At 38.2% G+C, this 57,671-nt stretch carries 53 protein-coding genes, 2 tRNA genes and 2 rRNA genes (2 of these 57 running past the window's edge); 25 read left to right on the top strand and 32 right to left on the bottom strand.

Going from position 1 to position 57,671, the window contains the following annotated elements; all coding sequences use genetic code 11:
* The 5 genes from SJY23_RS02890 to tsaB all read left to right on the top strand — a co-directional run.
* Positions 1 to 795 carry the 3' portion of an ABC transporter permease gene (locus tag SJY23_RS02890; protein WP_396597373.1) on the top strand. The gene continues 465 nt to the left of window position 1, outside the view, so the window shows 795 of its 1,260 coding nt (coding positions 466-1,260); its start codon lies beyond the left edge, outside the window; its stop codon occupies positions 793 to 795.
* A gap of 22 nt (positions 796 to 817) precedes the next feature.
* Positions 818 to 1,987, top strand: a complete 1,170-nt coding sequence (locus tag SJY23_RS02885) for an efflux RND transporter periplasmic adaptor subunit (protein WP_035335657.1) — start codon at positions 818 to 820, stop codon at positions 1,985 to 1,987.
* Between the two features lie 139 nt (positions 1,988 to 2,126).
* Positions 2,127 to 3,584 carry a TolC family protein gene (locus SJY23_RS02880; protein WP_396597372.1) on the top strand — a complete coding sequence of 486 codons (1,458 nt, stop codon included), beginning with the start codon at positions 2,127 to 2,129 and terminating at the stop codon, positions 3,582 to 3,584.
* A gap of 5 nt (positions 3,585 to 3,589) precedes the next feature.
* Positions 3,590 to 4,873, top strand: a complete 1,284-nt coding sequence (locus tag SJY23_RS02875) for an efflux RND transporter periplasmic adaptor subunit (RefSeq protein WP_035335659.1) — start codon at positions 3,590 to 3,592, stop codon at positions 4,871 to 4,873.
* Positions 4,874 to 4,876: 3 nt separating this feature from the next.
* Positions 4,877 to 5,554, top strand: a complete 678-nt coding sequence (tsaB, locus tag SJY23_RS02870) for a tRNA (adenosine(37)-N6)-threonylcarbamoyltransferase complex dimerization subunit type 1 TsaB (protein WP_396597371.1) — start codon at positions 4,877 to 4,879, stop codon at positions 5,552 to 5,554.
* A gap of 75 nt (positions 5,555 to 5,629) precedes the next feature.
* Here tsaB and SJY23_RS02865 read toward each other — a convergent pair whose 3' ends face one another.
* From SJY23_RS02865 to SJY23_RS02835, 7 genes are all read right to left on the bottom strand, one after another.
* Entirely contained in the window at positions 5,630 to 6,448 is an 819-nt protein-coding gene (locus SJY23_RS02865; protein ID WP_035335661.1) for a mechanosensitive ion channel family protein, read from the bottom strand.
* Positions 6,449 to 6,588: 140 nt separating this feature from the next.
* Positions 6,589 to 7,437 (bottom strand): mechanosensitive ion channel family protein, encoded by an 849-nt coding sequence (locus tag SJY23_RS02860; RefSeq protein WP_396597370.1) that lies wholly within the window; start codon positions 7,435 to 7,437, stop codon positions 6,589 to 6,591.
* 66 nt (positions 7,438 to 7,503) lie between these two features.
* Positions 7,504 to 9,543, bottom strand: coding sequence for a thioredoxin domain-containing protein (locus SJY23_RS02855; RefSeq protein ID WP_396597369.1), 2,040 nt, complete (start codon positions 9,541 to 9,543; stop codon positions 7,504 to 7,506).
* 139 nt (positions 9,544 to 9,682) lie between these two features.
* A complete protein-coding gene (locus SJY23_RS02850) occupies positions 9,683 to 9,886 on the bottom strand; it encodes a dodecin family protein (RefSeq protein WP_035335666.1) in 204 nt (67 codons plus the stop codon).
* 186 nt (positions 9,887 to 10,072) lie between these two features.
* Positions 10,073 to 10,900, bottom strand: a complete 828-nt coding sequence (locus SJY23_RS02845) for a TPM domain-containing protein (protein ID WP_396597368.1) — start codon at positions 10,898 to 10,900, stop codon at positions 10,073 to 10,075.
* Positions 10,900 to 11,343 carry a TPM domain-containing protein gene (locus SJY23_RS02840; protein ID WP_396597367.1) on the bottom strand — a complete coding sequence of 148 codons (444 nt, stop codon included), beginning with the start codon at positions 11,341 to 11,343 and terminating at the stop codon, positions 10,900 to 10,902. Before SJY23_RS02840 ends, SJY23_RS02845 begins: the two co-directional genes overlap by 1 nt.
* A complete protein-coding gene (locus tag SJY23_RS02835) occupies positions 11,344 to 11,949 on the bottom strand; it encodes a LemA family protein (protein ID WP_396597366.1) in 606 nt (201 codons plus the stop codon).
* 191 nt (positions 11,950 to 12,140) lie between these two features.
* On the opposite strand from SJY23_RS02835, the gene SJY23_RS02830 reads away from it, so the two are divergent.
* The gene (locus SJY23_RS02830) at positions 12,141 to 12,314 is read left to right on the top strand and encodes a hypothetical protein (RefSeq protein ID WP_396597365.1); all 174 of its coding nucleotides are present in this window, start codon (positions 12,141 to 12,143) and stop codon (positions 12,312 to 12,314) included.
* Here the strand turns inward: SJY23_RS02830 and SJY23_RS02825 are convergent.
* Positions 12,311 to 12,640, bottom strand: a complete 330-nt coding sequence (locus SJY23_RS02825) for a MerR family transcriptional regulator (protein WP_035335670.1) — start codon at positions 12,638 to 12,640, stop codon at positions 12,311 to 12,313. The two genes, SJY23_RS02830 and SJY23_RS02825, sit on opposite strands and share 4 nt — an antisense overlap.
* A complete protein-coding gene (locus tag SJY23_RS02820) occupies positions 12,640 to 13,611 on the bottom strand; it encodes a M23 family metallopeptidase (protein ID WP_035335671.1) in 972 nt (323 codons plus the stop codon). Before SJY23_RS02820 ends, SJY23_RS02825 begins: the two co-directional genes overlap by 1 nt.
* Positions 13,612 to 13,729: 118 nt before the next feature.
* On the opposite strand from SJY23_RS02820, the gene alaS reads away from it, so the two are divergent.
* Together alaS and SJY23_RS02810 are read left to right on the top strand one after the other, a co-directional pair.
* Positions 13,730 to 16,342, top strand: a complete 2,613-nt coding sequence (alaS, locus tag SJY23_RS02815) for an alanine--tRNA ligase (protein WP_396597364.1) — start codon at positions 13,730 to 13,732, stop codon at positions 16,340 to 16,342.
* Entirely contained in the window at positions 16,342 to 17,286 is a 945-nt protein-coding gene (locus tag SJY23_RS02810) for a GSCFA domain-containing protein (RefSeq protein WP_396597363.1), read from the top strand. The genes alaS and SJY23_RS02810 overlap by 1 nt, the downstream gene beginning before the upstream one ends.
* Positions 17,287 to 17,293: 7 nt before the next feature.
* Here the strand turns inward: SJY23_RS02810 and SJY23_RS02805 are convergent, their stop codons facing one another.
* Both SJY23_RS02805 and SJY23_RS02800 read right to left on the bottom strand, forming a co-directional pair.
* Entirely contained in the window at positions 17,294 to 17,605 is a 312-nt protein-coding gene (locus tag SJY23_RS02805; RefSeq protein ID WP_396597362.1) for a rhodanese-like domain-containing protein, read from the bottom strand.
* Positions 17,589 to 19,337: an aromatic amino acid hydroxylase gene (locus SJY23_RS02800; protein ID WP_396597361.1), complete on the bottom strand. Its 1,749-nt coding sequence runs from the start codon at positions 19,335 to 19,337 to the stop codon at positions 17,589 to 17,591. The genes SJY23_RS02805 and SJY23_RS02800 overlap by 17 nt, the downstream gene beginning before the upstream one ends.
* A gap of 161 nt (positions 19,338 to 19,498) precedes the next feature.
* On the opposite strand from SJY23_RS02800, the gene SJY23_RS02795 reads away from it, so the two are divergent.
* Positions 19,499 to 20,248, top strand: a complete 750-nt coding sequence (locus SJY23_RS02795) for an enoyl-CoA hydratase/isomerase family protein (protein WP_396597360.1) — start codon at positions 19,499 to 19,501, stop codon at positions 20,246 to 20,248.
* 91 nt (positions 20,249 to 20,339) lie between these two features.
* On the opposite strand, the gene SJY23_RS02790 is transcribed toward SJY23_RS02795, so the two are convergent.
* Positions 20,340 to 20,906 carry a DUF4136 domain-containing protein gene (locus SJY23_RS02790; protein ID WP_396597359.1) on the bottom strand — a complete coding sequence of 189 codons (567 nt, stop codon included), beginning with the start codon at positions 20,904 to 20,906 and terminating at the stop codon, positions 20,340 to 20,342.
* A gap of 355 nt (positions 20,907 to 21,261) precedes the next feature.
* Positions 21,262 to 21,432, bottom strand: coding sequence for a DUF5522 domain-containing protein (locus SJY23_RS02785; RefSeq protein ID WP_013751106.1), 171 nt, complete (start codon positions 21,430 to 21,432; stop codon positions 21,262 to 21,264).
* Positions 21,433 to 21,550: 118 nt separating this feature from the next.
* On the opposite strand from SJY23_RS02785, the gene SJY23_RS02780 reads away from it, so the two are divergent.
* The 5 genes from SJY23_RS02780 (at position 21,551) to SJY23_RS02760 (ending at position 25,539) form a co-directional block, all read left to right on the top strand.
* Positions 21,551 to 21,877: a hypothetical protein gene (locus tag SJY23_RS02780; protein ID WP_035335678.1), complete on the top strand. Its 327-nt coding sequence runs from the start codon at positions 21,551 to 21,553 to the stop codon at positions 21,875 to 21,877.
* Between the two features lie 3 nt (positions 21,878 to 21,880).
* Positions 21,881 to 22,789 carry a 1-aminocyclopropane-1-carboxylate deaminase/D-cysteine desulfhydrase gene (locus SJY23_RS02775; protein ID WP_396597358.1) on the top strand — a complete coding sequence of 303 codons (909 nt, stop codon included), beginning with the start codon at positions 21,881 to 21,883 and terminating at the stop codon, positions 22,787 to 22,789.
* A gap of 4 nt (positions 22,790 to 22,793) precedes the next feature.
* Positions 22,794 to 23,627: a glucosaminidase domain-containing protein gene (locus tag SJY23_RS02770; protein WP_396597357.1), complete on the top strand. Its 834-nt coding sequence runs from the start codon at positions 22,794 to 22,796 to the stop codon at positions 23,625 to 23,627.
* Positions 23,628 to 23,696: 69 nt separating this feature from the next.
* Positions 23,697 to 24,980 carry a glutamate-1-semialdehyde 2,1-aminomutase gene (hemL, locus tag SJY23_RS02765; RefSeq protein ID WP_396597356.1) on the top strand — a complete coding sequence of 428 codons (1,284 nt, stop codon included), beginning with the start codon at positions 23,697 to 23,699 and terminating at the stop codon, positions 24,978 to 24,980.
* 52 nt (positions 24,981 to 25,032) lie between these two features.
* Complete coding sequence (locus SJY23_RS02760; RefSeq protein ID WP_396597355.1) at positions 25,033 to 25,539, top strand: hypothetical protein; 507 nt, start codon at positions 25,033 to 25,035, stop codon at positions 25,537 to 25,539.
* A gap of 87 nt (positions 25,540 to 25,626) precedes the next feature.
* Here SJY23_RS02760 and SJY23_RS02755 read toward each other — a convergent pair whose 3' ends face one another.
* The 3 genes from SJY23_RS02755 to SJY23_RS02745 form a co-directional block, all read right to left on the bottom strand.
* Positions 25,627 to 26,076: a hypothetical protein gene (locus tag SJY23_RS02755; RefSeq protein ID WP_396597354.1), complete on the bottom strand. Its 450-nt coding sequence runs from the start codon at positions 26,074 to 26,076 to the stop codon at positions 25,627 to 25,629.
* A 233-nt stretch (positions 26,077 to 26,309) separates the two neighbouring features.
* On the bottom strand, positions 26,310 to 28,784 hold the full coding sequence (locus SJY23_RS02750; RefSeq protein WP_396597353.1) for a zinc-dependent metalloprotease: 2,475 nt from the start codon (positions 28,782 to 28,784) through the stop codon (positions 26,310 to 26,312).
* Positions 28,785 to 28,847: 63 nt separating this feature from the next.
* The gene (locus SJY23_RS02745) at positions 28,848 to 30,320 is read right to left on the bottom strand and encodes a hypothetical protein (protein ID WP_396597352.1); all 1,473 of its coding nucleotides are present in this window, start codon (positions 30,318 to 30,320) and stop codon (positions 28,848 to 28,850) included.
* Positions 30,321 to 30,472: 152 nt separating this feature from the next.
* On the opposite strand from SJY23_RS02745, the gene yiaA reads away from it, so the two are divergent.
* On the top strand, positions 30,473 to 30,934 hold the full coding sequence (gene yiaA / locus SJY23_RS02740; protein ID WP_396597351.1) for an inner membrane protein YiaA: 462 nt from the start codon (positions 30,473 to 30,475) through the stop codon (positions 30,932 to 30,934).
* 79 nt (positions 30,935 to 31,013) lie between these two features.
* Here the strand turns inward: yiaA and SJY23_RS02735 are convergent, their stop codons facing one another.
* The 8 genes from SJY23_RS02735 to SJY23_RS02700 form a co-directional block, all read right to left on the bottom strand.
* Entirely contained in the window at positions 31,014 to 31,397 is a 384-nt protein-coding gene (locus tag SJY23_RS02735) for a thiol-disulfide oxidoreductase DCC family protein (RefSeq protein WP_396597350.1), read from the bottom strand.
* Between the two features lie 262 nt (positions 31,398 to 31,659).
* A complete protein-coding gene (locus SJY23_RS02730) occupies positions 31,660 to 32,307 on the bottom strand; it encodes a DsbA family oxidoreductase (protein WP_396597349.1) in 648 nt (215 codons plus the stop codon).
* Position 32,308: 1 nt separating this feature from the next.
* A complete protein-coding gene (locus SJY23_RS02725; RefSeq protein ID WP_396597348.1) occupies positions 32,309 to 32,623 on the bottom strand; it encodes an EthD family reductase in 315 nt (104 codons plus the stop codon).
* 21 nt (positions 32,624 to 32,644) lie between these two features.
* Positions 32,645 to 33,379, bottom strand: a complete 735-nt coding sequence (locus SJY23_RS02720) for an SDR family oxidoreductase (protein WP_396597347.1) — start codon at positions 33,377 to 33,379, stop codon at positions 32,645 to 32,647.
* A 69-nt stretch (positions 33,380 to 33,448) separates the two neighbouring features.
* A complete protein-coding gene (locus SJY23_RS02715; protein WP_396597346.1) occupies positions 33,449 to 34,000 on the bottom strand; it encodes a carboxymuconolactone decarboxylase family protein in 552 nt (183 codons plus the stop codon).
* Positions 34,001 to 34,066: 66 nt separating this feature from the next.
* Positions 34,067 to 34,630 (bottom strand): TetR/AcrR family transcriptional regulator, encoded by a 564-nt coding sequence (locus tag SJY23_RS02710; protein WP_396597345.1) that lies wholly within the window; start codon positions 34,628 to 34,630, stop codon positions 34,067 to 34,069.
* A 191-nt stretch (positions 34,631 to 34,821) separates the two neighbouring features.
* Positions 34,822 to 35,382 (bottom strand): hypothetical protein, encoded by a 561-nt coding sequence (locus SJY23_RS02705; RefSeq protein WP_396597344.1) that lies wholly within the window; start codon positions 35,380 to 35,382, stop codon positions 34,822 to 34,824.
* 146 nt (positions 35,383 to 35,528) lie between these two features.
* Entirely contained in the window at positions 35,529 to 36,551 is a 1,023-nt protein-coding gene (locus SJY23_RS02700; protein ID WP_396597343.1) for an adenosine deaminase, read from the bottom strand.
* A 285-nt stretch (positions 36,552 to 36,836) separates the two neighbouring features.
* On the opposite strand from SJY23_RS02700, the gene SJY23_RS02695 reads away from it, so the two are divergent.
* Positions 36,837 to 37,880 carry a flavin-containing monooxygenase gene (locus SJY23_RS02695; protein ID WP_396597342.1) on the top strand — a complete coding sequence of 348 codons (1,044 nt, stop codon included), beginning with the start codon at positions 36,837 to 36,839 and terminating at the stop codon, positions 37,878 to 37,880.
* Positions 37,881 to 38,264: 384 nt separating this feature from the next.
* Positions 38,265 to 39,527 (top strand): hypothetical protein, encoded by a 1,263-nt coding sequence (locus SJY23_RS02690; RefSeq protein ID WP_396597341.1) that lies wholly within the window; start codon positions 38,265 to 38,267, stop codon positions 39,525 to 39,527.
* A 227-nt stretch (positions 39,528 to 39,754) separates the two neighbouring features.
* Here SJY23_RS02690 and SJY23_RS02685 read toward each other — a convergent pair whose 3' ends face one another.
* The 5 genes from SJY23_RS02685 to lysS form a co-directional block, all read right to left on the bottom strand.
* On the bottom strand, positions 39,755 to 40,558 hold the full coding sequence (locus SJY23_RS02685) for a hypothetical protein (RefSeq protein WP_396597340.1): 804 nt from the start codon (positions 40,556 to 40,558) through the stop codon (positions 39,755 to 39,757).
* A gap of 79 nt (positions 40,559 to 40,637) precedes the next feature.
* Positions 40,638 to 41,171 carry a hypothetical protein gene (locus tag SJY23_RS02680; RefSeq protein ID WP_396597339.1) on the bottom strand — a complete coding sequence of 178 codons (534 nt, stop codon included), beginning with the start codon at positions 41,169 to 41,171 and terminating at the stop codon, positions 40,638 to 40,640.
* A gap of 83 nt (positions 41,172 to 41,254) precedes the next feature.
* Complete coding sequence (locus tag SJY23_RS02675) at positions 41,255 to 42,265, bottom strand: hypothetical protein (protein ID WP_396597338.1); 1,011 nt, start codon at positions 42,263 to 42,265, stop codon at positions 41,255 to 41,257.
* Between the two features lie 276 nt (positions 42,266 to 42,541).
* Positions 42,542 to 43,948 (bottom strand): T9SS type A sorting domain-containing protein, encoded by a 1,407-nt coding sequence (locus SJY23_RS02670; RefSeq protein WP_396597337.1) that lies wholly within the window; start codon positions 43,946 to 43,948, stop codon positions 42,542 to 42,544.
* Between the two features lie 230 nt (positions 43,949 to 44,178).
* Positions 44,179 to 45,873, bottom strand: coding sequence for a lysine--tRNA ligase (lysS, locus tag SJY23_RS02665; protein ID WP_396597336.1), 1,695 nt, complete (start codon positions 45,871 to 45,873; stop codon positions 44,179 to 44,181).
* Positions 45,874 to 46,055: 182 nt separating this feature from the next.
* On the opposite strand from lysS, the gene SJY23_RS02660 reads away from it, so the two are divergent.
* The 3 genes from SJY23_RS02660 (at position 46,056) to lipB (ending at position 48,681) form a co-directional block, all read left to right on the top strand.
* Positions 46,056 to 46,214 carry a YqaE/Pmp3 family membrane protein gene (locus SJY23_RS02660; protein ID WP_013751129.1) on the top strand — a complete coding sequence of 53 codons (159 nt, stop codon included), beginning with the start codon at positions 46,056 to 46,058 and terminating at the stop codon, positions 46,212 to 46,214.
* A gap of 2 nt (positions 46,215 to 46,216) precedes the next feature.
* Positions 46,217 to 47,071, top strand: a complete 855-nt coding sequence (locus SJY23_RS02655) for a hypothetical protein (protein ID WP_396597335.1) — start codon at positions 46,217 to 46,219, stop codon at positions 47,069 to 47,071.
* Between the two features lie 884 nt (positions 47,072 to 47,955).
* The gene (gene lipB / locus SJY23_RS02650; RefSeq protein ID WP_379952801.1) at positions 47,956 to 48,681 is read left to right on the top strand and encodes a lipoyl(octanoyl) transferase LipB; all 726 of its coding nucleotides are present in this window, start codon (positions 47,956 to 47,958) and stop codon (positions 48,679 to 48,681) included.
* Between the two features lie 10 nt (positions 48,682 to 48,691).
* On the opposite strand, the gene SJY23_RS02645 is transcribed toward lipB, so the two are convergent.
* Complete coding sequence (locus SJY23_RS02645; protein ID WP_396597334.1) at positions 48,692 to 51,148, bottom strand: hypothetical protein; 2,457 nt, start codon at positions 51,146 to 51,148, stop codon at positions 48,692 to 48,694.
* Positions 51,149 to 51,241: 93 nt separating this feature from the next.
* Positions 51,242 to 51,880 carry a ribonuclease HII gene (locus SJY23_RS02640; protein ID WP_396597333.1) on the bottom strand — a complete coding sequence of 213 codons (639 nt, stop codon included), beginning with the start codon at positions 51,878 to 51,880 and terminating at the stop codon, positions 51,242 to 51,244.
* 108 nt (positions 51,881 to 51,988) lie between these two features.
* Here SJY23_RS02640 and SJY23_RS02635 point away from each other — a divergent pair, with 108 nt between their 5' ends.
* Positions 51,989 to 53,935 (top strand): putative porin, encoded by a 1,947-nt coding sequence (locus SJY23_RS02635; protein ID WP_396597332.1) that lies wholly within the window; start codon positions 51,989 to 51,991, stop codon positions 53,933 to 53,935.
* 5 nt (positions 53,936 to 53,940) lie between these two features.
* On the opposite strand, the gene SJY23_RS02630 is transcribed toward SJY23_RS02635, so the two are convergent.
* Positions 53,941 to 54,114 carry a hypothetical protein gene (locus SJY23_RS02630; protein ID WP_396597331.1) on the bottom strand — a complete coding sequence of 58 codons (174 nt, stop codon included), beginning with the start codon at positions 54,112 to 54,114 and terminating at the stop codon, positions 53,941 to 53,943.
* A gap of 576 nt (positions 54,115 to 54,690) precedes the next feature.
* On the opposite strand from SJY23_RS02630, the gene SJY23_RS02625 reads away from it, so the two are divergent.
* The 4 genes from SJY23_RS02625 to SJY23_RS02610 all read left to right on the top strand — a co-directional run.
* Positions 54,691 to 56,214: ribosomal RNA gene (locus SJY23_RS02625) — 16S ribosomal RNA — on the top strand.
* Positions 56,215 to 56,427: 213 nt separating this feature from the next.
* Positions 56,428 to 56,501, top strand: a tRNA-Ile gene (locus SJY23_RS02620).
* A 132-nt stretch (positions 56,502 to 56,633) separates the two neighbouring features.
* A tRNA-Ala gene (locus SJY23_RS02615) sits at positions 56,634 to 56,710 on the top strand.
* Between the two features lie 279 nt (positions 56,711 to 56,989).
* Positions 56,990 to 57,671, top strand: a 23S ribosomal RNA gene (locus SJY23_RS02610); it runs 2,145 nt beyond the window's last position.
* The 16S and 23S rRNA genes sit together here with 2 tRNA genes alongside, the layout of an rRNA operon.

Genomic DNA, 57,671 nt, shown 5'->3' with positions numbered 1-57,671 from the left:
AAACGTAAAATTTGTGTCATAGGAGAAGACGTAGTGAAGGGTTTGTATGATAATGGAGAAGATGTTCTCAATACCTACATTAAAATAAATGGTGTCAATTTTTTAGTGGTGGGCACTTTTAAAAACCCAAAAAGTAGCGGAGACGCAGAGGAAGATGCAAATACTATTTTCGTTCCTTTTACCACATTTTCACAAGCTTTTAATAGAGGTGATAACGTAGGATGGATGGCAATAACTGCTAGTGAAGACGTCAACATTACAGACATTAAGGAGCAAGTATTTGCAACCATGAGAGAGCAGCGCTCTATACACCCTGATGATAAACGAGCGATAGGTCATTTTGATCTATCTGAAGCGTATGGTCGTGTGATGGGGCTATTCTCTATCCTCACCTTTGTAGGCTATTTTGTGGGGTCGCTTGTATTGCTGTCTGGAGTTATAGGAATAAGTAATATTATGCTTATTGTAGTAAAAGAACGTACTAAGGAAATAGGTGTGCGCAGAGCGTTAGGAGCGACTCCATGGGAGATTAAATCTCAGATTTTGCAAGAATCTTTAGTGCTTACTATCATCTCTGGAATGGCAGGCATAGCAGTTGCCGCTGGATTTATTTGGGTGATGAATACCATCTTAGACCAAGTGGGAAAAGTAGATAATTTTGCAAACCCATCGGTAAATATAAATGTCATTTTTGTTGCACTTGCTATCCTGATAGTTTCAGGATTACTAGCTGGATTTATTCCGGCATCAAGGGCAATACAAATGAAGCCTATAGACGCATTAAGAATAGAATAAAACACAATCAACCATTCATACCATGAAACGCACAGGAACCATTATTACACTTATTGTAATCGTCATATTATTTGCAGCAGGCATTTGGTATATCTACACAAAAGATAAGCAAGACCCTATTGTTTATACTACAGAACAAGCCACTAGTCGTACCATTGTTAAGAAAACGGTTGCAACTGGAAGCATTGTTCCTAAGGAAGAAGTACTTATCAAGCCTAACGTGTCTGGAATCATTAAAGAGATTTATGTAGAGGCTGGAGATAATATCAAAGCTGGAGATCTTATTGCTCAAATTGAGGTGGTGCCTAATGCGTCATCACTTACTAATGCAAAGAATAATATTGCAGGAGCACGCACGGGAGTTGAAACAGCAAAGCTTGCTCTGGCAAACCAAAAGAGTATTTACGACCGTCAGAAGGCGCTCTTTGATAAAGGAGTGATTTCTGCAAATGATTTTGATGGGATTCAAAATGCATATAACCAGGCGCAACAGCGTGTAAAGCAGGAGCAAGTAAATCTTACGAGTGCTTCTCAAAATTACGATATTATTAAAACGGGAACTACTAGTGGTCTTGGTAATGCTGCCACTACTCAAATAAGATCCACCATTACTGGGATGATTCTAGATGTGCCTGTAAAAACAGGAAACCAAGTGATTGAAGCCAATAATTTTAATGATGGAACCACGGTTGCAACGCTTGCAGATGTAGATAAAATGATTTTTGAAGGAAAGGTAGACGAGAGTGAAGTAGGCAAAATAAAAGAAGATTTACCATTAGAAATTACCGTAGGGGCGATAGAAAATATGACTTTTAACGCAACTCTTGATTATATAGCACCTAAGGGCGTAGCCGAAAATGGAGCTATCCAGTTTGAAATAAAAGGAACACTAGATCGTACAAACTCAGATACTTTTATTAGAGCAGGGCTGAGTGCAAATGCAAGTATTATCCTCGAGAAAGCAACAGATGTTCTTTCCATAAAAGAGGCACTTGTACAATATGATCCTAAGACTAAAAAGCCATTTGTTGAGGTCGCTACGGGTGATCAAGAATTTGAACGTCGTGATATTGAGGTAGGCGTGAGCGATGGTATTTTTGTAGAAGTAAAGAGCGGTATCACCGCAGAAGATAATATTAAGGTGTGGAACCAACTTAAAATTCCTACTGGATTTGGAGGAGGTAGAGGGTAGGTAATCCTTTGTTTATAGGAGTATAGAGGTGTTTTTAAATGCGCTTTCGTGAAAGCGTAACAGCTACTCAAAAAAAATAATTAACAGTTTTTGTAACATATAACCGTTTCAATAGTCATATTGGACATCAATCAAGATTATGAAAAAAGCCATCTTATTTTGTATGACAGCGTTACTCGCTCTTACGACTTACAGTCAAGAGAAGAAGTGGACCCTGCAAGAATGCGTGCAATATGCGATAGATAATAACATTAACATCCAGCAAACGGAGTTAGACCTAGAGACTGCAGCAATAGACCGCTCTGATGCAATAGGATCATTTTTGCCTACTTTAAATGGTACGGCATCAAACTCTTGGCAAACGGGTCTCACGCAAAACGTGCTAACTGGAGTTTTAGAAACGCAACAAACACGTAACTCATCTTTTGGAGTAAGTTCTGGAGTGCGATTAATCAATGGTTTTAGAAATCATAAAGTACTTGATAGAGCAGAACTCTCTAAAATAGCTGCAGATTATAACATTGCTAAACTTAAAGATGATGTAGCGCTTAATGTGGCGGTTTCTTACTTACAAGTTTTACTCGCAAAGGAAAGTACAAAAGTGATTGTAGCTCAAAACGCAGTGACTAAGGAACAAATAGAACGCACACAAGAACTTGTAGATGGAGGTGTGTTGCCTCGAGGAGATCTATTAGAAATAAGAGCAACAGACGCTAGCGAAAGACAACGAATAGTCGCTGCAGAGAATGCGGTTTCTATTGGACTTGTAAATCTTGCTCAGCTTTTAAATATTAAAGATTTTGCAAACTTTGATATCGCCGAAGGGGAATATGAAGTGCAAGGAGAAGGAATCTTAGATACACAAGCAGAGGTGCTCATAGAGACTGCAAAAGAAACACGTTATGATCTAAAGATTGCCGCTCAAAATGAAGCCATAGCCAAAAAAGATTTAGAAATAAGCAAGACAGGATTTTACCCTACACTAGATGCATTTTTTAATTATAACACGAGAGAGTCTAATAGATCAAGTGGTTTTAATACTTCTATAGATCCTGACAATCCTTTTATTGATTCTGGAAATCCTATTGGAGTTGTGGGTAACACTGGTGATATTGTAACTAGTTTGTCTCCTAATATTACTGGAGTTGACGAGATAGGGCCATTGCCATTTGTAGAGCAACTATACCTCAATGATGGTATCTCTTATGGGCTATCTTTGCGAGTTCCGGTTTTTAATGGGTTTAGTGTAAAGAATCAAGTAAAACGTAGCGAAGTAAATGTGATGCGATCTGAGTTTCAAAAAGAACTAGCAGAGCAAAACCTTAGAACTGCCGTATATCAAGCATACACAGATGCAAAAGCTGCAAGAGAAAGTTATGAGGCTGCCAAAATAGCTGTTGAGTCTCAAGAGCTAGCTTATGCATACGCAAAAGATCGCTACGATGTAGGACTTACCAATGCTTTTGACTTTAGCCAGAGTAAATTGCGTTACGATAATGCACAGATTGAGATTGCGCGTGCTAAATATGATTATATTTTCCGTATCAAGGTGTTAGAGCTCTATTTTGGAGTTCCTGCTACCGAACTAAAATTCTAACCAACATGAGTAAAAAAACACTTTTCATTGTACTAGGCGTTGTTGCTGTTGTAGTAATAGCACTTATTGCAGGTAAAAAATCTGGAGCTTTCGGTAAGTCTGGTAACTTCAAGACTGTAGAGGTGCAGAAGCTTGAGAGAGCAACAATCATTGAGACGGTTGCAGCTACAGGTAAAATACAGCCAGAGATAGAGGTAAAGCTATCATCAGAAGTTTCTGGAGAAATTATAGACCTTCCTATTAAAGAAGGTCAAGATGTAAAAAAAGGAGATTTACTTGTAAAGATTAATCCAGACTTGGTACAGGCAGCAGTAAGCCAGAGCCGAGCAGCGCTACAAAATAGCCGTGCAGGATTATCACAAGCAGAAGCTAGTCTTAACCAAGCAAAACTTACGTTTGATCGTAATAAGCCTCTTTTTGATAAAGGGGTGATTTCAAAAGCAGATTTTGAGAGAGCACAGTCTGATCTAGAAATTGCACAGGCAAATCGTCAGAGTGCTTTTTATAACGTACAAAGCGTAGCTGCTCAAGTAAAGCAAGCTACAGATAACCTAGGGCGAACTTCTATTTTTGCACCACGTGATGGTACGATCTCTATGCTTAATGTAGAGCTAGGAGAACGTGTAGTAGGTACTGCGCAAATGGCAGGAACAGAAATCGTACGTGTAGCAAACCTCAATAACATGGAGGTTGAGGTAGATGTAAATGAAAATGATATTGTAAAAATCGCAATAGGAGATTCTACCATAGTAGAGGTAGACGCATATTTGAAAACAAAATTTGCTGGTGTAGTGACAGAAATTGCAAACTCTGCTCAAGCAACGCTCACTGCAGATCAGGTTACAAATTTTAAAGTAAAGGTGCGTATTCTAGAGGATTCTTATAAGCACTTGTTAGAAGGAAAAAAGGACACGTACTCGCCATTTAGACCAGGTATGACGGCTACTGTAGATATTATCACAAAGAAGCGTAATGATATTCTTGCAGCTCCAATAAGTGCTATTGTTGTTAAAACAGATACGAGTGCCACAAGAAGCACTACGCCTAAGTCTACAACAAGTGTAGCAGGAGCAGAGGAAAAATTTGAATGTGTATTCGTCAAGAATGGTGGTGAGGCAAAATTGAAGGTGGTAACTACAGGAATACAGGATGACTCTAAAATCGAAATCTTAACAGGTCTTGAAGAAGGTGATGAGATTATTACAGGCCCTTATAGTCTAGTAACAAAAACACTTAAAACTGGTGATAAAGTTGAGGTGAAAGGAGAAAAAAACGAATCTGAAGAATAAAAAATGACACATATTTTATGTCTAGAGACAGCCACCACAAATTGTTCGGTGGCTTTGTCTATTAATGGAAACGTGGTAGCCATGCAGGAGGATAATGCTCAGAAGTATTCTCATGCAGAACGATTACATGTATTTATTAAAGAGGTGCTTGATACGGCAGGGGTTACTAAGGATAAGCTCAATGCTATTGCTGTAAGTAAAGGACCAGGGAGTTATACAGGGCTTCGTATAGGAGTTTCGGCAGCAAAGGGACTTTGTGCTGCACTTGATGTGCCGCTTATATCTATAGATACTTTAGGTGCGCTTTCGCGGAAGCTATCTGTAACAGATGGCGAGCTCATCATACCAATGCTTGATGCACGTCGTATGGAAGTATACAGTGCCGTTTTTGATAATAATGGAAACCGTCACAGAGAAACCCAAGCGCAAATACTAGATGAAACCTCTTTTGTAGAATATCTAGATAAAGGAATCGTTCACTTTGTGGGTAATGGTGTAGAAAAATTTCAAGAAATCTGTGAGCACCCTAATGCTAGGTTTGTAATAGGAGAGTTACCCTCATCAACTCAAATGGCAGCCATAGCACAGTCAAAATTTGAAGCCAGCGATCTTGAAGACGTTGCTTATTTTGAACCTTACTATCTTAAAGATTTTATAGCAGGGAAGCCCAAGGCAAAGTAATATTATTATCAAAGCAAAAAAAATCCCGTGATACAATACTGTATCACGGGATTTTTACTTTTAAGAAAGAGCTTCTTAAGCTTCTTTGTGTATTTCGACAGCATGTGGATAAGGAATTTCAATCCCAGCTTTGTCAAGTTCAATTTTACAATTTTCGATGGTTTGGAAGTATACATCCCAGTAATTTTCTGGTGTAGCCCAAGGACGTACTTCGTAGTTTACAGAGCTATCTGCTAGCTCACCCATATTTACAGATGGAGCAGGTACTTGTAGTACGTTTTGTTGAGAATGCATAGCACGCATAAGAGCGTCTTTAGTCGCTTTAATATCTGCATCGTAAGACACACCTATTGTAAGATCTACACGCAGTTCTCCTAGTTCTGTGTAGTTTTTAATATTACCATTAGATAAAACACCATTTGGTATAATAACTAGCTTGTTTCCTGGTGTAGCTATTTTAGTAGTAAATATTTGAATTTCTGATACAACTCCCACTTCACCTTGAGCTTCTATGAGATCTCCTACTTTAAATGGTTTGAAAAGTATAAGTAGTACACCTCCTGCAAAATTAGATAAAGAGCCTTGAAGAGCAAGACCAACAGCAAGACCAGCAGCGGCAAGGATAGCGGCAAAAGATGCTGTATCTATACCTAATTGTCCTAAAATTGCTATTATAAGTAGAACTAATAAAACGGTTCTCACGAGATTAGATAAAAACTTTTCAAGTGTTTTATCCATATTCTTATTTTTCTCGAGCATTTTCTTGAAAACCTTCATTAGTTTTCCAATAACCCATTTACCTACTATCCATATGACTAATGCCATAAGGATCTTAAGTCCATATTCTGATCCTTTTTCGATAGCGAGGTCAATCCATTTTTGATAATCTTCCATTGGTTTTATTTATTAGGTTGTTAATGTTTGTAGCCTAAAAATATAAAAACTCGCATATATGGTTATATGCGAGTTTTTATGAAATGATTATCATTTCTATGTTATCGTTAATCGATACAAATGGGAATCTTATCTAGCTTTTATGATTCATTTTTGTGAATGTGTACGTCACGTTGCGGGAAAGGTATGGTAATCCCAGCAGCTTCTAGACGTTCCTTACCTTCTTCAAGAACTAACCAGCGTAAATTCCAGAAGTCTTCATTTTTTGCCCAATATCTAAGCGATAAGTTTACACTACTATCTCCTAGTTCTGCAAGCACTATCATAGGTGCTTTACCTTCTTCTTGGATTACTTGCTCTTGTTCATTGACTAGTGTGAGTAAAATGTTTTTGGCCAGTTTTACATCATCACCATAGTCAATTCCAAAGGTGATGGCTTCTTTGCGTATTCCTTCTTCTGTAAAGTTTACAATGGTCTCATTAGACAACTTTCCATTTGGGATAATAGCTAGTTGATTTCCAAAGGTGTTAAGCTTGGTCTGGAATATTGAAATCTCTTTTACAGTTCCTTCTTGTCCTTGTGCTTTTATAAAATCACCTACTTTAAAAGGTCTTAGTAATAAGATAAGAACTCCTCCTGCAAAGTTTGCGAGAGATCCCTGTAATGCTAGTCCTATTGCAAGACCTGCAGCCCCAATAATTGCAACGAGCGAGGTTGTTTTTACCCCTACTTGTGTTATCACTAAGACAAATAAAACAATCTTAAGTGTCCAGTTAATAAGGTCGGCAATAAACTTTTCAAGAGTAGGATCGTAGTCTTTTCTTTTGAAAAATTTAGCTACTAGTTTCTTTATTATTCGGATGACCCATAGACCAATGAATAGTAAAACTATAGCACTTAGGAAGCCTGGAAGAAAATCCCAAACCCACTTTATGGCTTGATCTATATGTTCTTGGTATTCGCTTACTTGGTCTAGAGGGTTGCTCATATTTAATTTTTTTACAAAATTGAATATAAGGAAGCGTGTTACATAATCTTCTAGGATAAACTTCTGTTAAACTTCCATGAGTTTTAACGCGGCTTTCACAGTCTCTACGGGCAGTTGGCAAGTATTATTCACACATACATATATAAACGTTTTGTCATCATGGTAACGTCCTTTAAAAATATCTTGATCACTGTCACTCGTGCTCGTTGCAATTAATTTATTAGGAATGTAATAACTATCAAACTCTTCTCTTAAGACTTCGGCATCTTTTCCCACGATGACAAGCTCATAAAAAGGCATAGTATAGTTAAGCATACCATCCATCCAGTTTGAAAAACTAGTAGGACTCTGATCAATAGATGGCTGAATGTTATGTAGCATTGCTTTGGTCGTATCTCCATATGTATTATCGCTATAGTAATGAGATAGCATAAAGATATTTTTGGCCATTATGGAGTTTGAGGAAGGAATCACATTATCATAAAACTCTGTGTTTCGACTTGCTAAACTAGGATCTTGGTTTGATGTATAGAAAAACAAATCATTTTCCGGATTTTGAAAATGTTCAAAGGTGTAATCTGTAAGCTGTTTAGCTTTATGAAGCCATTTACTATCTGCTGTAATTTCATAGAGTGCTATAAAGGCATCTACTATGGCTGCATAATCTTCTAGATATCCATTTATAGTGCTCTTTCCATTTTTAAAGGTACGATTGAGACCGCCATCTTCTCTTATAAGATGACTACTTATGAAAGTTGCATTTTTTAAAGCAGCAGTAAGAAATACCTCATCGTTAAAAGCGCGGTAAGCGTCTACATATCCTTTAATCATTAACCCATTCCAAGAGGTTAGAATTTTGTCATCTAGGCGAGGTTTTTCTTTATTGCTTTCGCGAAAGCGTAATAAGTCCTCATGCCATTTAGTTTTTTTGGAAATGATTTCTTGTACTGAAATACCAAATTCCCTTGAGAAGTCTTGGTCTGTATCTTGTCTAATCAGAACATAGTTGTCTTTCTCCCATTTTCCATAAGAGTTGATGTTGTAGTATTCCTTAAAAAGATCAAAATCATCACCTATCAAAGTTTGCAGCTCATTTTTGGTCCACACATAATAAGCTCCTTCTTCTAGAATTCCATCTGCAGTTAAGCTATCTGCATCTATAGCACTATAAAAGGCTCCATCATGTGTGGTCATCTCACGGGCTATAAATGCTAAAGTTTGATAGACGGTTTGCTTGTATAAAGGGTTTTTAGTTTTAGTGTATGCTAGTGCGTATAAGCTTACTAATTGTGCATTGTCATAAAGCATTTTTTCAAAGTGTGGCACATGCCACTTTGTATCTACACTATAACGCGCAAAGCCACCACCTACGTGATCATTAACTCCACCAAAGGCAATTTGTTCTAAGGTGGTATTTACATATTCTAAAATTTCTTCATCATTATTTTGATGTGCATACCTAAGTAAAAACTGATAGTTATTAGGCATCATAAACTTGGGCGCACGATTGAGGCCTCCTTGTCTAGTATCCCACTGTCTTGACCACTGGCTTATCGCATTTTGCAAGGTTTCTAGCTTGAAATCTGGAGTACTATTATTCGGGATAATTGCATCCATTTCTTGCATGCCTTGATCAAGCTTTTCTGCATATTCAATTAGTTTTTCTGGTGCTGTTTGATAGAGTTTGGCAATTTGCTCAAGTGCGCTTGTCCATTCCTCCTTAGGGAAATAGGTGCCTCCCCATACGGGTCTTCCATCTGGTAATGCAATGGCATTAAGAGGCCAGCCACCTCTGCCTGTCATAAGTTGCACAGCATTCATGTATACATTATCCACATCTGGACGCTCCTCACGATCTACTTTTATATTTATAAAATGCGCGTTCATAAGTTGTGCGACCTCTGTATTTTCAAAGCTCTCGTGCTCCATGACATGACACCAGTGGCATGAAGAGTAACCTATGCTTATCAATAAGAGTTTGTTTTCCTTTTTAGCCTGAGCGAGCGTTTGCTCATTCCATGGTTTCCAGTCTACAGGATTATGGGCGTGTTGTAAGAGATAAGGACTAGTCTCCTGTATAAGATCATTAGTATAAGGATGTTCCATAGTGGGATTATTTAGTGCTTGCCGTTTGATAAAGGAGTAATATTCTAGACGTACTGGTAAAATAGGTAGTCTTGTAAAAATACAAACAAAAAAAGTCCCATCTAGAGATGGGACTTTTATCAATATTTTAAAAAGAGATTTACTTTACTTCAAAAGTAATCTTACAGTTCATGCGGTATTCTTTTATTTTTCCATCGTCACCTACTACGCAGTTTTGTTCATTTACGTAAAGTGATTTGATGTTTTTTAAAGATTTACTAGCGTGTTTAAGTGCATTTTCTGCTGCATTTTCCCAACTTTTCTCAGAACTTGCTAATACTTCTATAACTTTTAATACTGCCATAATTTTCAATTTAATGTGTTAATAATTAGTTGTTTCTTGAAAGTTACGGATTTCATGAGATATGAATGTAAAAGTTTTTATAAAACTTAATCTTACTATTTATGGGAATAATAACGGTAGTTATGTGTAGATGGGCGTAAATGCAAAGGCATTATTAGAGATTTTATTTTGAAGAGCTTTGTGCCATTACCATCCTCCAGAAGCACCGCCGCCTCCAAAGCCACCGCCACCGAAACCTCCTCCAAAGCCACCGCCTCCACCGAAGCTTCCACCTCCGCCAAAAGATCCACCACCACCAAAGCCACCACGTCCCATGTTGCTGAGGATGATAACATCCAGTAGTGAGCCACCCACACTGCGCTTACCGCCATTGCGGCCACCACCGCGATGGTTATTACGACTTATGATAATGAGGATGACAATAAAAAAGACAAGCATGAGAATTCCCTCTATTGGAAATCCATCATTACCTTGTCTTGTTCCTTTGAAGTTTCCTTGTAATCCATCAAAGATGGCATCTGCGCTTTGATCAAGACCAGCATAGAAATTTCCTTGTTTAAACTGAGGGATCATTATTCTATTTATGATTTGCTCTGCATCACGATCAGAAATGATGCTTTCTATCCCATAACCCGTATTGATATCTACTTTACGATCATCTTTTGCAAGAATAATCAAGATTCCGTTATCTTGATCTGCCTGGCCTATTCCCCATTGCTGTCCCCACTTTGCGCCCACCATATCAAGTCCTTCTCCATTGGAAGTAGAGATAATAGCAATCACAATTTGTGTTGAGGTACTGTCACTGTATTTAATAAGCTTGTTTTCTAAAGCATTTTTTTGCGCTGCAGATAGTAAGCCTATGTAGTCATAAACAGCATCAGGATTTGCTTTTGTAGGTTTTTCAGGAATATTAAATTGACCAAATGCAGGAAAACTCAGTACTAATAAAAGTAGAGAGAAGAGTACGCTTTCGCGAAAGCGTGAATCTAAAAAAATCTTTTTTTCTTGCATCAAGAGGTGCTTATTTCGTCAGAGAGTTCATTGTTATCACCATGCTTCCATGGGAAAAATGTAGCTAGTTTCTCTCCAGCAGATTGTACTCCCTGGATGAGACCATCGCGGAAGTTGCCTTTTGTAAACTGAGCGATCATAGCATCCTTAGTAGACTCCCAGAAATCTGGAGGGACTACTTTGTTGATGCCAGCATCACCGCAAATCGCGAGCTTATGATCATCTACAGCTACATAAATAAGGACTCCATTTTCTTCCTTGGTGTTATCCATTTTAAGTAAGTGAAATAATTCTTGAGCACGTATAAGCGCATCCTCTGTGTTAGAGTGATGCTCTAGGTGCACACGGATTTCTCCTGAGGTAAGCGTTTCTGCCCGTCTTATAGCCGCAACTATGGCCTGCTCATCACTCTTACTTAAAAAGTCTTCTACCGTAGATGCCATTTATTTTGTGCCAAAATCAAATTCTACTTCTGGAGCATTTTCTGATCCTGCATCTGCCTCAAAATAAGCGCGATTTTCAAAACCTAGAAATCCTGCTGCAAGACTAGTAGGAAACATACGTATCTCAGAGTTTAAGATTTTTGCCTTTTCATTAAAGCGATTGCGCTCTACGTTAATTCGGTTTTCAGTACGTTCCAGCTCATTTATTAACTCTTTAAAATTTTCATTTGCTTTAAGATCTGGATAGCGCTCAAAAACTGCTAGTAAACGAGATAGCGCAGAGGTAAGACCTGACTGCGCTTCTTGAAACTGTCTAAGCTGTGCTGGTGTGATGTTTGAAGGGTCAATGTTTATTGATGTTGCTTTGCTACGAGCTTCTATAACTCCAATAAGTGTAGATTGCTCAAACTCTGCATAGCCTTTGGCTGTATTTACAATATTTGGGATTAAGTCTGCACGACGTTGGTAAGAGCTTTCTACGTTACCCCATTGTGCATTTACCTCTTCATCTAGAGGAACGAGATTGTTATTTGTGCGAGCGAGCCATAAGCCTCCTATAACTAGTACAGCAACGATGGCAATAAGAGCGATAAGTCCTTTTTTCATAATATAATTAGGTTTGATAGTTAGTTGTTGTTTGTTGTGATTTGTTACAAGTAACGTGCAATAGTAGCAAGTTAAGAAAAAGAATTACTATAAGAAGACAATAAGGTTTTGTTAAACTCGCCGTCTAAGAGTTGTATAAGCTTGATTTTTGCAAATAAAAAAGCAACACTCATTTGTAGTGTATTATTGTTATGGATTTAAAATTTTTGTATGTACTTGCAGCTATGGGAGTTATAGGTGTTATTGCAGGTGTATATCACCTCGTGTCTGGGCAGTATCTTGTAATGAGCCTCTTGTCAATAACCACTAGTTTATTTTTTATAGGCCTAGCTTATCGCGATTATTATAAAGGAAAGCGTTTTTAGAGATTAGACTTAATCTCTAGTAGTTGTGCTTTTACAGCTTCTAGCTTTCTTATAATATCAAAATTTGATAAAATTTCTTTTTTACCTTCTTTGAGGTGTGTTTTTGCACCTTCAAGTGTAAAACCGCGCTCTTTAACCAGATGATAAATAAGCTCTAGATTTTTAATATCTTCTGGGGTAAACCTCCTTGTGCCCTTAGCATTTTTTTTAGGAGCAATAACATCAAACTCCTTCTCCCAGAAACGTATCAAAGATGCATTTACATCAAATGCCTTTGAGACTTCACCTATCGTATAGTATAGTTTTTCTGGAAGATCTATATGCATTAATCGAGGGATTGATTTTCTATAGAGGATGCAGTGAGCATAAGATCATACTCTTCTGGAGTAAGGTCATTATGATAGAAGTTAACAGGGTTAACTACAGTGCCATTTTTCCACACTTCGTAATGTAGGTGTGGACCAGATGACAGACCAGTGTTACCTACATATCCTATTATCTCTCCACGTTTTACGTTTTGACCTACCTTAGCCTTGTATTTACTCATGTGAGCATAATATGTTTTATAACCAAAGCCGTGCTCGATGATAACCATTTTACCATAACCGCTTCCTAGACCTACTTTAGTCACTTTACCGTCACCAGTTGCATAAATAGGTGTGCCAGGAGGAGCTGTAAAGTCCATCCCATTGTGCATTTTTCTATACTTTAATATAGGGTGTACTCTCATTCCGTATCCAGAAGCTACTCTAGAGAGGTCCTTATTTTGTACTGGTTGTATGGCTGGTATTGTTTTAAGTAAGGCTTCTTTTTCTTCGGCTAGTTTTGCAATTTCGTCTAGTGACTTAGATTGTATAACAAGTCGTTTTGTGATCTGATCAATACGTTTTGCACTTCCCATAATCATAGAAGAGTTATCAAAGCCTTCTAAATCTTTATAGCGATTTACCCCTCCAAAACCTGCCTGTCTTACCTCATCAGGAATAGGGCTAGCTTCAAATAATACACGGTATACATTGTTATCTCGCTCCTCTACATTTGCAAGTACGCGCTCTATCTGGTCTAGTTTCTTTTCTTGGAGCTCAAACTGCAAAGACATATTTGCTAGCTCGCGTTCTAGTTTTCTTTCCTTAGGAGTGTCCACACCAGAGTTAAATACAGCAATAGTAATAAGTAGCCCCATAAGAGCTGCTGCTGCAATGAAAATCAATGCTGCGCCAAAAGTGCGTCCCTTTTTACGCTCTACTTTTCGGTAGGATAGGGTCTCACTATCATAGTAATATTTTACCTTAGACATAAGTTAAAATGCTTATTTTTGGGGTTTGTTTAAGGGGTTAAATACGCTTTCGCGAAAGCGTAATCTAAAACCTCAACAACGTTCAAATATAAAATAAATTATCCACACCATCCATCGTATGAAATCTCAAGAGGTACGTAAACAGTTTCTAGACTTTTTTGAATCCAAAAAACATACCATAGTGCCCTCTGCACCAATGGTTTTAAAGGATGACCCCACGTTAATGTTTACAAACGCGGGAATGGTGCCCTTTAAAGAATATTTTTTAGGTAATGCCACGCCAAAGAATACAAGACTCTCAGATACTCAAAAATGTTTGCGTGTTTCTGGTAAACATAATGACCTCGAGGAAGTAGGTAAAGACACCTATCATCACACGATGTTTGAGATGCTGGGTAACTGGTCTTTTGGAGATTACTTTAAAGAAGAGGCGATTGCTTGGGCTTGGGAATTCTTAACGGAAGTAGTTAAGATTGATAAAGACAGTCTATATGTGAGCGTTTTTGAAGGAGATAAAGAGGATGGGTTAGATAGAGATCAAGAAGCTTTTGATATCTGGAAGCAGCGCATTGATGAGGATAGAATCATCGATGGAAATAAAAAGGATAACTTCTGGGAGATGGGAGCGCAAGGACCTTGCGGGCCATGTTCAGAAATACACGTAGACATAAGATCTGCCGAAGAAAAAGCAAAAGTAGACGGGAAGACCCTCATCAATATGGATCATCCACATGTAGTGGAAATCTGGAACTTGGTATTCATGCAGTACAATCGTCTTGCAGATGGATCGCTTGTAAAGCTTCCTAATCAGCATGTAGATACTGGAATGGGATTTGAGCGTTTATGTATGGTACTTCAAGGAGTGCAGTCTAATTATGATACAGACGTTTTTACTCCACTAATGAGCGAGATTGAAACCATCACAAACTCAAAGTGTGGTAATGATGAAGAAATAGATATTGCAGTACGAGTAATCGCAGATCATGTAAGAGCTGTGTCATTCTCAATTGCAGATGGGCAGTTGCCTTCTAATACTGGGGCTGGCTATGTAATCCGTAGAATCTTACGACGTGCCATTCGTTACGGGTTTACGTTTCTTGACACTAAGGAACCATTTATTTACAAGCTTGTAGCAACACTTGTAAAACAAATGGGTGATGCATTTCCAGAACTTAAATCACAGAAAAATTTAATTACAAATGTGATACGTGAAGAGGAAGCTTCCTTTTTACGTACGCTAGATAAAGGATTACTGCTGCTTGACAATGTGATTGCAGCTACAAAGGGTGATACCGTTTCTGGAGATAAAGCTTTTGAACTTTATGATACCTACGGATTCCCAATAGATCTTACAGCACTTATACTTAGTGAGAAAAACTTAAAGCTTGATGAGAAAGGCTTTGAGGCTGCTCTTAAAGAGCAAAAGGATCGCTCTCGTGCAGCAACCAAGGTGGAGACAGACGACTGGAATATCTTACAGGAAGATGCTGAAGAGGAATTCATAGGCTACGATACTCTAGAAGCATCTGTAAAAATCACTCGCTACCGTAAGACAGAGAGTAAAAAAGACGGGGAGTTATATCAACTAGTATTTAATCTTACGCCATTCTATCCAGAAGGAGGAGGGCAAGTAGGTGATAAAGGATATCTAGAAACTCCAAGCGGAGAGGTGGTTTACATCATAGATACAAAGAAAGAAAACAACCTTATTATACACCTTGCCAAAAACCTCCCAAGATCTACCGAGGGAACGTTTAAGGCAGTGGTAGATGTGAAGCAACGTAGCCGTACAGCTGCAAACCATACTGCAACACACTTATTGCACCAAGGGCTTCGTAAGATACTAGGAACACACGTGGAGCAAAAGGGAAGTATGGTACATAGCAGAAACCTACGTTTTGACTTCTCTCACTTTTCTAAAGTGACAAGCGAGGAGTTAAAAGAGGTAGAAGATTTTGTAAATGCACGCATACGCGAAAATCTATCTCTAGAAGAGCAACGTGGTATTCCTTATGATCAAGCTATACAAGAAGGAGCGATAGCATTATTTGGAGAAAAGTATGGTGATGCTGTAAGGACAATACGCTTTGGGAAGTCTATGGAGCTTTGTGGTGGTACACACGTAAAAAACACAGGAGACATCTGGCATTTTAAAATCACTTCAGAAGGGGCAGTGGCATCTGGTATACGCCGCATAGAAGCAATTACTAGCGATGCTGCCAAAGATTACTTTACATCAGAAACCGAAGCCTATAATCAAGTAAAAGCAACCCTTAAAGGGAATCAAGATCCAGTAAAAGCGATTACTAGCCTACTGGATGAGAATGCTACTTTAAAAAAGCAAGTAGAAGCACTTATAAAAGAGAAGGCTCAAAACCTAAGTGGTGATCTTGCAAAAGAATTTGTAGACATAGATGGTGTAGATTTCTTAGCAAAAAAGGTAGATCTAGATGCGGGAGCTATTAAAGATCTTGCTTTTAAATTAGGAGAGAATAAAGACAACGTATTCTTGCTATTTGGAACAGAGCAAAACGGTAAAGCATTACTAAGTTGCTACATTTCAAAAGAGCTTGTCGCTTCAAAAAATCTGAACGCAGGTACTGTCGTGCGTGAGTTAGGAAAGCACATCCAAGGTGGAGGTGGAGGACAACCTTTCTTTGCAACTGCAGGAGGTAAAAATCCAGCAGGTATAGACGCAGCCATTGCAGAGGTTAAGAACTATCTTGTATAATGAAACTACAGACCCAAATACCGCTAGAGCCTGCTGCTCGTCAATTTGGGTATGATCATAAATTATTGTTGTTAGGTTCTTGCTTTGCGCAGAACATAGGTGACAAGCTAGCATATTATAAATTCCAAGCGGTTACAAATCCGTTTGGAATTATTTTTAATCCCGTCGCACTAGAACGGTTAGTAGCAGATGCTGTTGCAAATAAAACCTATACAGAAGCAGATGTCTTTGAACTAGACGGCGTCTGGAAATCTTTTTATGCACACAGTGACAAAAACGCCCTTACGAGACTAGGAGCTGTGATACACCTACAAGAGGCGCAGCAATTGCTCAGGCAGCAGCTCATAGAGGCTTCTCATCTATTTGTCACACTAGGTACTGCTTGGGTTTATAAACATCTTGAACGTGATGAGGTGGTGGCCAACTGTCACAAGGTTCCTCAACAAGCTTTTGCAAAAAAAATACTATCTGTCACCGAAATTCAAGAGAGTCTGTCTCGTATATGTGAGCTGGTAAAAACACTTAACCCACAAATTAAGATTGCTTTTACAGTGTCGCCAGTGCGTCATATTAAAGATGGTATAGTAGAAAATACCCGTAGCAAGTCACATTTACTTACAGCAGTTCATCAACTTGTAGATAGTCGTGAGGCGAGTTATTTTCCGGCTTATGAGATTGTGATGGATGAGTTGCGTGACTATCGCTTTTATGCAAGTGATATGGTTCACCCATCTGAGCAGGCAGTTACCTATGTATGGGAGCATTTTGTAGAAGTGTACGCTTTCGCGAAAGCGCAACAAACAATGAAAAAAGTAGCTCAAATCCAACAGGGGTTAGCTCACAAACCTTTTAATGAAGACAGCGCTGCGCACCAAAAATTCTTGGTAAAATTAGAGGGGCAAAAAGAAAAGCTAGTTCAAGAATTTCCGTGGATGAGGTTTTAATGAAACCTTAGGTGTTCATTTTCTTATAAAGAGAAAGCCATCCGCCACCATTAATAGCTTCAATACCTTTTGACCTAAGGACGGCTGCGGCTGTAGCACTCCGGCCACCGCTGGCACAAACGCATATTACAGGTTTGTTCCATTTTTTAATCGTTGTGGCTTGGGCGGCTATGTTTTGCACAGGTATGTGTTTAGAGCCAGGGATGGCGCCGCTATCATATTCGGCTTTTGATCGCACGTCTATGATAACAGCATCTCTACTAAAGAAGTCATCAAGTTTCCGCTGTTTCTTACCAAAAAAACTACTGAATAACCCCATTATCTTCCATTACTAAGCTTAGTCCGTCTTTTATGAGGTGCGCAATATTTGCTCTAGAAATCATGAGAGATTCTAAGTGTGCTAGCACTTCCTTGTTTCGCGTAAGCTCAAATATTTCAAGCGATAAAAGCCAGTCAGAAGGATACTGTTTCTGTACTGTTTGAAATATCGTTAAGAGAGTTGTTTCTTGTGGGACTCCACTTTCTCGTTGAGTTCTTACTTCTTTGTAGAATTCGTTGAGTTTCTTGTCTTCTTCAGATAGTTCATGTTGTATGGTGGTGGTGGTACTCACCTGACTTTTTATCTCAAACGAATCATGATCTGCTGCTCCTGCAAAAGCAGAAACTACAGAGGTTCCTATGGCCATATCAAAAGGCCCATTCTTACGTGAGATAAGTTTGTCACCTTTGTATGAAACTTCGCAGCCATCAAAATGAACTACGAGCAAGGTGCCATCTACACTACGAGTACCAGTGGTAATCATTCCTGTCACGGTAATGCCACTTTCAAACTCAAAGGAGTTTATGCCGCCTTCGTAAATTTCAAAAGCTTTAAGATCTCTTGGACTCATATTTTCGATAGCCATAGAGCTACGCTTGAGCTTCCCTAAGGGAGAAGAAAATCCTTTTCTAAAATGATCTGTTCCTAGTCCTATAAGCTCCTTACCTCTGTAAGAGAGTGCACTAGGGCCATGAGTTTCAAAATAAACAACGCGGTTGTCTTCATCTTGAATCATGTTACTAAAATTCCCACTTACTTGCAGTCCAGTGTTAAGCTCGATAGAGCCTAGTTGCTTGCAATCTATAAGTTTTTGAACACCTCGCCATCCACCACGTCTAAGTGCCATAGTCTCTGCAAATTCTTCTAGTACTTCCATTAAGTACCCAAAATCTGGTGTAACAAATAGCTGAGGTTGCATTTGTGTGATATCAAATTCTTGATAAGCAGCATCTATGCTATAAGGTAGTTTTTTTACAGCATCAGTAAGGCAATGTTTACTCTCACCTAGTGATGATAATAATCCAGCGCCATATAATTTAGGATCTTCCAGCGTTCCTACAAGTCCATACTCTACGGTCCACCAGTGAAGGTTTCTTATTAATGCAATTTCAGATGGTTCTACCGTCATTTGCTGCAGGCGGTTTACTTCATCTTCGGCAGCGTCTATATCTTCTTGAGCAATACCCTCTGCTTCTTTTAAAATAGATAGCTTGCGTACTGCTTCATACATATCCATATCATGAGCATTTGATATGGCACGAGCACCTATTTCTCCAAATCTGCGCAGGTACTCTGCATAATCTGGACTTGCAATAATAGGAGCATGACCAGCACCTTCATGAATAATATCTGGTGCAGGTGTGTATTCTATATTTTCTAGTTGGCGTATGTCACTAGCAATCACAAGCACCTTGTATGCTTGAAATTCCATAAAAGCATTAGGAGGTATAAAACCATCTACCGCAACAGCAGCCCAACCTATTTCTTTAAGAATGCGATTCATCCCGTACATAGAAGGGATGTTATCTATAGAAATCCCTGTTTTTTTAAGACCAGACATATAGCTCTCATGAGCCACCTGACTTAAATGAGCTACATTTTTACGCATCACATATCTCCACACCGCTTGATTAATAGGAGTGTATTGATCATAATCTTGCGCCTTGATATATTGACCTAAGTGCTTAGGCAGACGATCTAATAACGGGTTTGATGTAACTGGTATTTCCATAGAGTAAATTTACAAAGAATTGGTCGTGATTAAAATGCTTTCCTAAATCGTTTGCGTTAAATTATTTTTGGGTATCCGCTTTCGCGAAAATGTGAGTTGGCAAAACACGCATTACTCCCTATTTACCTATTTTTACCTAACATTAACTTCAGCTATATACAATGACACAACCTTACGTAAAGACATTAAAAGCAAATGGAATCGCTACGATTTCTTTTTTTCATCCAGCGCATAATAGCATGCCTAGTACTGTACTTGCAGACCTCGAGAGTGCAATACAAAATAGTGGAGAAGATGAAGATGTAAAAGTAATCATACTGCAAAGTGGAGGAGAACGCACCTTTTGTGCTGGCGCCAGTTTTGATGAGCTTAAAAGCATAGAAGATAATGTAGAAGGGAAAGAATTCTTTATGGGTTTTGCACGGGTTATTCTTGCCATGCGTTCTTGTTCTAAGATTATCATAGGTCGTATTCAAGGTAAAGCAGTAGGAGGTGGCGTAGGTCTTGCAGCTGCAACAGATTATTGCTATGCGACTAAGTATGCGAGTATAAAACTAAGCGAACTCACCATAGGTATAGGGCCTTTTGTAATTGCTCCCGCTGTTGAACGCAAGATAGGGTTGAATGGACTAAGCGACTTGACACTGAATGCAACAGAGTTTTATAGCCCAGAATGGGCTAAAGAAAAAGGACTGTATGCAGCCCTTTTTGAAACTTCTATTTTAATGGATGAAGCGGTACAAGCACTAGCTGTAAAACTTGCTTCATACAACCCAGAAGCGGTTACCGCTATGAAAAAAGCATTATGGGAAGGAACAGACCACTGGCCATCACTTCTAGAAGAACGTGCTGAGATGAGTGGTACTTTAGTGTTAAGTAAGTTTACAAAAGATACACTGGGAGCGTTGTAACTGAGATGATAATACCAGTCAGAAACTTTATATATTAAAAAAGCACCCCTTGGGGTGCTTTTTAAGTTCAAGGGCTAATTCAAACAATATTTTAATTTCCTGCTACTTGTGGAGGATATACACCTAAAATTTCTTTAACGATTAGGTTAATGCGTTCTTCACGCTTATCTACGTCGCCAGTAACTAGTGGTGCTGTACCTTGACCTTGCCAGATAAGCTGATTTTTATTTGCGTCAATTAAGTCAATGTATAAAGTGCCTTGAGTAGATCTTGCAACGGTGTTATTATTAAAACCACCGTTCCAGCCCCAAGGGCCTCCCCATGGCCCCCAGAAACCTCCCCAGCCACCACGGAAGCCAAAGTTGTTTTGGTACACATCGATACGTTCTTTAGCTTTTGTAAATATGCTTACGAGTACCGTAGGATTTTCAGATTTTGTAAAACCTTTTGCCGTCATCTCAGATTCAATAGCGCGGAGTACACGTTTTTTATCTAAGTCAGAAATCTCTGCTTTGTCTATTCCTGGTTTGTAAAAAGCAAAGGTTTTGTACTCGTTAAAGTTTGTTTCCTTGTCGTAGTCAGAAGCTACGCGCACAGTGCTACATGAAGCCAGTAAGAGTACGGCTCCCAGTAATGGTAAAAGTCTAAGTGCTTTCATAGTAGTTTGTTTTTAAAGATTATTTATAAGTGGTTCTGCAAAAAAATGATAATACTAACTGCAAGATTAGGGTCGTAATCATAAGGTGATTGTTCTATAAGGTAACAATCCTTTGGTCACTTATCCTGTTTTATCAAACACTTCTTTTATTTGTCTAGTGTAAAATGATTGATTTTAAGCATCTTTCAGATTATTAAAATTATCAATTACCGTACCAAAATGGCTGTTTAAGAGAAGCACATATATCTCATCAACAAGGTGATGGAATATATGTAACTAAAATGTAGTAATTGGTGTGTAGAATTTTTCGCGAAAGCGCACTGTATATAATGCCTTTGTTTACTTCAAAAAGAACTTAGTTCTGGCTGTTGGTTTTCTTGCTATACCCATACGGACAATGACGGCAACCGCTCTCACAGCAATAACCACGTTTAAGATGATATTGTTCTGTAAAACATTTGTAGCCCTCTGGCGTTAGGTAGTAATCGCCATCTTCTATCGGAATATGTTTTTTTAAGTAGGACATATTACAAAGATAAGGATACGGCACAGACTTTGAATAACGTCTATAATATAAGTAGTAACGTACAAGTATTAAGGAGATCTTAAGATACTGGATGTTATAATTGATTTATTTTTGACCTATGTTTCTAATTGTAAATAAATATTTATTGCGCAAACGCTTTGTGGGAGTGACCCTCTGGCCATTTATAGTAATGCGTACTCCAGATCTCAAGGAGGATATTGTATTTATTAATCACGAGAAAATCCACATTAGACAGCAAGCAGAAATGCTTGTGCTTCCATTCTTTATATGGTATGTAATAGAGTATTTTATAAGACTTATACAGTACAGGGATAATTATGTGGCTTACCTTAATATAAGTTTTGAAAGAGAGGCTTATGCTCGTGAGTGCGAGCTTAGCTATCTAGAAAAGCGTCCTTTTTGGAGTTTTCTAGCGTATCTTTAACCCGTGAATCTTACTTCAGAAAATCAATTTATTTCAGAAACTAATGGCTATTCCCTTTCTATTAAAAGGGAGGACTTACTGCATCCTACAGTTTCTGGAAACAAGTTTAGAAAACTTAAATATAACCTTATTCAGGCCCGAGAAGAGGGTTTTGAAACCTTACTCACTTTTGGAGGAGCTTACTCAAACCATATTGCTGCTACAGCTGCGGCTGGGCAATTAGAGGGTTTTAAAACTATAGGTGTTATACGTGGAGAAGAGCTAGGTGTTAATCTTGCTAAGACGCTTGAAAGTAATCCTACACTGGCATTTGCACATGAGTGTGGGATGAAATTTCACTTTATATCAAGGCAAGAATATCGTGAGAAAGATGAGTTACGCTTTCGCGAAAGCATAACAACAACCTTTAATAATCCGTTTATAATTCCCGAAGGCGGAACTAACGAGCTTGCTATCAAAGGTTGTGAAGAGATCTTAACTGAAGATGATACAGACTTTGACTACATATGTTGTCCCATAGGAACTGCGGGAACAATTTCTGGTATTATTAATAGTCTCAAGCCACATCAAACAGCAATAGGTTTTCCTGCATTAAAGGGAAATTGGGTGGCAGATGAGGTGAGAAAATATGCAAATAATGAGCAGTGGGAGGTTATTGCCAACTATCATTTTGGTGGATATGCAAAGGTGAATGGTGATCTCATTAACTTTATAAATGAATTTCATTCAAAGCATCAGGTTTTACTAGATCCTATTTATACGGGTAAGATGCTTTATGGCATTTCAGAGCTTATGAAAGGTGGGTATTTCCGCAAGAATTCTCGTATTTTAGCCGTTCATACGGGAGGTTTACAAGGTATTGCAGGAATGAACATCCAGCTTGCCAAAAAAGGGCTTCCACTCATAGACTAATTATATGTTGAAACGTTTTACCATACTCTTGATTATAGGAATACTCTCTGTAAGTTGTGGCGGTTCTAAAAAAGCTACGCGTTCTAAAAAAAGAACGAAGACTACACGAACTATAGAGAGAAGACAGCCATCTCCAAAAGTGACGGAAGCAAAAACACCAGATGAGAATCTTGATAATGGTGTAAATCCAGTTCCCAAAGGTGGTGTGAACGGCTATATAGATACCTTTGCCGATATCGCAAAAGAAGAAATGGAATTATACGGAATTCCAGCTAGTATTACACTTGCTCAAGGTATTCTAGAGTCTGGAGCAGGAAAAGGAGAGCTAGTTCTAAAAGCAAATAATCACTTTGGTATTAAATGTCACGACTGGAAAGGTCAGACCGTTTATCATGATGATGACACTAAAGGAGAATGCTTTAGAAAGTATAGCTTGCCTAAATTTTCATACAGAGATCACTCCTTATTCTTGACAGGCAGAAAACGCTATACAGATCTTTTTAAACTTCCTAAGGATGATTACAAAGGGTGGGCAGAAGGACTTCGTGCTGCGGGTTATGCAACAGATAAAAAATATCCTCAAAAGTTAATTAGCCTAGTAGAACGCTATGAGTTGTATCGTTATGATGGAGAAGTTCTAGGAAAAGATGTGGAGGATTATAAGAAAGTGACAGACAATAATAACCAACATACTGTACAAAAGGGTGAAACGCTTTACCGTATATCACGTAAGTATGATGTAACGGTGCCAGAACTTAAAAAGTGGAATGGTATTGATGGTAATCAAATTTTTGAAGGTCAAGTGCTTTTTATCAAACCATTTGATAGAGGGTATTAAGAGATTAGATTCTTGAATAAAATAGAGTACAAGATCGTACAATGTACGGACAACAAATAGCAAATTTAGATGATTTATAAAAGGAGTAGTGAGCTCTTTGTGGCAGCTCAAAAAGTAATACCAGGAGGCGTAAATAGTCCCGTAAGAGCTTTTAAATCTGTAGGAGGAGATCCTGTATTTGTAAAAGAAGCAAAGGGAGCTTATTTATATGATGAAGATGGACGCAGGCTTATCGATTACATCGCTTCATGGGGGCCTATGATTTTAGGTCATGCACATAAACCTGTGGTAGATGCTGTTGTTGAAAAAGCACAAAAAGGTACTTCCTTTGGAATGCCTACAGAGATAGAAACAAAAATTGCCGAGCTTGCCATCTCGATGGTACCAGGTATTGATAAAATACGCTTTGTAAATAGTGGTACAGAAGCCTGCATGAGTGCAGTGCGTCTTGCTCGCGGATTCTCAGGAAGAGAGAAGATTATCAAATTTGCAGGTTGTTACCACGGTCACTCTGACTCGTTCCTTATACAAGCGGGAAGTGGCGCAGTAACTTTTGGTTCTCCTAATAGTCCAGGGGTAACTGCTGGTACAGCAAAAGATACTTTACTTGCAGATTATAATAATCTAGATAAGGTAAAAGAACTTTTTGAAGCAAATCCAGGTGAGATTGCTGCAATTATTATAGAACCTGTTGCAGGTAACATGGGTTGTATTCTCCCTGCTGAAGGATTCTTGCAAGGCTTGCGTGAGCTATGTGATGAGCATGGAGCACTACTCATATTTGATGAGGTGATGACAGGCTTTAGACTAGCAAAAGGTGGTGTGCAAGAACTTATGGATGTTCGTGCAGATATTGTGACTTTCGGAAAAGTAATAGGTGGAGGATTACCTGTAGGAGCTTTTGCAGCTCGTACAGAAATCATGAGTCATCTTGCTCCAGAAGGTCCAGTATATCAAGCGGGAACCTTAAGTGGTAATCCGCTAGCGATGGCTGCAGGACTAGCCATGCTTACAGAGTTAAATAATAGCGATGTTTTTGAAAGCCTAGCAAAGAAAACCGAGTACCTACATAAGGGAATAGATAAGGCCTTAACTGATAGTGGAGTGACCTTTACTATAAACCGAATTGGCTCGATGATTTCTGTACACTTTGCCGAAGGTGCAGTGACAGATTTCAAATCGGCTGCGGTGGGGGATAATGATAGGTTCAAGAAATTCTTCCATGGATTACTTGAAGAGGGTATTTACATTGCACCAAGTGCCTATGAAAGCTGGTTCTTAAATGACGCTCTTTCTTATGAAGATCTTGATGAGACCATTGCTGCGGTAGCAAAGGTGGGGAAGACGTTGTAAGATGCAATCATTAAAATTGTAGCTCTCTATCTTAAATAAGCATTTTATAGTCATGAAAAATATTATAGTAATATTTCTTGTATTGTTTTCTTTCTCAATAGAAGGTCATGCACAAGTGGATAGAAGAAGTGAATTTGTCTTTCAAGGTTCCATACCTGAACATAAATTGAAGTTTCTGAAGCAAAACTATAAATGGAAAGAAGGAACACAACTTATTGTCAATTTCAAAACATTTAAAAGCACTTGTCATTACAATCAATATCGTGTAAAGAATAACGATTGGCTTGATGAGTTTTACAGGAAATTAAGCTTAGAAAATGTTACTAATATTTACATCCCACTCCAAGAGAAATCAGCTAAGAAACTCATAATGTCAAGAAACGATTTCTATGAGGATAAAGATGATTTTTTTACTAAAACCTTCAATTTAAAAAGCGGGACACATTGCTATGCTCTTATGATGATTAATGAAAAGGGTTCGTTTATGTTGCGAGTTGGAGAATATCTAGAAGCAGATATATCTGACTTCTTAAGAATTCTGGAAGGAGAACAACCTTAATTATTTATCAAAATTACTATAACAAAAAAAACGGCATCCCAATCACGGATGCCGTTTTCAATCTAAAAATAAACCAATCAATCAAAATTATTTATTTCCTCTGCGTGATTCTTTGTGACCTCTTTTTCCTTTGTCACCACGCTTTCCTTTTCTCTTAGCATTCATTCTCTTAAACTGCTTGAACTGGTCTTCTGTTAAGATGCTTTGCATTTTTTCTTGCATAGCAATCTGCTTATCTAGACGCTCATTCTGCATTGCGTAGCGTTGCTTTTTTGTAAGCGCTGGCTTTTCTTTATTTGCCTTGCGCTTTGCTTGCATCGCTTTGCGATCTTCTGCTTGATCAAGAAGTACTTTATACACTTTTTTAGACTGGTTATCGTCTAGTGCAAGTGCAAGTGTCATCTTCTTTGTGCTTAGTGTAGCAACTTGTTCTGCAGTCATGTCATTACCTCTTCTTTCTTCTCCAGATCTTGGACCTCTTTGTGCAGACATTGATATGGTCGCAAGTACTAGAAACATCATCATTAACTTTTTCATCTTTTTTATTTTTTAATTGTTGAACACTTATATGACCTTAAAAAAAGAGGAAGGTTTAATTATTATACTTTTTTGTGACTTTATTATGATTTTATCAAAGCACGCTTTCGCGAAAGCGTAAACCCAATAATCATCTGTTTAAATAAGAAATTGACATCCTAAAAATGAACCAAAAAAAACAGCCAGCAATCTTACGATTGCTGGCTGTTTTAAAAAGTAAACTATTGTAAGTATTACTTAGGATCAAGTATCATGTTGATACGCTCTACAAGATCTTCTGAGTGTATGCGGCTCATACGGTCTCTAAGTCGGTTGTTTTGTAAATCACGTTTAAGATCTTTAAGTTCTGCACGTACTACGGCACGTATATCACTCTGACCTACATTTACTCTAGTCCCGCTAAAGAAGCGACCACCACTTTGATCTTCTGTCATGATAAACTCAAGACGTTCTACATATGCACGCTGTAAGTTACGACGGTAAATATCTATCGCCTGGCGGCTTCTCAACTCTGAGAATAAACCAGCTCTTAGGTCAGACATCATAGTAACTAGTGAGTATGCATCTGCATCGTTTAATGCTTCATTTTCAAGCATACGAGCCATACGTCCAAAGTCTAGAAGGTTGTTAAGTGTTCTAGTCTGGAAACCTCTCACGCGCTCTACACTTCCAGCATTTTCAATTTTGTCAAAAATGTTGTTGTCTAGTAACCACTCTGGAGTTTTAAAGAGTTGTGCCTGGATGAAGTTTAATGCTTCTTTCTGTTTTGCTTTAGGAACGTGTGTGTACACGGCTCCTTCTTGATCATAGGTTTTGTACATTTCATATACACCACCTACGTTAGCTGCAACATGGCCCATATAACGGTTGTACTGTGATAATACTTGACCATACATTTTATCTAGCTCATCATAGTTTTGACCTTCTTCGGCGGTCCACTCGATTAGGTTAGGAACGATGCGTTTAAGGTTTGCAATACCATAAGCACTTGCTTTCATAGCATCATCACCTAGATCTTCTGTTTGCGAGCTAGGATCAATCACACCTCTTTGCTGTCTCCCAAAACGGTACATAGGATCTCCAGCATGCTCAAGAATCCAGCTGTCTAGTGTTTTCTTCTCTTCTTCAGCGCTGTTTGCAGACGGGATAGGGCGGTAACCCCACTTAATAGCATACTTGTCATAAATACCTATGTTAGGCATTAAAGCTACATCACCATCTCCTGGTTGTGCTACGTAGTTAAAACGTGCATAATCCATGATTGATGGTGCAGTTCCATATTTTTTAGTAAACTCAGGATCACGTAAATCATCTACTGCATAAGCAACACTACTTCCCATGTTGTGTGGAAGTCCAAGTGTGTGACCAACTTCGTGCGAACTCACAAAACGAATTAGTCGTCCCATGATTTCATCTTTAAACTCGTTGCTACGAGCTTCTGGGTTGATAGCTGCAGTCTGTACAAAATACCAGTTGTGTAATAATGTCATTACGTTGTGGTACCAGTTAATGTCACTTTCTAAAATCTCTCCAGAGCGTGGGTCACTTACGTGAGGTCCATTTGCATTAGGAATAGGAGAAGCTAGGTAGCGCACCACACTATAACGTACATCTTCTGGACTCCAGTCTGGATCTTCCTCTACAGATGGAGGATCGGCAGCGATGATAGCGTTTTTAAAACCTGCAGCTTCAAAAGCTACTTGCCAGTCTTCTATACCTTGTTTGATATATGGTACCCATTTCTTTGGAGTAGCACGATCTATATAATAAACGATTTGTTTTTTAGGCTCTACAAGCTCACCACGATTAAAGGCAGCAAGATCTTCATCTTTTACCTCAAGTCTCCATCTGTCTAGGTAGCGTATAGTTTTGCTCTTTTGTAAGTCAAGACCGTAATCTGTTTGACCACGTCCAAACCATCCTACGCGCTCGTCAAACATACGGCGTTGCATAGGTTCTTTTGGCAATAAGATCATGGAGTTACTCATCATTAATGAGAGTGTACCCGTAGCATTATTAGACGGTAAAGCGCTACCACTATATGTTTTTACACTACGCACCTCAATGTTTTGCGGGTAGCTTCTTATCGTGTCTATGTAAGATCGCTTTCCATCAAGCTTTGTCACTTTAAGCCCTTTACGGCGTCCTTGTGGCAAACCTAAAGGCTTGACATCTGTCTCAAATAACGGACTAGCATCGATAACAATATTTTTATTTCCAGAAACAGAGTCCTTCTTATAAGCCTTTACATCAAAAGCATATAAAACTGGCTCAAAGTTACTGTTCTTTACAGCCTCAGAGATAGGAAGTGAGTCTGCAGCATATACTTCGTGTGACACCACACGTAGTAATACTTTCTTGTCTTTTACTTCCCAGCGTAATACAGAGGTGTTTTGCTTTCCACCACCAAAGCCTAAGCCTCCAGCAGTTTTTGCAATACGCGTTACCATGAGCATCTCGCGACCCATCAGGGAGTCTGGAATCTCATAAAAATACTTGTCGTCTAGTTTGTGTACGGTAAAAAGACCTTCATCAGTCTTTGCATCTTTAGTAATTACTTTGCCATAAGGTTTAATGGCATTTTTACTGTCTTTTGTTTTGGATTTTGAAGCACTTGCCTTGCTGGCAACTTTAGATTGTGACGTGCTACAACTTGCGATAGTAATGGCAAATAGGGTTGCCACCACATAGGATAATTTTTTATTCATTCGGTTGACCTTTTTTGGTGGGTAAAAGGTACAGACCAGCGCCTCCCTATTTTGTTAAGAAAATCACAACATGGCGAGTGTGGTCTCATAAAGTTTTGTGCCGTCCAGTTTAGCTTTTATCCACGCAAAGAAGCTCACCATAAAAATGTCTTCATCTTTTAAGGACGCTACGGTAAATTGATTCATTACGCTTTCGCGAAAATTTGACTTCTTCACAATAGTCGGGTCATTAAAAATCTGGTTAAAAACTTTTATAAAGCGTTCCAATCTCACTTCGGAAAGGATGATCTTTTCATACTTTCTTTTGAAACTACGTAGCTGTGAGTGCACGAGGTCAATATATTCTAGCTCATAATAAATGATTAACGACAATAAATCTCTTTTAATCATCCAGTCTATGCCTAGTCGTTCCTCATACCAACTATCGGTATGTTTAAATTTATTAAGCGTACTTAAAGCAGCTTTGTGCTCGCCTTGCTGTGTGAGAAAGACCACTTGTGCCAGCAATACATCTGGATCAACTTTCTTTGTTGATGTTGAGATGTGGTTGTCAATGGCAGCAATAGCAAGAGAGGAATTACCACTGTAATTTAAAACGAAGGAGTTTATGAGAAGCAAATTTTCGCGAAAGCGGGATTCCCACTTTCTATTTTCGGCATTCATTTCGGTGTTCATAAGCGAGAGGTAATGTGTTGCCTGCTCAAAGTCGCGCACTCTAAAATGAGCATTTGCCATAAAGTAGAGCACCTGGATGTGGTAAAAGCGCTGCTTTTCTTGAACGATGTCTTTTTTCTTTATGAGATTGTAGGTGTGCGTGATAAAAGGCAGTGCCTCGCCAAAATTGTGATCTAAGTGCGCTGCCGTGTTTATGATTTCAAGTAGCTGGAACAAGGATTTAAAGGTGAACGTCTCGTTGATTTCAATATGAAAAGCAGCGAGTATCTCTTCTACCGTTTTCTGGATTCCTTTTTTTAATAAATGCTCGTCAAATATGAGAACGCGCTTGATATATGCATATGCCATGTTGAGTTGCTCTTGCTGTATAAATCGTTGCTGGTTTTGTTGTGCGGCTTGCGTGAGCTCTTGTAAATCTACCTCTGGATGAAGATGGCTGTACTGGAACTGGGTGTGGTAGCTTTCAATAAGTGCCGTGTGCAAGTCAAGGTCTTTTGCTTTTTGAGTCGCTTTTTTTAAGAGTTTTTGCGCAGGTTTATGGAGGTCTTGCTCATAGAGAATACGCGCTGCGAGTATCCATTTAAAAACCTGCATATCATCTGAGGTTTCATTTTCAAAGTTTTGAGTGGCTATAAAGTCAATGAGACTGTCTTGCAGTCTTTTTGAAAGTGCGTGGTAAGCATTACGATTTGCGCTTCCATAAAGTAAAACATCTATGTCCTTAAGAGGAGTTCCCTTTCTGATGAGATGATATAACGTGAGATTCTTGGTGTCTGTCCTCCGATTTTTTGAACGTAAATAGGTCTTAAATAACTTACTGTCTTCTGTAGAGAAAGATTGTATGATAGCCGTGATATCCATTTTAAATCGTAAGGATTATTTGTTATAAAGATAGGTAATATAGGGTTTAAGGAATATTTTATCCTAATTAGGTCATAGGTATTATTAAAATATTTGATTTTAATAGCTGCTACATCACTGCATCTTTGTTCCATAATCAAACAACAATAATTATGGAAAATCAATTTGAAACACCCGTAACAGAAAAGAAGAGTAAAAAGAAAGAACCATTTTCAAACAAGCCTACGGGAGCTTTTATAAGCGCATCTTGGAGTGCATTATTTGTAGGGATGATATCCTTTTGTGTAGGACTATGGAATGCAGATATGTACCTTAATGAAAAGGGATATTACTTTACCGTATTGCTATTTGGACTATTTGCTGTAGTATCTGTACAAAAAAGCGTGAGAGATAGACTAGAAGGAGTCCCAGTGACAGATATTTATTATGGTATAAGTTGGTTTGTGACCATCGTCTCTATCTTACTACTCGTTGTAGGTTTATGGAATGCAGATCTAGATTTAAGTGAGAAAGGATTTTATGGAATGTCTTTTACGTTAAGTCTGTTTTCGGCCATAGCGGTGCAGAAAAACACAAGAGATGTAAAATTTATAGATAGTATTAATGACAACTAGCAAAAAGCGACACCCACGGGTGTCGCTTTTTGTTGTTTGATGAGACCCAATGCTTCTTAGGGAGTGTTGGGTTTCTATATTAAATATTGATGGTACAAGATGAAGAAGCACCAAACCATTTAAGTCTATTGCGAGAAGCGGTATTGTAAATATAATCACGTATGATCCTTGGGATAAATGCGAGCAATGTTGCTACTGCTTTCCATTTTGGGATTTTTGAAACAATCTTTAAAAATCCATCAGAGTGCGTGTGTAACTCTTGATTATCAATGAGCATTACTGTGTCCAATCGATCCGTAGGCTTGCCGTATTCTTTTAAAATACGCTGTCCTTTTGGAGATTGAAAGGCGATACATTCAAACAATCCGCTTGGTGCAAATTTAATAAGCCAGCCCACAACACCATTACAGAGATTACAAGCTCCATCAAATATAATTATGCTTTTTTCTTGTAAAGGTTTCATAGCGATGATATTAAGTTCTTCACTTATAGGTCGGAGTTGAGGTGGTTTCTTTTCATAGGTGAGCCAAATATTTTTAAAAATTGAGTGGAAGTACTAGGGTAGCGGTGTTGTTACGCTTTCGCGAAAGCGTAATTATCTAAATATATCCTCGCAGCACCAAAAGTAAAAACCCGCACACCATGCCTTTTGAACATTATGTACGGGTTCTCTAATCTTTAAAAATGCTTTTAGGGAAAGCCTATTTTAAAGAGTAATATATCTATTATTCAGTAATAAGTTCTGAGAGTACTTTCTTAAATAAATCTACAGGTTGTGCTCCAGTAACTGCACTCTTTCTATTAAAAACAATGGTAGGAACTGAGTTTACACCTAAATTCTTCCAGTAACCTTGCTGAGTTCTTACTTCATAACGAGCTTCTTCATTATCAAGTAAGGCCATGCCTTCTTCTGCATTTAAGCCAACGTCGAGAAGTGCTTGTTTTAAGACCTCTCTTTGTGATACATCCTTACGCTCACTAAAATAAGCAGTAGTAAGTCGCATTTTTAATTCCGTTTGCTTGTCAAATTTCTTTGCATACTCTAATAGTACGTGCGCATCAAAAGTGTTTACAATTCTCATATCGTCAAAATAGTCAAACGTAAAACCAAGCTCATTTCCAGCATCTACTAGTCGTTGCTTAGACTCTTTTTGTTGCGCTGCAGTTGAGCCATATTTTTCTGTAATATGCTCATCTACATTTTGACCTTCGGCAGGCATTTGAGGGTTTAATTCAAAGGGTTGCCACTCAATCTCTATTTGGTCTTTGATACCAAGTTCTGATACTGCTTTTTCAAGTCGTTTGTAACCTACGGTACACCATGGGCAAACTACATCTGAGACAATATCTATTTTTAATTTTTCTTTCTTCATTTTACAAATCTATGATTTCACTTATCTGTAATTCTCCTTGAACGTTGCTGTAGTTCTCAACGTCTGCTGCAAATTTTTCTCCGTGTGGTGCAAAGCTCTCTTGGAAAGAAGCAATACTATCAAATTTTAAATGAGCAATCGCTACATAAGGAGCAAGCTCTCCAGGAGCTCTTCCAGCGATTCCTACTTCTAGTTCTAATCCCTTTAATGCGTCACCTAGTGATTCTTGAATCATAGGTAAGTGACTATTTTTATAATAGTCGGTGTCAAATTTGACATCCTCACTATTAGGGTACATTACAGATACTTTTATCATAATAAATGTTTTAATGTGAAATTACTCCGAAAAATCTGAAGTTACGATGTTGTTAGAGAAGTTCTCGTATTCTTTCTCAAACTGCTTTGCCATGTCATCTGGAAATAGGTGGAAGTCTCCAGCTTTTAGTGCGCTTACAATTCCTTCAGAAATCTCAGAAGTAGCTGCTGCATTTTCAAAGCCTGCCTTTGCAGCCATATCCGTATCTACTGGTCCTGGGTGTACACTTAGTACATTAATTCTTCGCGGACTTAACTCTGTGCGAATTCCTTGTGTTAAAGAATACGATGCTGCTTTTGATGCAGAGTATGTAGAGAGTTGAGAGAAGTTCTTGATAGAAGCGATAGAGTTTAATTGTACAAGCGCTCCTTTGTTGCTTTCTAACGTTTTCGCGAAAGCGTTTGCAACACGCACTAATCCAAAAGCATTTACCTGTAGCTGATTAAGAAAATCTTCTTCTACATCATCACTTATGATAGACTGTGGTGTACCTATACCTGCATTGTTTACTACTACATCTACATCTGTAGCGTGTTCTGCTAGTGTTTTTATTGAGGCTGTGTTTGACACATCTGCTTGTAAAGTGACTACTTTATCACCATACTTTTCTTCTAGTTCTTTTGTAGAGTTTGTATCACGCACCGCTAGATATACTTTCTTTGCTCCGTGGTCTAAAAATGATTCCACAATCGCTTTACCAATACCTCTATTTGCGCCAGTGACTAATGCTACATTATTTTCTATTGCAATACTCATATGACCTTTTAAAGAAGCCTTCCTACAATATTGAGGAAGGCTTATTATTAATTAAGTTAGGGGAGTTACTTATTTTTTCTCCCAAGCAAACTTCTCAAATGCAGCATCTACAGGTGTGTTTGCGATGTGATTTGTATAGTTACTTATTACTTTTTGAGATAATCCTAAGATGATATCTAGTACTTGTCTTTCTCCATATCCAGCTGCATAAAATGCAGTAAGATCTTCTTGAGAAACGTTACCACGGTTACGTGTAAGCGATAAAGTGAATGTACGTAGTGCTTCTAGTTTTGGATCTTCTAATGGAGTCTCGTTACGTAAAGCCTCGATGATTGCGTCATCTACTTTCATCATTTTTGCGATACCTGTGTGTGCTGGTACGCAGTAGTGACATGCATGCTCTACGTTAATTGTTTGCCATACTACCGTTAACTCATCTGCGTTAAATGAAGAGTTCATAAACAGTTCATGTAATTCTTGGTATGCTTTTAAGATTTGTGGAGACTCTGCAAGTACTCCATGTAATCCTGGAAGCATCCCGAAAGACTTTACAGAACCTTCTAATAATGGTTTACTCTCTTGTGGAGCACTCTCGATGTTGTGAACTTTTAATGTTGTCATAATAGCAATTTTTAATTTATGTTAATTATATCTAAACGTTCGTTTAGTTTTAGGGTAAAAAAATAGTTAGATGTTTTTAAACGTCATCTCTATGTAATCTTCAATCTCTTGTGTTGTGTTTACTCTTGACGCAGCTGCTAGGCCATGTTTGGCTAATAAAAGAAAATTTGCTTCTCGCATAATGGTTTCCTCATCTTTACTACCGTCCATTCTTAATTTTTCAATAAAAAGCTCCTTTATAGTAGTCATAAAGGAATTCATCTCTTCTTGAATCACAGCGTCTTCACTAGCTGCAAACTCGTTGTAGGTATTTGTAATTAGGCATCCGTTGCGAGAACCATCTTGATCAACGATAGTTACAGAGTCTATAAAAAACTGTTTGATATCTTGAACACCGTTTGTACCGCTAGCAAACTTCTTAATAATAGCGCCTACTTTTTCTTTGTAATAAGCTAAGCTTGCCAAAAACAGACCATGCTTATTTCCAAAGCTCGCATAGATTGAGAATTTATTAATACCCATTTCCTTCTCTAGCATTTGCATAGAGGTAGACTCGTAGGTATTTTTCCAGAACAGATTCATAGCCTTTTCGACTACTTCACGCTCATCATAATTCTTTTTTCTAGCCACTTGTTTCTTATTACTGCACAAAACTAACCAACCGTTTAGTAATTAAAAAGCCTTTAACAATAATTTGTGTTATGCATTACTTAAAGACAAGAAATCCCCATCATATAAATGATGAGGATTGTAGGTGATAGGTAGTGATGGTGGGTAATTACGCTTTCGCGAAAGCGTAACAACAATTCTTATAGTCTATCTTATGGTTTTACCTGCTCCCAGTAATTATACAAGCCTTTCTTAAGAGGCAGGTATTTTTTAGGCATATCCTTAGCGGGCGAAAGGGTAAAGGAAATACTATCCTTAAAGTACCAGTAATTATCTCGCAGTGCTCCAGTAGTGGTTTTAATATTCCACGCTGGGATATTAATCATAGCATAGGAGCTATCTTTTTCTACGTAGTCTATCCCAAAATCTTTAAGCTGCTCCTTAGTAACATACTTGAACTTGAGTTTAATGTCAAGTTGCTTTGCTTCTTTACGGCTCACTATTTCAGAAGTGGACCAAGCGTAGGTATCAAACTTTTCTTTTAAGGTAAGGCGCTTTTCTTGTGCTTGTGCGTTTCCTATTCTGTAGAGGGTATTTCTAATCTTTAAGCTGTCTTTCTCATTGCTCACTAGCGCAAAAACATCTTGTTGATCTACCGTTATAATTTGCTCTGTAATGTCAATGTGGACGGCAGTTTCTTCTGCGACGATGGTGCTATCGTCAACGCCAAAGAAAGTGCCAAGCGCAAAGAATATAATTTTTATTACCTCCATAGTAGTCCTATTTAAGTTGGTTCAAAAATAGCTATAAAGATTGAGTTATCAGTCGCTTAGGTGCTTCTGATTGGTGGTAAGATGTCCCTTACAGAACGATAGAAATAAGGGTGCGCTCTTGCAAAAGCGCAACCTTATTAAAATACTTAATCGATGGAAGCAAAGTATGCTTTCACCTTTGTGATGTGTGCTGCTTTCTCATCTTCGGTAAGCCAGCTTGCTTTAAAACCATTGATGGCAAGTTGCATGATCTGTTCCTTAGATAAGTTTAAGGCACTTGCTGTCTGGTAGTAATTCTCATTCATGTATCCGCCAAAGTAAGCTGGATCATCAGAGTGTATCGTCGCAAGAATCCCTTTATCTAGCATCTGCGCTACTGGGTGTTCTTCCATCTTGTCAATCACCTTAAGTGCTACGTTACTAGTAGGGCAAAGCGTTAATGGAATTTGCTCTTTTACAAGACGCTCCACAAGTGCATCATTACTTAAGCAGCGATTACCGTGATCTATACGTACAACATTTAGTACGTCAAGCGCTTCCCAGATATAATCTGCTGGGCCTTCTTCACCGGCGTGTGCAACTAGTTTATAACCTTCTTTTGCCGAGGCTTCAAATACGTTTTTGAATTTACTAGGAGGATTTCCTTGCTCAGAAGAGTCAAGCCCTACACCATCTATCCACGCTTTATATGGCTGTGATTCTTCTAGCGTTTTAAAAGCAGCTTCCTCACTTAGGTGTCTCAAGTAAGACATGATAAGTTTATAGGTAATACCGTATTCACTTTTTGCTTTCTCAAGCGCATTGTAAATCCCGGTGATTACTGTTTTAAAAGGAACACCGCGATCTGTGTGTGTTTGTGGATCAAAGAACACCTCTACGTGTACTACGTTCTCACTATGCACCTTAGTAAGATATGCCCACGTAAGATCATAAAAATCTTGCTCGTGTAAGAGTACTTGTGCACCAGTATAGTAGATGTCTAGAAACTCCTGAAGGTTATTAAACGTATACGCCTTTTTTAATGACTCAATAGAATCATAAGCAAGGGTGATGTTATTCCGTTTTGCAATCTCAAACATCAATTCTGGCTCAAAACTACCTTCTATATGGAGGTGGAGTTCTGTTTTTGGAATGCCTTGTACAAGGGTTCTTAGGGGAGTATTATTCATTATAGCTATTTTTTTTGTGGCTACAAAGGTAGGGTTATTTGTAAGAAGTGGTTTTATGTCCCCTGAGTTGCACGTGAACTAGCCTTATGATAAGTACGCTTTCGCGAAAGCGTAACCACCCACATTGTAACATTCCGTACATGAAAAATAATCTAAAAAGTGATTGTGATGCGGAATATTTATAGTAAAATATTCTGATTATAGTGTGTGATTTTATTGAAAGCTGTAAAAAGGAGGAAAGCTATTCTTAATGTCTATTTTTGCAAAAAATTAGAAGGGCAACAGATGTTAGATTATGTAGTAGTAGGAGGAGCACAAGCCGGATTATCTATGGCGTACCATTTAAAAAAGATGGGGAAGAACTACGTGGTGGTAGATGGTGATAAAGAAATAGGGGCGTCGTGGTTAAACAGATGGGATTCCTTAAAACTATTTACCCCTACCGAATACAACCATCTGCCAGGTTTAAAATTTGACACTCCTAAAGGTCATTACCCAAGTAAATATGAAGTAGCAGATTATTTTAAGTCTTATGTGTCGACTTTTGAAATCCCTGTAAAACTCAATACATTAATTACTTCTATAAGTAAGACATCAAAGGGATTTACTCTCACACATAAGGATGGTGATCTTGAAGCAAAAAATGTGGTGGTTGCCACAGGTCCTTTTCACACGCCATACACGCCGCCTTGTAATACTAAGATTGCAGACAGTATAACACAGATGCATAGCAATTACTATAAAGGACTCGATCAATTACAAGAGGGAGATGCACTCGTAGTAGGTGGAGGTGATTCTGGATATCAAATCTTAAACGAACTCTCAAAAGATGGCCGCAGGAAGGTCTTTTTCTCTGGGGATACTACGGTAAAATCCTTGCCGCAGCATATTTTAGGGAAGTCGTTATGGTGGTGGTTTACTGTCACAGGTTTTCTAAGTTTTAATAAATATAGCTGGATGGGTAAGAGGATAAGCTCGTTTACGCAGCCCGTTATAGGCACAGATGTTAAAGAAATTCTTTCTAGAGACAACGTCATTATATGCGGCAGAACTAAAGATGCCATGCATGAGGAAATCATCTTCGAAAACAAGAAAGTAGCTACTATAAAAAACATCATATGGGCAACTGGATATCGCCCTAATTTTCAATGGATAGAAGGTTTAGAGCTTGATGCAGATAGCTATCCAAAAAACAGCAGAGGAGTAAGCAATATAGACGGTCTGTATTTCTTAGGACTACCGTGGATGTACACTCGCGGATCTGCAACATTAGGCGGAGTGTCTAAGGATGCGCTTTATCTCGCAGATTTAATTGATGCAAAGGAGTAACTAACTTAACTCCGTTTATCGCAATGCAATAATTAGTAGATAGCTACTAATAACGCTTTCGCGAAAATAGCTTTTATATCACTCCTTCTCAGGAATCAAATCACCATTAGTGTCATAGCGTTTGAAGTTAAGGAGCTTTCCTTAATTGTCGTAGATGAAGCTCTTTATAGTTTCCTATAAAGCATATCTCACCACTACTGTTACCAAAATAAGAATTGGTTAGTGCTATCTACAAATCACTCTGAATAGATCGAATCGCAAACTTGTAATCAAATAGTCTATTAATTCCCTCTTAAAAAGAGTATTTGTAAATAGTAGGTTTATTCTGACAATTTATTTTTTTATTGCTTAATTTGCCAGCCAATCAAAAAACTAAAATCAGATATGAAAGCTTTAATCAAAATGTCAATTATTTTACTTGTAACCACATTTCTTTCCTGTAGTTCGGAAGAGGACAGTGTTAGTGTAGAAGTTGTTTCGCCACCAGAGGTGAATATTGCCCCTACAGCTGTTAATTTATCTTTAGAGGAGCAAGAATGTAATATGATAGGACTAAGTTGGTCTGCCTCAAGTGATATAAATGAAAATAACTCAATTACTTACAAGGTTTACATTAATGATGTTGTTGTAGCTAGTGATTTAACAGGTCTTATGTATACATTCGAGGTTAGTTTATCAAACTATCCAGCTGTAATTAACGTTACGGCAACAGATAATCTTCAAGCAGAATCAGAGCTGAGTAATACGCTCGAAATAGAATTTCCGGTAAGTGATAACATAAATTTTACAGATGCAAACTTAAAGCAAGCATTACTAGACAACCCTGAACCTATTGATATAAACTTAGATGGTGAGATTTCTGAATGTGAAGCCTCTTTATTTACTGAAACTTTGTCGTTGTCGCAGAAAGAGATATCGAGCCTAAGTGACATAGTTTACTTTACAAATGCGAGAGTCTTAAGTGCGATCGGTAATAATATCACAGACGTATCCATTTTAACAGATTCCTCTTTTGAAACAATCTTTTTAGATCACAATCAGTTGGAAAGTTTTGATATGGAGGGGAATTCTATTTTAAAAGAATTAGGAATTGAGGGTAATGAGGTGATTTCAATTGATTTATCTCAATTTGTAAGCTTAGAAAGTGCTCGTTTGAGTCGTAATAACTTATCTAGCATTGATTTATCTAATAATCCTTTGTTGAGGGAATTGAACTTAGATAGGAATTCTATTTCTCAAGTTGACGTTACTCAAAACCAAGAACTAAGAGGATTAAATTTAGCATTTAATAACTTAACATTAATTGATGTAAGTAGTAATGTAAATCTTGAAAGATTGAATGTTTCTGAAAACTTACTTACATCACTTTTTCTTGAGCAAAATATCAACTTGGAAGAGGTTAGTTGTGGTGATACATTTATTGAACAGTTAGATTTATCTAATCAGCCCAACTTGGAAAGATTGGTAGCCTTTAGAAATCCTCAACTCGCCCAATTAGATTTAAGGAATGGTAATAATTCGATATTGGGATTAATGGCCGCAAACGACAGTCCCAATTTAAGGTGTATAGAGGTAGATGATGTTGACAATATTCCAAGTGGTTGGCAGAAAGATGATAGTGCATCATATTCTTTGGATTGTAACTAGAAGTTTATTGCGTTTTAACTAATAGAATCAGATTATTCAAAAATAAATTATCTTAAATAAAAGCTGAACAGTCAACTGATTGTTCAGCTTTTTTACTTTTTAGATTAATTCTAGAAGATCCCAGTTAGTAACTAGAAGGATAAAGAATAATTAGCTAACTCATTTCTTAATTATTGTTCAACTAGTAGGTAGCTACTAATAACGCTTTCGCAAAAACAGCTCTTATATCATTCCTTCTCAGGAATCAATTCTCCATTGGTGTCATAGCGTTTAATCTCTAGACGATTTCCTTCATTGTCATAGGTAACCATCATTTGTAATGTACCATCTTTGTAGAAAGATTTCCAGGCGCCTTTTTTCTTAAAGTAATCGATGCCTGCATATTCACCTTGCTCCTTGATACTGCCGTTTTTGTAGAAAGACGTGTACACGCCTTTCTTGTTACCTAGCGCATCAAATTCTTGAGAGGTAAATAGCGTTCCATCCTGATAATAAATGTTGAGGTTGCCGGTAAAGTCGCCTTTATCAGTATAGGTAGCATCTAGTCTCAAGTTGCCATTGTTGTGATATTCTGTATTACTTATAATCACACCTTCGCTGCTATAGGTAGTTTTTGATTTGAGTTGGCCATTCTCCCAATACCCCATCCAACTGCCAACACTTCGATTCTCCTTATAAACTCCTTTAGATCTTAGTTGGCCATTACTGTAATAATCCGCGTAAGGCCCATCCATTTTATAAAAACCTTCACTCGCATAAGAACCTTTAGTTTGCAACTGCCCGTTGCGGTAATACATTTCAAAAGGGCCTGCTGGATTATCTGAACCATTAAAAGTGAGCTTAGTATCTATCGCTCCATCCTTTCTATAATAAGCCCACTCACCCGTAGGAAGACCAGCAGCATTTTTAAGCCCGACACTTTTTTTCTCACCCGTATTGAAATACTCAACTACTTGTTTTTCTTGAGCGCTGGTGATGTGAGTGCTTAGTAGTAGGAGGAAGATGATGAGGTATGAGTAAGGTGGGCGCATTGGTACGTGATATTTTTCTATCTGAAGAGTATGTTGATAACGATACTCGCTAGTGCTATAATGATAAAGGTTGTTTAATCTACATATGTTTTTGAGTAACTTTTCCTTTAACAAACTCAGTCGCTTTTTTAAAATTGTCAGTACCTATTTCCGATTCTCCTAGAATGAAAGCTAAATTAGTCCCGACATCGATATCAAGAAACAGGTTATTCTCAATCACTCTATGGCTTTTGAAAACCTCCCATTTTATTTTGGCTTCATATTTATGATCTTTATATCTAAAGAAGAGGTCGTCAAATTCCCACAAGTGATTTTCATTTGACCCTTTTTGTTTAAGAATTTCCGCATTCATTAAATCTAAATAGGATTTTTTACTTTTCTGGTAAAATTTATAGTAGGTATAAAAATTAATTAAATAATGAACTCCAATTGCGACTAGCAGAAAGCCAGTATTGTTTTCTCCATATATGATTAATCCACCAACTAGGATCATTGGAATTGCTAAGAACAGACGTTTTCTGTTATTATTAAAGTTCTTCTTCCAAGCAGTGTTGAAATTTAGAAGCATTTGTTGGTTATAAATCTCTTCATTAAATGGAATTTCGAATATCATTTTGTTGAGTTTAGATTAGGCGACTTATGAAAATATGTTTAGATTATATTTTTGGCGCTCTTAGTCTTATTTTTTTAAAGCTATTAGCGGCTGTATTCTTCTAGGAGCTTATGAATTATTGGTTGTTTTTCATTAACTAAAATTCGAACTGAATCCCCAATTTTCAAAGGTTCGTCGTTTCGACTATATCTGAAATATGATTGATACTTTCTACCGTCTAATTCGTACTCGTAATTATAGTTATCTAATTTAGTATGATAATTATCTCCCCAGGAATATTTTTTAGTTATAAATCCGATAGCTTCTTTAGAAGAGTTTTTAAAATAGAAATTTGATTCTTGTCTGTCGAAGAGTTCTTTATTATACCAACCTCCACCAACACCCGAATACTTTGGTTTATATTCAATTTTTTTAATGTTAATATCAACTTTTAATCTGTTTGAGGTTAATTTTACAGGCCAAGGTTGCTTAGATTCCAACAAGACTTCATAATTATCCGTCCATTTTCCAAAAAGTATTGGGCATATTTCATTTTTATTAGTCGTGTAAATATTTCCAGATTTGGGAAGATTATCTACAAAATTTATGACTGATATTTCTATATGTGTTGCGCCTGAATACCTGTAGGCTACTAGTAATTTTGTTCTATCGGGAGATATGGAAAATCTTTCAATGTTTGGAGGAAGTCCATCGGCAATGTCTTTTTCTATAATTTTGAAAGTCACATCGTTTTTTTGGAAATAAAATTCTTTAAAAAGATCACCGTTCCTATTAGTATTAGTGGGGTCCATTTCCATCAAAAATGTATCTCTACTAATCCATTGCAAAGGTTTTAAGTCGTTGGTTGAATATTTTCCATATCGTGGTAGTTTATAATTACTAATAATATCACTTGTATCTTTTGCTTTTACAATTGACATTCCAAAACTTGGATTATTCCCTCTCCAGTAAGAATAATCATAAAGTATTTTTGAGCTGTCTGGAGAGTAAAATTTATTGATAATCTCTAAATCAGAATCGCTAAGTTTGACTTCGTGATTAATCGGATTACAAGAAATTATGATCAGGAATAGAAAAACTCTTATCAATCTCATTTTTTTTAGTTATAATAAATATCTAGCCTTAAAACTAATCCACTAAAATACAACTTCCCAACACACCTCCTTTACGGTTTGCCTTACTTTGGGTTAATTAATTCAATAAATATGTATAATTATCAGCATCAAGCTAATCAACTCAAATTTTCGCGAAAGCGCATAAAAAAATCCCCACTTAAAAAGCAGGGTTATACTTAAGCTTAAAAAAAGTAAGCGTTCTAATTGAAGGTATGATAAATTGCTATTCTAACTTGAGCCAAATTAGGAACTAGTTTATTCTATTATAATTTTTTCTACAGATGATAATCCTCCACTCTCTATAGTAAGAAAATAAATACCTGCAGGAAGGGTTTCGTTTACTGTAAAATGTGAAGATTGCGTAATGGAAAAAGTATATAGGATTCGCCCAGAAATATCAACAAGATTTAAAGTTGCTGACTCTTGAGATTCTTTGAATTCAATTTTAAAATTCCCACTACTTGGATTAGGATGTACACTATGGCTAAGTGAAGACGTATTATTAATCCCTAGATTTTCATTAAATTGATACACATTGTACGTGCCTACGTAATCCGGATCAGTATTGTCAAAAGAGTTGTCAATTCCTAAGCGTTGTCCATCTTCAGAAAGGGTAAAGCCAAAGCCGTAAAAATAAAATCTACTTATATCTGGATTATAAAATGTAGTCCCTTTTTGAGACCAAGTGCCATTAATTTCTTCGTGAACTTCAATGTAAGCTCTTCTTGAATCTTCAATATTATTGTTTTGAAGTGCTTGTACAGCAATCGTTTTTCCATCATTAGAGATTTGCACACGTTGCCCCATGGCATCAAAAGCTTGTTCTCCGAAAAATGATCCGATTTCGTTCCAGGAACTATTATCATATTCAAAAACGCGTGCTGCACCCGCATCCTCTGCTACAGTATCGTCGAATAAATATGTCATAATAATTCTATTACCGTCAGCACTTAAATCTTGTCGTGCTACTCGTGATTCATCAGCATAAGCAGTTATCGTATTACCTACCTGACTCCAAGCTCCATTGATATTTTCATAAATCCTTGTCTCTCCATTTAGTCCATTATTGGAACCTGGTCCAGGAGAGCTTATCAAAACTCGATTGCCATCATGACTTACCGAAAATTCAGTGCCAGCGTTATATACATCTCCCATTGTATATGTAAACGTACCATCAAAAGTATATTCGCCATTTATAAGACTATATTTGGTGATTCTATTTTCAAGTGATTCATTTTGAATCCATTCTACATTACTCAAAACCAAAATACTTGAGCCATCACCAGATATTTGATAAAAATGATAAATAGATTGACCAGAATACTCATAGTCTATAACTTGAGAAAGACTTAGATTTCCATTGTCATTAGAGTAGACATTAATTGCTTCTGCATTTTGTGTTAATGTCACAAATACATCAGTACTCTGGGAAAACTGGCCACGACGCTCTACTTCAACAGTATAATCAAAAGAAATTTCTTCTTCTAATACATTATAAAAATTGTAGCGTGAAGGTGATCCCTTATATTCGTAGAGAATTTCACCATTGTTGCTTAATAGCATACCATTTACATCAGCAACTTCTGCAATTCTCTCCCAATCTTGAGCAATGAGATTATTTGTGCAAAATATAGCAAACAATAAAATGCAAGTAATTTTCATAATTTGATTTTCGGCAAATATAATTTAAAATTCAACGAAAAATATTAGGCTATTTTCTTATCAATATCTTACTCAAAAGTGGTGTTCGAGTCTTGAAGATAAGTTTGGGGGCTAACAGCATCGAGGTAACCAACTCAAATTTTCGCGAAAGCGTATAAAAAAATCCCCACTTAAAAAGCAGGGATTTAATAGTCGGTTTTTAGGTTGTCTTTTATAGTAAGACGGTAGGGTTAGTCTGCAATGGTTACAAACAAACCATCGTCAGTTTTAGAAACTTTGGCAGCGCCTAGTTTGGTAAGACCTTTAAGACCTTTGTCCCATCCTTTATTACTTAAACCTGCTGCAGTTTTAAGTGCGCCAAGTTCTTGTGGGCTTTCCTTTTTAAGGAGGTCGTAAATTGCTTTTTCGTTCTCGTTAAGATCAAGTGCCTTCTTTTCTGGTTTCATCTGTGGGAAGAACAGTACTTCTTGTATAGACTGGTTATTAGTCAAGAACATAATCAAACGGTCCATCCCAATTCCCATTCCTGAGGTAGGAGGCATCCCGTACTCTAATGAACGCAAGAAGTCATAATCTATAGAAGCTGTTGCCTCGTCATCACCACGCTTTGCAAGTTCTAGCTGTGCCTCAAAACGCTCACGCTGATCGATAGGGTCGTTAAGCTCTGAGTATGCATTTGCAATCTCTTTACCACAAACCATTAACTCAAAACGTTCTGTGAGTTCTGGGTTATCACGGTGCTCCTTACATAGCGGGCTCATCTCTTTAGGATAGTCTGTGATGTAGGTAGGCTGTATGTAGTTACCCTCACACTTCTCACCAAAAATCTCATCGATGAGTTTTCCTTTACCCATAGTCTCATCTACCTCGATACCCATGCCTTGTGCAGCAGCGCGTATCTCATCTTCTGTTTTATCAAGAATATCAAAACCTGTAAAGTGCTTGATACTATCTGCCATGGTTACTCTAGCATACGGAGCTTTAAAATCTACTTCGTGCTCACCAAAGGTTGCCTTTGTAGTTCCGTTTACAGCCATCGCGCAGTGTTCTAGTAACTGCTCACAAAACTCCATCATCCAGTTGTAGTCTTTATAAGCTACATAGATTTCCATTGCGGTAAACTCTGGATTGTGCGTGCGGTCCATCCCTTCATTACGGAAGTTCTTTGAAAACTCATACACACCTTCAAATCCGCCAACAATGAGACGCTTTAAATACAGCTCATTTGCAATACGCATATATAATGGCATGTCTAGTGAGTTGTGGTGCGTCACAAATGGTCGTGCTGCGGCTCCTCCAGCAATAGGCTGTAGGATAGGAGTCTCTACTTCAAAATATCCTGCGTCGTTAAAGAAGTTACGCATCGCATTAAAAAGCTTGGTGCGTTTTACAAATACTTCTTTTACGTGTGGGTTTACAGCAAGATCTGCATAACGCTGGCGGTAACGCATTTCTGGATCTATAAATTCATCATAGGTATTACCCTCTGCATCTGTTTTAGGTAATGGTAATGGTTTAAGTGCTTTACTTAATAGGGTAAAGCCAGTAAGTGATACCGTAATCTCACCTACTTGTGTAGTGAATAACGTTCCTTCTACACCAATGAAATCACCTAAGTCAAGAAGCTTTTTAAATACCTCGTTATAATGAGACTTATCTTCTCCTGGGCAAATTTCGTCACGGTTAAAGTATAATTGTATGCGACCTTCACCATCTTGAATCTCTCCAAAAGATGCAGAACCTTGAATCTTCTTTCGCATCAAGCGACCTGCCATTACTACCTTCTCACCCTCTTTATAGTCTGCGATTGCTTTCTTAGAGCTATGAGTAACGTGGTATTGTGCTGCTGGATAAGGATTGATTCCTATTTCGCGCAAGCGGGATAATTTTTGACGGCGTACTTGTTCTTGTTCTGACAGTTGCATACAGTAATAATTCTTTTATATTTTTTGCAAATAAGCGCTACACACAAATAGCGGTAGAGCGGCGCAAAGATAGTGATAGCCCGCTCAGAAATCAACATTGTAACAATCTGAAAATTATGTCGTCTTATTAAGTACATCAATCAACCTTTCCAACCGATGGATAGGATCAAAAAACTTCACTTATGAGTATCTGGCGCGTCTTACTTGCCATCTTTTTTCCACCACTAGCTGTAATAGGCAAAGGATGTGGGTCTGTATTAATAGTTTTCTTACTTTGGCTCTGTGGCTGGGTGCCTGGCGTAATTGCAGCACTCGTAATATTAAATAATCCAAAAAAGTAGTAATGAGTAAAAAGGTTTATGGACTGCTAGTAGTGCTATTAGTGTTACTAGTAAGTTGTAGTATGCATGAGCGTATTGTGTTTAATGAAGACATGGGAGGTCGTTATGAGTCTAAGTTTGACCTATCACAAATCATGGCAATCGCTGCTCAAAGTGGAGCGAGTAATCCAGAAAAGAAGAAGGAGAAAATGGATACCACGATGGTGTTTAATGACTTTCTAGAAATCTACAAGGATAGCATCGCCACATTACCATCTGCACAGCAAGAGAATGTGAAAGCACTTAAAGACTTTGCTATGAATATGAACATAGACGAGGAGAATGGGGTGATGGTACTCACTGTCATAAAAGACTTCAAAGAGTTTAAGGAGATAGAGCGCATCGCATATGATGTAGATAAAGTGTTTGAAAGCGCAAAGAAAACCACACCAGGCGGAGAGAAGGCAAGTAGTAGCCCAGCAAATAGTATGCTGAGTACAAACAAGGTGATCTATACTTTTACCGATAACACCTTTAGAAGAACAGATCCTAAAGCGCTATCAAGACACCTAGAAGGCAGCAGCGAATTATCTGAAAAGACAAGGCAAGACGTAGAGGATGCCGTCTTTAAAGATGAGAATGGAGAAGCCGAGAACAATATGATGAAAGAGATGGTGCTAGGTATGGATGAAGTACTAGATCAATCTACTATGCAACTAGAATACGTATTCCCAAGAAAAGTAATCTCCGTATCTCAAGAAGGCGCAATAATCTCAGAAGATGGTAAAACAGTAACCTTCTCCATAGACTATAAAACCCTACTAGAAGGAACAGACAAAACCTTAGAAAACTTTGAGGTGGTTCTTGAGGATAAATAAGTCACGATAATTATTATAAAGACCTTCTACTATATGGTAGGAGGTTTTTTTTGTTTTAAAAGCTTTCCCCAGCCCTGAAAGGTGGTTTATTTTTAAAGTTTTCCCCGTCCCTAAAGGGTGGCTGTTTTATTTTTCACAACTCGCGAACATCTCCCCAACCCCTCTTCGAAGAGGGGCTTTCATTTTTTGCAACTTCGTTGCGATTTTCATGTGAGTATTTCTGTTTGTGGGGAGATGTTTCCAAAAAGCTTTCCCCAACCCTAAAGGGTGGCTTTTTTCACAAGAGTGTTCCCCTCTTTGAAGAGGGGCTAGGGGAGATGTTTCATAAGAGTAATCACATACACCTATTAAGAACAGAGTAGATGATTCCAAACAGATTTTATTGAACAAAGATTTTTCCACCCTTCAGGGTTGGGGAAAAGAAAAATCTAAGCACCTTTAAAAAAGCTTTCCCCAACCCTAAAGGGTGGCTTTTTCACAACTCGCGAACATCTCCCCAACCTCTCTTCGAAGAGGGGCTTTCATTTTTTGCAACTTCGTTGCGATTCTCATTTGAGTGTTGCTGTCTTTGAGGAGGGATTTGCAAAAGCTTTCCGCACACCTAAAGGGTGACTCTTTTCACAAGAGTTTTCCCCTCTTTGAAGAGGGGCTAGGGGAGATGTTGCATAAGAGTAATCACAAACACCTACTAAGAACAGAGTAGATATTTCCAAACAGATTTTATTAAACAAAGATTTTTCCACCCTTCAGGGTTGGGGAAAAGAAAAATCGAAGTGTGAGCTTCCTTCAGGGCGGGGAAAAGAAAAATCAAAGCATTCACTTCTTAAGAAAAAGGGATTTTAAAAGTTGAGATATTTTTTTATGTTTCTGCGTACCTTTGCGCCGTGAATAAAAATATCATTTTACAGGACCTCGGAAATCGAGATTATAAGGAAACTTGGGACTATCAAGAGACGCTTTTTAAGAAAACGGTGGATATGAAAATCGCAAACCGTAGACAAAACGCCGGACTGGTAACTCCTAACCATTTCTTGTTTGTAGAGCACCCTCATGTCTTTACATTAGGGAAGAGTGGTGATCTTTCTAATTTGCTTGTTAGCGAAAAGGAGCTTGCCGAGAAAAAAGCTAGTTTTTATAAGATTAACCGCGGTGGAGATATCACCTATCACGGTCCCGGACAAATCGTAGGGTATCCTATTCTTGATCTTGATAGCTTTTTTAGAGACATTCACAAATACCTGAGACTACTAGAAGAGATGGTAATTCTCACCCTAGCCGAATACGGACTAAAAGCCGAACGCTCTCCTGGAGAAACGGGTGTGTGGTTTGATGTAGGAACTCCGTTTGCACGTAAAATTTGTGCTATGGGTGTACGCGCTAGCCGCTGGGTAACCATGCACGGATTTGCATTAAATGTAAATGCAGACTTGGGCTACTTTGACCTGATGATTCCTTGTGGGATAAAAGACAAAGCAGTGACATCTCTCAATGTAGAGCTAGGTAAAGCAACCGTAGACGAAGCCGAAGTAAAAGAGAAATTACTCAAACACTTTACAGCGCTCTTTGAAGCCAACTTCATTACTCCAGAAGCGGGCGCGGAATATATATAAGGACGTCGAGCTAGTTAATCTTATAAATCAATACTGAATTACTGCTTCCTTGAGTTACAAAACCTAGAGACTTGTTGCTTTGTAAAAAGCCAACATCGGCCTTAGAAGTTCCATAGATAGGGAAGTTAGGTAGTAATACACCTTTATTGTCATAGATATAGACTTCGCTAGATTCTGTATTGGTGATAGCAATGTATTGTGATTTTCCAGTGCTTGAGATGCTAGGTGAAGTATAGGTGCCAAAGGCAATCTCTCTCTTCTTACCATTTACCACAAGTTTGTTTTCTCTCAAACCTACTTTCAGTTTGTCTTCAATAGCGATTTTTGAATCCGATTGAAAATCTGAAATACTTTGAGTAAGCTTACCAGAAGTATTAATGCTCACTTTCTCACCATTAACTGTAAAGGTTTCAAAGTTGTTGCCATACTTATAAATAGGAGTATCACCAAAGTTGATTTTTTCTTTAACGTCAATTCGTGTTTTTCCTGTTCGGTTTAAGATGTGCAGCTTCCCGCTATTCTCGGCAATCGTGATATAATCTTTGTTACCTATGCGCATATGTGCTGGAGGATATAAAATTGCACTTCCTGCTTCTCTAAAGGTAAAGCCAGAAACAGCCTTTGCTTTTTTATCATACATCAACACCTTATCGTTTTGAACAATGACAAAGCGGTAATTACTATTATTGTCGTAGTCGAAGATAGAAAGCGGTTGCGTGATGTTATCTTTAAAAGAAAGCGGGTAAGGAGATACTTCTTTACCATTACGATCCAACACATAAAATGAAGATGGTGTGGTAAAAGCAAGCTGTAACCTACCATTGCGATATAAATCTATCTGCTGCACCTCACCTAGTATTTGACCATCTAGATCTTTTTGCCACAATACTTTTCCTGCATTACTTATTAGGTATAGGGTGTTGTTTATGTCTTGCACCACTACATCCTTCCCATTTGTACGATGATTGGTTACTAGCTGCGGCGTCATTATGATGTCTGCGCTTAGTTTTACATTGGCAATTTGAGCAATATTTGCATCTGTCGTAGCCTCGTCGTTCTTGAGAATCGCCATATTAAGTAGCAAATAGTCCTTTTCTTGTATGAGTTGTAGCGCGCTATAATCATAGCCATTTAGAGTGATATCCTTTAAAACTTTTTGACCATCTTTTGATGCTAGTTGTTTATATGCGTTACTGCTCAGGCCAGAAATGTGTAAATAACTAGAGGCGCGACTTAAAGTACTCTCCGTATTCTGGAAGGTAGCGCTGTTAGATAAGGTTGCTTTGTTTTGATAGTTGGCAATTACAGTTTCTAGCGCTTCTTGATTTTCGGCAAAAAGATAGAAGTCATCTATCGATGCGTATAAGGTAGGAGATGAAAGATTGAGTAGCGGTGAGTACGCTTTCGCGAAAGCAGACCCCATATTAATCTTATAGATAGAAACCTTTCTAAATTCGGCTTTTTCTGAAGCACTCGCCAGCTCGTTATCTGTAACCGTAATATTTGTAGAAACTCCTACTATTACTTTTCCTTTAGGCAGATGAATCATTCCTACCTCTGAGAAACTAGCAAAAAGATCCTCTCGTGCAAGCGTATATTTCGAGAGATCTAGTTTCAAAAAGTCTGCTTTACTAGATTTAAACTGCTGCCAGTCGTCATAGGTGATAGCCTCTACAGCAATTGCAGCGGTAGGAGTGATAGATGCAATTCTATTCACTACCGGTTGTGTGTTCTTAAGTAAGCTTAATCTCTGTGATGTGGAGTCTTGTACCAGTGCAACACCATTTAGCCTGATGTCATTGTTATCCAAATCTATATCTGCCGCAGTCCAAGAAAACGAATTTTTAAGCGCATTTGCTGTTGCATTAGGAAGTAGACTCTTATACAAGCTAGCACCTTCTGATCCTCTTATAAATATAGAAGCCGTAGCACTATTGCTAGATGAGGTGTATGCTTTTTCAAAAAGTTCATCTTCATAGATGTCTGTGTTATCCTCTCTCAATACATTTTCTAAAAGGATTTTTGATGTACTAGCAATGAGCACGTCCTTATATATAAGATAATGCGCAGTTCCGCCTAATGTTTTAATAGTTGGGTCCTTAAGTGCTGCTTCTTTCATTAGTAATGAGTCTCCTTTAAAAAGCGAAGCATGCGCTTTTGTAATCATACTAATGTCATAATCATTACGGCCTAGTTTTGTATAACATAATAAGGTCTCGCCATCTGGTTGTATATCTTTAAACAATGTCTGCCCTTTTACTAGGGTTTTATAAAGAGCCGTGGGAGCTAGCTCTTGTATAAGATCATTATTTACTAGTGCACTTTTAAGATCCTTAAAGTCATTAGTCTTTATGATAACCGCCGCTTTGCGAGGTATATATTTAGTAAGAGAAGATGATGCCTTTGGTGTAGTATCGCAACTAGCGAGAAAAACAAGGCTAAGGAGTATGTAAAAGAAAGATTTCATATGTGCGCTTAAGGTGGGTTCAAAAATACAACCTCAGTCTTGAGAACTTCTAGAGAACCTCATATTGTTATTGACTACTTTTTAAACAAGGAATTAGCTGTTATTCTTAAACGTAAAATCGAGTTCGTATTGTTCTGGAAGTAATTTAAAGCTCTTGCGATGATACTTTGTAATACCATATTTACGTATTGCCTCTCGATGTTCCTTGGTAGGGTAACCCTTGTTTTTTTTCCAATTGTACATAGGGAACTCTTCGTGTATGAGATTCATATATTCATCACGAGCAGTTTTAGCAATAATAGACGCAGCAGCAATAGGCAAGTATTTTCCGTCACCTTTTATAACAGTGGTGTGGTCAATCTTAGGAAAAGGTTTAAACCGATTGCCGTCTACAAGAATGTGTTGTGGTTTTTTTTGCTTTCGCGAAAGCGTACCTATCATACTTTCAATACTGCGGTGCATTCCTAAGATGGAAGCATTAAGGATATTAATATCGTCTATCTCACTCATCATTACATGAGCAAATCCGAAAGCAATTGCTTGTTCTTCTATAATAGGTTTGAGTAATTCACGTTTCTTCTCTGTGAGAAGTTTAGAATCTGTAAGTATCTCGCTAATGAAGTCATCTGGAAGCATTACGGCAGCAGCAGTAACAGGGCCTGCGAGGCAGCCACGGCCAGCTTCGTCCGTGCCACATTCTATGAGATGAGTATGATATTTGAGTTTAAGCATCTTTGTGGAGCTGAAAATACGAGGTTCGAGGATAAAAATGTAATTTTGACGCTATAATTTTTTTGTATGAGAGGAGTTTTGATTTTATTATTTTGCTTGTTGCAAACCATGCTTTTTGCTCAAATTTCTCGGATCCCTACCAGAGGGTCATCTACAGGTATTATACAGCAAGACGATAACAATGATCCTCTTAATGCCAGAGAGGTTTCTTCTACTAACATCAAGAAGTTTGAAAGACCACCCGTTGAGGATTATAAAATCATATCAATAACTAGAGATACTACATACGTAGATACTACACTTAATATAAAGAAGGATTACAAATTTAATTACCTGCGTAAAGATAGATATGGCTTATTACCATTTGCAAACACAGGGCAAACTAATAACACGCTCATCTATAACTTTAATAATAGACGTACTACACCAGGATATATAGCGCAGGCTAGACATTTTGCATATATGGAGGTAGAAGATATTAATTACTATCATCTGCCTACACCGCTTACAGAATTGTTTTACAGAAGCGCCTTTGAGCAAGGGCAGCAATTAGATGCATTTTTTACCCTAAATATTCACCCACGACTCAACATGTCTATTGCATATAAAGGAGTGCGTAGCCTAGGTAAATATCAAAATGCCTTAACAAGTTCTGGTAACTTTAGATTTGCTGGTAGCTACCGTACTAAAAATGATAGGTATCATATAAGAGCGCACTGGGTTGCACAAGATTTATTAAATCAAGAAAATGGCGGACTTACAGAGCAAGGTGTAGAGCAGTTTAATAGTGGTGAAGAAGACTTTAGTGATAGATCAAGATTACCTGTGAACTTTGAGGATGCAGAAAATATACTCGACGGCACACGTATATATGTGAATCATCATTATAACCTTGTCCAGAAAAAAGATAGTCTCAAGGATTATAGTCTTAGAGTAGGGCATATTTTTAATAGTGAGAATAAGTTTTATACTTATAGACAAGATGCGGCAAATGCAATTTTTGGTGAGGCGTTTAGTCAGACCAGTTTTTCAGATAGAACAGATCATGAAGAAACCTACAATGAGATTAATGCTGTTTATGAGGATAAAAAGCTAGGGCAACTTAAGTTTCAAGCAAATGCCTTGTACTATGATTATGGGTATAACGCAGTGCTTATTCAAGATGCAGATGGGGATGGTGTTTCTGAGCGTGTGCCTAATAGATTACAGGGAACAAATATTGCTGTAGGTGGAGCTTACAAAAATAGGATTGGAGGATTTGATATAGAAGGAGAGGCGCAGGTAAATGTGGTAGGTGACTTTGATGGTTACAATATATATGGAGAAGCGGGATATTCGATAGCAGATGACAAGCGATTCTCTGTGAGTATTCTTAGTAACGCTAGACAAGCTAGTTTTAATCACCTACTGTTTCAAAGCAATTACTTAAACTATAATTGGTCTAATCAAGACAACTATGCTACGGTAAAAACAAACACGCTAGCAGCGCAACTAGATGCAAAGAGTCTCGTAAATCTCGAGGCGTCAGCATCTACTATAAAGGACTACGCATATTTTGGACTTGGGGAAGGCGGTCTTGTAGAGTCCCGTCAATCTGGAGAAGCGGTAAATCATTTGAAGATTAGTGCAAATAGAGATATTAAGTTCGGAAAGTTTAACCTTGATCTTACGGCTACCTATCAAAATGTAACAGGAGCAGAGGGTGTGCTCAATGTTCCAGATGTAGTAGGTAGAGGTAGTTTTTACTTTACAGACCGTCTCTTTAAGAAAGCATTGCTTCTTCAGACGGGTATCACAGCAAACTATTTTACTAAGTATAACCTCAATGGCTATGATCCTATCTTAGCCGAGTTTTATGTACAAAACACAGAGGAGCTAGGTAACTTCCCATTGTTGGACTTCTTTATTAATATGAAAGTCCGCCAAACACGAATCTTTTTAAAAGCGGAGCATTTCAACAGTAGTTTTACAGGAAGCGACTTTTACAGTGCCCCTGGATACCCATATAGAGACTTTAATATACGTTTCGGTATCGTATGGAACTTTTTCTTATAGATGGTTTACGCTTTCGCGAAAATTTCTAGGGTGGTTTTTGCAGCTATTTGATGGTTACTGAGGTTAGATGTGCTAGTTTTTCTGAATTTATAGTGTGCAAAATAGGGTTCTTTTGTGGTTGTTGAGGTGTCAATCAAACTATTTTCAAAGCTAGTTCTTGTGTTTACAGGGAGTTGCATATTTCCTTAAAATTTTCTTAAGAATATTCTTGTCAGATTAGAACTTCGGTGTATCTTTGCCATCCGCTTCACGGTAAGCGTTTGTTCTTTTAAATGGCTTCAAAAAGTTTGTTTTTATTTCTTCAAATTATTTCTCAAAAGATAGTTTGTAATTAGGAAAAAGGTTGTAGTTTTGCAGCCGCTAACAAATAGAGGTTATTTGTGAGTTATGTTCATTGCGATTGTTTCTTGGTTTTGGAGGTTGAAAATTAAATTTCAATTATTTTTAAGATTAAGTTGTGAGTTTAAAAAACAGTTGTATATTTGCACCCGCTTAGAGAAACAGTAACATATCTAGCGAAGTTCAAGAGTTTTTATTGAGATGTTTTGGAAGATTAGTTAGTCTAATTTGAGGTTCGATTCCTTTGCATTTACAAGAGTTTTCTGCTATTAATAGTAGTAGAGAAAGTTCATTGATTTATTGAATTGACAGCGCGTATTAATACCTTCGGGTATTATTACAAAGAATTTGAAAACTAGAAGTTTATTATTGACCGGATATTTCGAGTTGTGAGGAGTTGAAATTATTAACAACACACGATGAAGAGTTTGATCCTGGCTCAGGATGAACGCTAGCGGCAGGCTTAACACATGCAAGTCGAGGGGTAACAGGAGTAGCTTGCTATTTGCTGACGACCGGCGCACGGGTGCGTAACGCGTATAGAATCTACCTTATACTGGGGGATAGCCTTTGGAAACGAAGATTAATACCCCATAGTATTATTTTTTGGCATCATTAAATAATTAAAGTTTCGGCGGTATAAGATGACTATGCGTTCTATTAGTTAGTTGGTAAGGTAACGGCTTACCAAGACTGCGATAGATAGGGGTCCTGAGAGGGAGATCCCCCACACTGGTACTGAGACACGGACCAGACTCCTACGGGAGGCAGCAGTGAGGAATATTGGACAATGGAGGCAACTCTGATCCAGCCATGCCGCGTGTAGGAAGACTGCCCTATGGGTTGTAAACTACTTTTATATGGGAAGAATAAGGTCTACGTGTAGACTGATGACGGTACCATAAGAATAAGCACCGGCTAACTCCGTGCCAGCAGCCGCGGTAATACGGAGGGTGCAAGCGTTATCCGGAATCATTGGGTTTAAAGGGTCCGTAGGCGGGCATATAAGTCAGTGGTGAAAGTCTGTGGCTTAACCATAGAATTGCCATTGATACTGTATGTCTTGAATTATTGTGAAGTGGTTAGAATATGTAGTGTAGCGGTGAAATGCTTAGAGATTACATAGAATACCGATTGCGAAGGCAGATCACTAACAATATATTGACGCTGATGGACGAAAGCGTAGGTAGCGAACAGGATTAGATACCCTGGTAGTCTACGCCGTAAACGATGGATACTAGTTGTTTGGCCTTCGGGCTGAGTGACTAAGCGAAAGTGATAAGTATCCCACCTGGGGAGTACGTTCGCAAGAATGAAACTCAAAGGAATTGACGGGGGCCCGCACAAGCGGTGGAGCATGTGGTTTAATTCGATGATACGCGAGGAACCTTACCAGGGCTTAAATGTAGTCTGACAGCTTTAGAGATAGAGTTTTCTTCGGACAGATTACAAGGTGCTGCATGGTTGTCGTCAGCTCGTGCCGTGAGGTGTCAGGTTAAGTCCTATAACGAGCGCAACCCCTGTGGTTAGTTGCCAGCGAGTAATGTCGGGAACTCTAGCCAGACTGCCGGTGCAAACCGTGAGGAAGGTGGGGATGACGTCAAATCATCACGGCCCTTACGTCCTGGGCCACACACGTGCTACAATGGTAGGGACAGAGAGCAGCCACTTAGCGATAAGGAGCGAATCTATAAACCCTATCTCAGTTCGGATTGGAGTCTGCAACTCGACTCCATGAAGCTGGAATCGCTAGTAATCGGATATCAGCCATGATCCGGTGAATACGTTCCCGGGCCTTGTACACACCGCCCGTCAAGCCATGGAAGCTGGGGGTACCTGAAGTCCGTCACCGTAAGGAGCGGCCTAGGGTAAAACTGGTAACTAGGGCTAAGTCGTAACAAGGTAGCCGTACCGGAAGGTGCGGCTGGAACACCTCCTTTCTAGAGCTTGTCCCTGTTATGGTGCGTTATGTATTTATATGTAACAATATCTTTAACAAACAGCAAACGACTTACAGCCGAAAGGTTAGTAATAGGTTTTAGTTTTCAATAGCTGTCGATTTAATTTTAATAAACAAGTAAATAGTAGTTAGACTTTAGTATTGAGTTTTTTACTTAAGACTATTACTTAGCAACTATAGATTGTTTAATTACAGTCTCATAGCTCAGCTGGTTAGAGCGCTACACTGATAATGTAGAGGTCGGCAGTTCGAGTCTGCCTGAGACTACTGGTTACGCTTTCGCGAAAGCTTAATAAATCGCGATGTTCATTTTATTACATTTTGAAGGAAATTTTAGAAGTTGAGAATCATTACTTCGTCATTCGAAATCTGATGTCATCATCTTGATTTCATAAAAATGGGGGATTAGCTCAGCTGGCTAGAGCGCCTGCCTTGCACGCAGGAGGTCATCGGTTCGACTCCGATATTCTCCACCAAGATAGTTACTTTATAGTAGTTATCATCCTTAGGTATAAAGGATATAGTTTTTAAAAACACAGGATTCACGAGAGTGCAATACGTTTTTATTTACATAGATATTGTACTGATAATGGAAAAACGTTCATTGACATATTGGGAAATAATTAAAGAATACGAGAAGTCGTATGTAACCTAGCCGGTTATATACGCAAGAATATGAATATAATATGATTAACTCATTATAATATAAAGGTTTATGTATTTTATACATAAGCCCTTAAAAGAGCAATAAGTACAATAAGCTAATTAAGGGCGTATGGGGAATGCCTAGGCTCTCAGAGGCGATGAAGGACGTGATAAGCTGCGAAAAGTTGCGGGGATCTGCACACAAGAATTGATCCGCAAATATCCGAATGGGGCAACCCGGTATATTGAAGATATATCACCAGAAATGGGGCAAACCCGGAGAACTGAAACATCTAAGTACCCGGAGGAGAAGAAAACAATAGTGATTCCGCTAGTAGTGGCGAGCGAACGCGGATTAGCCCAAACCTATTATGTTACGGCATAATGGGGGTTGTAGGACCACGATATTTTGTGCTTTATGAATTAGAATACTTTGGAAAGAGTAGCCATAGACGGTGATAGCCCGGTATAAGTAAAGACAGTTACAGATAGTGGTATCCTGAGTAGTGCGGGGCACGTGAAACCCTGTATGAAACTGTGGGGACCATCCCATAAGGCTAAATACTCCTGAGAGACCGATAGTGAACCAGTACCGTGAGGGAAAGGTGAAAAGAACCCTGAATAAGGGAGTGAAATAGAACCTGAAACCATACGCTTACAAGCGGTCGGAGGTCTTCGGACTGACGGCGTGCCTTTTGCATAATGAGCCTACGAGTTACTTTAACTAGCAAGGTTAAGATTTTTAGGATCGGAGCCGTAGCGAAAGCGAGTCTGAATAGGGCGTTTTAGTTA

This window comes from Dokdonia sp. R86516, assembly GCF_044596715.1.
GTDB lineage: Bacteria > Bacteroidota > Bacteroidia > Flavobacteriales > Flavobacteriaceae > Dokdonia.
This window is presented reverse-complemented; position numbering and strand designations above follow the sequence as displayed.

Coding starts and splice junctions, on each gene's coding strand:
- SJY23_RS02885 (WP_035335657.1), top strand. CDS start 818: ATGAAACGCACAGGAACCATTATTACACTTATTGTAATCGTCATATTA.
- SJY23_RS02880 (WP_396597372.1), top strand. CDS start 2,127: ATGAAAAAAGCCATCTTATTTTGTATGACAGCGTTACTCGCTCTTACG.
- SJY23_RS02875 (WP_035335659.1), top strand. CDS start 3,590: ATGAGTAAAAAAACACTTTTCATTGTACTAGGCGTTGTTGCTGTTGTA.
- tsaB (WP_396597371.1), top strand. CDS start 4,877: ATGACACATATTTTATGTCTAGAGACAGCCACCACAAATTGTTCGGTG.
- SJY23_RS02865 (WP_035335661.1), bottom strand. CDS start 6,448: ATGGAAGATTATCAAAAATGGATTGACCTCGCTATCGAAAAAGGATCA.
- SJY23_RS02860 (WP_396597370.1), bottom strand. CDS start 7,437: ATGAGCAACCCTCTAGACCAAGTAAGCGAATACCAAGAACATATAGAT.
- SJY23_RS02855 (WP_396597369.1), bottom strand. CDS start 9,543: ATGGAACATCCTTATACTAATGATCTTATACAGGAGACTAGTCCTTAT.
- SJY23_RS02850 (WP_035335666.1), bottom strand. CDS start 9,886: ATGGCAGTATTAAAAGTTATAGAAGTATTAGCAAGTTCTGAGAAAAGT.
- SJY23_RS02845 (WP_396597368.1), bottom strand. CDS start 10,900: ATGCAAGAAAAAAAGATTTTTTTAGATTCACGCTTTCGCGAAAGCGTA.
- SJY23_RS02840 (WP_396597367.1), bottom strand. CDS start 11,343: ATGGCATCTACGGTAGAAGACTTTTTAAGTAAGAGTGATGAGCAGGCC.
- SJY23_RS02835 (WP_396597366.1), bottom strand. CDS start 11,949: ATGAAAAAAGGACTTATCGCTCTTATTGCCATCGTTGCTGTACTAGTT.
- SJY23_RS02830 (WP_396597365.1), top strand. CDS start 12,141: ATGGATTTAAAATTTTTGTATGTACTTGCAGCTATGGGAGTTATAGGT.
- SJY23_RS02825 (WP_035335670.1), bottom strand. CDS start 12,640: ATGCATATAGATCTTCCAGAAAAACTATACTATACGATAGGTGAAGTC.
- SJY23_RS02820 (WP_035335671.1), bottom strand. CDS start 13,611: ATGTCTAAGGTAAAATATTACTATGATAGTGAGACCCTATCCTACCGA.
- alaS (WP_396597364.1), top strand. CDS start 13,730: ATGAAATCTCAAGAGGTACGTAAACAGTTTCTAGACTTTTTTGAATCC.
- SJY23_RS02810 (WP_396597363.1), top strand. CDS start 16,342: ATGAAACTACAGACCCAAATACCGCTAGAGCCTGCTGCTCGTCAATTT.
- SJY23_RS02805 (WP_396597362.1), bottom strand. CDS start 17,605: ATGGGGTTATTCAGTAGTTTTTTTGGTAAGAAACAGCGGAAACTTGAT.
- SJY23_RS02800 (WP_396597361.1), bottom strand. CDS start 19,337: ATGGAAATACCAGTTACATCAAACCCGTTATTAGATCGTCTGCCTAAG.
- SJY23_RS02795 (WP_396597360.1), top strand. CDS start 19,499: ATGACACAACCTTACGTAAAGACATTAAAAGCAAATGGAATCGCTACG.
- SJY23_RS02790 (WP_396597359.1), bottom strand. CDS start 20,906: ATGAAAGCACTTAGACTTTTACCATTACTGGGAGCCGTACTCTTACTG.
- SJY23_RS02785 (WP_013751106.1), bottom strand. CDS start 21,432: ATGTCCTACTTAAAAAAACATATTCCGATAGAAGATGGCGATTACTAC.
- SJY23_RS02780 (WP_035335678.1), top strand. CDS start 21,551: ATGTTTCTAATTGTAAATAAATATTTATTGCGCAAACGCTTTGTGGGA.
- SJY23_RS02770 (WP_396597357.1), top strand. CDS start 22,794: ATGTTGAAACGTTTTACCATACTCTTGATTATAGGAATACTCTCTGTA.
- hemL (WP_396597356.1), top strand. CDS start 23,697: ATGATTTATAAAAGGAGTAGTGAGCTCTTTGTGGCAGCTCAAAAAGTA.
- SJY23_RS02760 (WP_396597355.1), top strand. CDS start 25,033: ATGAAAAATATTATAGTAATATTTCTTGTATTGTTTTCTTTCTCAATA.
- SJY23_RS02755 (WP_396597354.1), bottom strand. CDS start 26,076: ATGAAAAAGTTAATGATGATGTTTCTAGTACTTGCGACCATATCAATG.
- SJY23_RS02750 (WP_396597353.1), bottom strand. CDS start 28,784: ATGAATAAAAAATTATCCTATGTGGTGGCAACCCTATTTGCCATTACT.
- SJY23_RS02745 (WP_396597352.1), bottom strand. CDS start 30,320: ATGGATATCACGGCTATCATACAATCTTTCTCTACAGAAGACAGTAAG.
- yiaA (WP_396597351.1), top strand. CDS start 30,473: ATGGAAAATCAATTTGAAACACCCGTAACAGAAAAGAAGAGTAAAAAG.
- SJY23_RS02735 (WP_396597350.1), bottom strand. CDS start 31,397: ATGAAACCTTTACAAGAAAAAAGCATAATTATATTTGATGGAGCTTGT.
- SJY23_RS02730 (WP_396597349.1), bottom strand. CDS start 32,307: ATGAAGAAAGAAAAATTAAAAATAGATATTGTCTCAGATGTAGTTTGC.
- SJY23_RS02725 (WP_396597348.1), bottom strand. CDS start 32,623: ATGATAAAAGTATCTGTAATGTACCCTAATAGTGAGGATGTCAAATTT.
- SJY23_RS02720 (WP_396597347.1), bottom strand. CDS start 33,379: ATGAGTATTGCAATAGAAAATAATGTAGCATTAGTCACTGGCGCAAAT.
- SJY23_RS02715 (WP_396597346.1), bottom strand. CDS start 34,000: ATGACAACATTAAAAGTTCACAACATCGAGAGTGCTCCACAAGAGAGT.
- SJY23_RS02705 (WP_396597344.1), bottom strand. CDS start 35,382: ATGGAGGTAATAAAAATTATATTCTTTGCGCTTGGCACTTTCTTTGGC.
- SJY23_RS02700 (WP_396597343.1), bottom strand. CDS start 36,551: ATGAATAATACTCCCCTAAGAACCCTTGTACAAGGCATTCCAAAAACA.
- SJY23_RS02695 (WP_396597342.1), top strand. CDS start 36,837: ATGTTAGATTATGTAGTAGTAGGAGGAGCACAAGCCGGATTATCTATG.
- SJY23_RS02690 (WP_396597341.1), top strand. CDS start 38,265: ATGAAAGCTTTAATCAAAATGTCAATTATTTTACTTGTAACCACATTT.
- SJY23_RS02685 (WP_396597340.1), bottom strand. CDS start 40,558: ATGCGCCCACCTTACTCATACCTCATCATCTTCCTCCTACTACTAAGC.
- SJY23_RS02680 (WP_396597339.1), bottom strand. CDS start 41,171: ATGATATTCGAAATTCCATTTAATGAAGAGATTTATAACCAACAAATG.
- SJY23_RS02675 (WP_396597338.1), bottom strand. CDS start 42,265: ATGAGATTGATAAGAGTTTTTCTATTCCTGATCATAATTTCTTGTAAT.
- SJY23_RS02670 (WP_396597337.1), bottom strand. CDS start 43,948: ATGAAAATTACTTGCATTTTATTGTTTGCTATATTTTGCACAAATAAT.
- lysS (WP_396597336.1), bottom strand. CDS start 45,873: ATGCAACTGTCAGAACAAGAACAAGTACGCCGTCAAAAATTATCCCGC.
- SJY23_RS02660 (WP_013751129.1), top strand. CDS start 46,056: ATGAGTATCTGGCGCGTCTTACTTGCCATCTTTTTTCCACCACTAGCT.
- SJY23_RS02655 (WP_396597335.1), top strand. CDS start 46,217: ATGAGTAAAAAGGTTTATGGACTGCTAGTAGTGCTATTAGTGTTACTA.
- SJY23_RS02645 (WP_396597334.1), bottom strand. CDS start 51,148: ATGAAATCTTTCTTTTACATACTCCTTAGCCTTGTTTTTCTCGCTAGT.
- SJY23_RS02640 (WP_396597333.1), bottom strand. CDS start 51,880: ATGCTTAAACTCAAATATCATACTCATCTCATAGAATGTGGCACGGAC.
- SJY23_RS02635 (WP_396597332.1), top strand. CDS start 51,989: ATGCTTTTTGCTCAAATTTCTCGGATCCCTACCAGAGGGTCATCTACA.
- SJY23_RS02630 (WP_396597331.1), bottom strand. CDS start 54,114: ATGCAACTCCCTGTAAACACAAGAACTAGCTTTGAAAATAGTTTGATT.